35 protein-coding genes and 1 tRNA gene (1 of these 36 only partly in view) are annotated in these 42151 nt (G+C 71.5%); 22 read left to right on the forward strand and 14 right to left on the reverse strand.

The genetic code is table 11. From position 1 onward, the window contains the following. Positions 1–223, forward strand: the final stretch of a protein-coding gene (locus DOO78_RS11215; protein WP_111469842.1) for an aspartate/glutamate racemase family protein. It extends 641 nt beyond the left edge of the window; only the last 223 of its 864 coding nucleotides appear in the window; its start codon lies off the left edge, out of view; it ends in the stop codon at positions 221–223. Between the two features lie 94 nt (positions 224–317). Here DOO78_RS11215 and DOO78_RS11220 read toward each other — a convergent pair whose 3' ends face one another. Further along, on the reverse strand, positions 318–929 hold the full coding sequence (locus DOO78_RS11220; protein WP_111469843.1) for a glutathione S-transferase family protein: 612 nt from the start codon (positions 927–929) through the stop codon (positions 318–320). Positions 930–1096: 167 nt separating this feature from the next. Here DOO78_RS11220 and DOO78_RS11225 point away from each other — a divergent pair, with 167 nt between their 5' ends. The 4 genes from DOO78_RS11225 to DOO78_RS11240 all read left to right on the forward strand — a co-directional run bounded on the left by DOO78_RS11225 (position 1097) and on the right by DOO78_RS11240 (position 5620). Then, the gene (locus DOO78_RS11225; RefSeq protein ID WP_111469844.1) at positions 1097–1423 is read left to right on the forward strand and encodes an NIPSNAP family protein; all 327 of its coding nucleotides are present in this window, start codon (positions 1097–1099) and stop codon (positions 1421–1423) included. A gap of 4 nt (positions 1424–1427) precedes the next feature. Continuing rightward, positions 1428–2318: an agmatinase gene (gene speB, locus DOO78_RS11230; protein WP_111469845.1), complete on the forward strand. Its 891-nt coding sequence runs from the start codon at positions 1428–1430 to the stop codon at positions 2316–2318. Positions 2319–2747: 429 nt separating this feature from the next. Further along, positions 2748–3983 carry a type III PLP-dependent enzyme gene (locus DOO78_RS11235; protein ID WP_111469846.1) on the forward strand — a complete coding sequence of 412 codons (1236 nt, stop codon included), beginning with the start codon at positions 2748–2750 and terminating at the stop codon, positions 3981–3983. 218 nt (positions 3984–4201) lie between these two features. Next, the gene (locus DOO78_RS11240; RefSeq protein ID WP_111469847.1) at positions 4202–5620 is read left to right on the forward strand and encodes a homospermidine synthase; all 1419 of its coding nucleotides are present in this window, start codon (positions 4202–4204) and stop codon (positions 5618–5620) included. A gap of 69 nt (positions 5621–5689) precedes the next feature. On the opposite strand, the gene DOO78_RS11245 is transcribed toward DOO78_RS11240, so the two are convergent. Both DOO78_RS11245 and DOO78_RS11250 read right to left on the reverse strand, forming a co-directional pair. Beyond that, positions 5690–6823: a zinc-dependent alcohol dehydrogenase family protein gene (locus DOO78_RS11245; protein ID WP_111469848.1), complete on the reverse strand. Its 1134-nt coding sequence runs from the start codon at positions 6821–6823 to the stop codon at positions 5690–5692. Positions 6824–6854: 31 nt separating this feature from the next. Beyond that, positions 6855–7874 (reverse strand): Bug family tripartite tricarboxylate transporter substrate binding protein, encoded by a 1020-nt coding sequence (locus DOO78_RS11250; RefSeq protein WP_111469849.1) that lies wholly within the window; start codon positions 7872–7874, stop codon positions 6855–6857. Between the two features lie 185 nt (positions 7875–8059). Between DOO78_RS11250 and DOO78_RS11255 the strand changes: the two genes are divergently transcribed. Further along, positions 8060–8617: a type 1 glutamine amidotransferase domain-containing protein gene (locus tag DOO78_RS11255; RefSeq protein ID WP_111469850.1), complete on the forward strand. Its 558-nt coding sequence runs from the start codon at positions 8060–8062 to the stop codon at positions 8615–8617. 116 nt (positions 8618–8733) lie between these two features. Further along, on the forward strand, positions 8734–10302 hold the full coding sequence (locus DOO78_RS11260; protein ID WP_165838840.1) for a gamma-glutamyltransferase family protein: 1569 nt from the start codon (positions 8734–8736) through the stop codon (positions 10300–10302). A 25-nt stretch (positions 10303–10327) separates the two neighbouring features. Here DOO78_RS11260 and DOO78_RS11265 read toward each other — a convergent pair whose 3' ends face one another. Next, the gene (locus DOO78_RS11265; RefSeq protein ID WP_111469852.1) at positions 10328–10972 is read right to left on the reverse strand and encodes an MBL fold metallo-hydrolase; all 645 of its coding nucleotides are present in this window, start codon (positions 10970–10972) and stop codon (positions 10328–10330) included. A gap of 313 nt (positions 10973–11285) precedes the next feature. On the opposite strand from DOO78_RS11265, the gene urtA reads away from it, so the two are divergent. The 5 genes from urtA (at position 11286) to urtE (ending at position 16787) form a co-directional block, all read left to right on the forward strand. After that, entirely contained in the window at positions 11286–12539 is a 1254-nt protein-coding gene (gene urtA, locus DOO78_RS11270; protein ID WP_111469853.1) for an urea ABC transporter substrate-binding protein, read from the forward strand. Between the two features lie 119 nt (positions 12540–12658). Beyond that, the gene (gene urtB, locus DOO78_RS11275; protein WP_207802866.1) at positions 12659–14227 is read left to right on the forward strand and encodes an urea ABC transporter permease subunit UrtB; all 1569 of its coding nucleotides are present in this window, start codon (positions 12659–12661) and stop codon (positions 14225–14227) included. Between the two features lie 59 nt (positions 14228–14286). Continuing rightward, complete coding sequence (gene urtC, locus DOO78_RS11280) at positions 14287–15318, forward strand: urea ABC transporter permease subunit UrtC (RefSeq protein ID WP_111469896.1); 1032 nt, start codon at positions 14287–14289, stop codon at positions 15316–15318. Beyond that, positions 15315–16091 (forward strand): urea ABC transporter ATP-binding protein UrtD, encoded by a 777-nt coding sequence (gene urtD / locus DOO78_RS11285; RefSeq protein WP_111469854.1) that lies wholly within the window; start codon positions 15315–15317, stop codon positions 16089–16091. Before urtC ends, urtD begins: the two co-directional genes overlap by 4 nt. Positions 16092–16094: 3 nt before the next feature. Continuing rightward, positions 16095–16787 carry an urea ABC transporter ATP-binding subunit UrtE gene (gene urtE, locus DOO78_RS11290; protein ID WP_111469855.1) on the forward strand — a complete coding sequence of 231 codons (693 nt, stop codon included), beginning with the start codon at positions 16095–16097 and terminating at the stop codon, positions 16785–16787. Between the two features lie 12 nt (positions 16788–16799). Here urtE and DOO78_RS11295 read toward each other — a convergent pair whose 3' ends face one another. The 4 genes from DOO78_RS11295 to DOO78_RS27465 all read right to left on the reverse strand — a co-directional run bounded on the left by DOO78_RS11295 (position 16800) and on the right by DOO78_RS27465 (position 20162). Beyond that, positions 16800–17705, reverse strand: coding sequence for an MBL fold metallo-hydrolase (locus DOO78_RS11295; protein ID WP_111469856.1), 906 nt, complete (start codon positions 17703–17705; stop codon positions 16800–16802). 78 nt (positions 17706–17783) lie between these two features. Beyond that, positions 17784–18320: a GNAT family N-acetyltransferase gene (locus tag DOO78_RS11300; RefSeq protein WP_111469857.1), complete on the reverse strand. Its 537-nt coding sequence runs from the start codon at positions 18318–18320 to the stop codon at positions 17784–17786. Between the two features lie 370 nt (positions 18321–18690). Next, entirely contained in the window at positions 18691–19929 is a 1239-nt protein-coding gene (locus DOO78_RS11305; RefSeq protein WP_207802868.1) for an amidase, read from the reverse strand. Positions 19930–20012: 83 nt separating this feature from the next. Further along, positions 20013–20162, reverse strand: a complete 150-nt coding sequence (locus tag DOO78_RS27465) for a hypothetical protein (protein WP_165838841.1) — start codon at positions 20160–20162, stop codon at positions 20013–20015. Between the two features lie 167 nt (positions 20163–20329). On the opposite strand from DOO78_RS27465, the gene DOO78_RS11310 reads away from it, so the two are divergent. The 3 genes from DOO78_RS11310 to DOO78_RS11320 all read left to right on the forward strand — a co-directional run bounded on the left by DOO78_RS11310 (position 20330) and on the right by DOO78_RS11320 (position 24300). Beyond that, positions 20330–21142, forward strand: a complete 813-nt coding sequence (locus DOO78_RS11310; protein ID WP_111469858.1) for a ferredoxin--NADP reductase — start codon at positions 20330–20332, stop codon at positions 21140–21142. 296 nt (positions 21143–21438) lie between these two features. Then, complete coding sequence (locus DOO78_RS11315; protein WP_111469859.1) at positions 21439–22140, forward strand: hypothetical protein; 702 nt, start codon at positions 21439–21441, stop codon at positions 22138–22140. A 453-nt stretch (positions 22141–22593) separates the two neighbouring features. Continuing rightward, positions 22594–24300 carry an MFS transporter gene (locus DOO78_RS11320; protein WP_111469860.1) on the forward strand — a complete coding sequence of 569 codons (1707 nt, stop codon included), beginning with the start codon at positions 22594–22596 and terminating at the stop codon, positions 24298–24300. Between the two features lie 25 nt (positions 24301–24325). Here the strand turns inward: DOO78_RS11320 and DOO78_RS11325 are convergent, their stop codons facing one another. The 4 genes from DOO78_RS11325 to DOO78_RS11340 are packed head-to-tail and all read right to left on the reverse strand — an operon-like array spanning position 24326 to position 28889. After that, a complete protein-coding gene (locus DOO78_RS11325; RefSeq protein ID WP_111469861.1) occupies positions 24326–25003 on the reverse strand; it encodes a 3'-5' exonuclease in 678 nt (225 codons plus the stop codon). A gap of 8 nt (positions 25004–25011) precedes the next feature. After that, the gene (locus tag DOO78_RS11330) at positions 25012–26832 is read right to left on the reverse strand and encodes a DUF294 nucleotidyltransferase-like domain-containing protein (protein WP_111469862.1); all 1821 of its coding nucleotides are present in this window, start codon (positions 26830–26832) and stop codon (positions 25012–25014) included. 54 nt (positions 26833–26886) lie between these two features. Next, a complete protein-coding gene (locus DOO78_RS11335) occupies positions 26887–28584 on the reverse strand; it encodes a cation acetate symporter (RefSeq protein WP_111469863.1) in 1698 nt (565 codons plus the stop codon). Next, positions 28584–28889 (reverse strand): DUF485 domain-containing protein, encoded by a 306-nt coding sequence (locus DOO78_RS11340; protein ID WP_111469864.1) that lies wholly within the window; start codon positions 28887–28889, stop codon positions 28584–28586. Before DOO78_RS11340 ends, DOO78_RS11335 begins: the two co-directional genes overlap by 1 nt. Positions 28890–29234: 345 nt before the next feature. On the opposite strand from DOO78_RS11340, the gene DOO78_RS11345 reads away from it, so the two are divergent. Continuing rightward, positions 29235–31193, forward strand: coding sequence for an AMP-binding protein (locus tag DOO78_RS11345; protein WP_111469865.1), 1959 nt, complete (start codon positions 29235–29237; stop codon positions 31191–31193). A 124-nt stretch (positions 31194–31317) separates the two neighbouring features. Here the strand turns inward: DOO78_RS11345 and DOO78_RS11350 are convergent, their stop codons facing one another. Then, positions 31318–32718 carry a nucleotide sugar dehydrogenase gene (locus DOO78_RS11350; protein ID WP_111469866.1) on the reverse strand — a complete coding sequence of 467 codons (1401 nt, stop codon included), beginning with the start codon at positions 32716–32718 and terminating at the stop codon, positions 31318–31320. A 130-nt stretch (positions 32719–32848) separates the two neighbouring features. Between DOO78_RS11350 and DOO78_RS11355 the strand changes: the two genes are divergently transcribed. After that, positions 32849–33850, forward strand: coding sequence for an NAD-dependent epimerase/dehydratase family protein (locus DOO78_RS11355; RefSeq protein WP_111469867.1), 1002 nt, complete (start codon positions 32849–32851; stop codon positions 33848–33850). Between the two features lie 10 nt (positions 33851–33860). Here DOO78_RS11355 and DOO78_RS11360 read toward each other — a convergent pair whose 3' ends face one another. Further along, positions 33861–34952, reverse strand: a complete 1092-nt coding sequence (locus DOO78_RS11360) for a TRAP transporter substrate-binding protein (RefSeq protein WP_111469868.1) — start codon at positions 34950–34952, stop codon at positions 33861–33863. Between the two features lie 162 nt (positions 34953–35114). Between DOO78_RS11360 and DOO78_RS11365 the strand changes: the two genes are divergently transcribed. The 5 genes from DOO78_RS11365 to DOO78_RS11385 all read left to right on the forward strand — a co-directional run bounded on the left by DOO78_RS11365 (position 35115) and on the right by DOO78_RS11385 (position 42075). Beyond that, a tRNA-Ser gene (locus tag DOO78_RS11365) sits at positions 35115–35205 on the forward strand. Positions 35206–35523: 318 nt separating this feature from the next. Continuing rightward, the gene (hsdR, locus tag DOO78_RS11370) at positions 35524–38919 is read left to right on the forward strand and encodes a type I restriction-modification system endonuclease (RefSeq protein WP_111469869.1); all 3396 of its coding nucleotides are present in this window, start codon (positions 35524–35526) and stop codon (positions 38917–38919) included. Continuing rightward, the gene (locus DOO78_RS11375; RefSeq protein ID WP_111469870.1) at positions 38919–39470 is read left to right on the forward strand and encodes a hypothetical protein; all 552 of its coding nucleotides are present in this window, start codon (positions 38919–38921) and stop codon (positions 39468–39470) included. Before hsdR ends, DOO78_RS11375 begins: the two co-directional genes overlap by 1 nt. Then, positions 39467–40924, forward strand: a complete 1458-nt coding sequence (locus tag DOO78_RS11380; protein WP_111469871.1) for a class I SAM-dependent DNA methyltransferase — start codon at positions 39467–39469, stop codon at positions 40922–40924. Before DOO78_RS11375 ends, DOO78_RS11380 begins: the two co-directional genes overlap by 4 nt. Continuing rightward, positions 40921–42075, forward strand: coding sequence for a restriction endonuclease subunit S (locus tag DOO78_RS11385; protein ID WP_111469872.1), 1155 nt, complete (start codon positions 40921–40923; stop codon positions 42073–42075). Before DOO78_RS11380 ends, DOO78_RS11385 begins: the two co-directional genes overlap by 4 nt. Positions 42076–42151 lie beyond the last annotated feature (76 nt).

Below are 42151 nucleotides of genomic sequence, written 5' to 3' on the forward strand. Positions count from 1 at the left end.
GGATGGCGCGGAGGTGCTGCTGCTCGGCTGCTCGGCCGCCTTCTGGCTGCAGGCGCCGTTGCAGCAGCGCCTTGCCGCGCTTGGCTGGGAGGTGCCGGTGCTGGAGGGCTATCGCTGCGCCATCGAACTGGCGCGGGTCTTCGTGCGGCTCGGCCTCGATGCCAGCGGCATCACCTTCCCCGGCGACCCGCCGCGGCACCGCCGACGGCGGCGCCTCGCCTGAGCCGCCGCGCCGCGTGGCGCGAAGGCCCATGCCAACCGGAGATTTGCGCCCGGCGTTCGAGGGGCAGGACGGCGAAGCCGTCCCGCGCTCGGCATCAAGCGGCCGCCGAGGGCCGCCCCTTCATGTGGTCGTAATGCGCCGCCACGGATTTGAGCGCCGGGTTGAGGGGCTGGCCGACCTTCGCGCCGAAATCGAGGAAGCAGAACAGCAGGATGTCGGCCAGCGTCAGCCGCTCGCCGCAGATGAAGCGGCGCCCCTCGATCAGCCCGTCGAGCCAGGCGAGCTTCTCCTGCGCCAGCAGCTTCAGATCCGCGGCCGCCTGCGGGATGCAGCGGATGCGGCTCTGGAACATCGTCAGCCCGTCGCTGTAGCGGAAGCCGTTGCCCATGGGCTCGAGGATGTTGAGGTCGATCCGCCGCACCCACATGCGCGTCTCGGCGCGCTGCTCCGGCGTCGCGCCGATCAGGCTGGTGCCCGGCGCCGTCTCGTCGAGATATTCGCAGATGGCGGTGACCTCGGCCAGCACCGTGCCGTCATCCAGCTCGAGGCAGGGAAGCTGGCCGGCGGGGTTCTTCGCCAGGTAGTCGGGGCGGCGATTCTCGCCGCCGAGCAGGTCGATGGTGGTGCGCGGGATCTCGATGCCGCGCTCGGCCATGAACATCCGCACAACGCGCGGATTGGGGCCGATGGAATCATAGAGGCGCATGCTGGTTTCCTCCCCGGCGCGGCAGGCAGTGCCGGCCGGCCGGAGCCTACCGGCGCGCCGCCCGGCTGGCGAGCACCCCCCAGGACAGCGAACCGACGGCCAGGGCAGGTCTTCCCGCCGCGCCGATCCGCGGTAGCATCGCCCACCCCAAAGGGAGGACACCAGGGATGATCCACGAGCTCCGCATCTATCACTGCCTGCCCAACCGGCTGCCGGCGCTGCTCAAGCGCTTCGACACGGTGACGCTGAAGCTCTGGGAGCGCTTCGGCATCCGCCAGGCCGGCTTCTGGACCACGCTGGTCGGCCCCTCGAACCACGCCCTCTACTACCTGCTGGAATGGGAGAGCCTGGCCGAGCGGGAGGAGAAGTGGAACCGCTTCGCCGTGGACCCGGAATGGGTCGCCGCGCGCAGCGCCTCGGAAGCCGACGGTCCGATCCTGCAGCGGGTGGAGAACATGTTCCTGCAGCCCACCAGCTTCTCCTCGGTGAAGTAGGGCCATGGCCGGCACCCCGACCTTCGCCACGCCGCCGGGCTTCCTCGGCATCACGCGGCAGGACCGGGGGGCCGGCATCTGCATCGCCGGCATCCCGCTCGATATCGGCACCACCAACCGCAGCGGCACGCGCGACGGGCCGGCCGCCATCCGCCGCGCCAGCCGCATGCTGGTCGATGGCGTGCATCCGGCGCACTGGACCGATCCGCGCGATCTCGACATCGCCGATGCCGGCGACTTCGCCATCGCCCTCGGCGACATCCCGGCGAGCCTGGCGCTGATCGAGCGGCAGGCGGCGGACTGCGCGCATCTCGTCGCCCTCGGCGGCGAGCACCTGATCACCCTGCCGCTGCTGCGGGCGCTGTCCCGGCGCCTCGGTACCCCGCTCGGCCTGCTGCACATGGATGCGCATGTCGATACCTGGGAGACGAATTTCGGCCAGAGCCTCGCCCATGGCTCGGTCTTCTTCCACGCCATCCGGGAGGGGCTGGTCGATCCCCGCCGCATGATCCAGATCGGCATCCGCTCGCCGGTGGACCGCGAGACCTGGGACTGGACGCTCGCCCAGGGGGTGACGGTGGTGACGGCGCAGGAGGCGCATGAATCGTCGCCGGCGGCGCTGGCGGCCCGGGTGCGCGCGGTGCTCGGCGCGGCGCCCTGCTACCTCTCCTTCGACATCGACGCGCTCGACCCCGCCTTCGCCCCGGGCACCGGCACGCCGGAGGTGGGCGGCCTCGCCTCCTGGCAGGCGCAGGGCATCCTGCGCCGGCTGGGCGGCCTCGCCTGGGCCGGCATGGACCTGGTCGAGGTCTCGCCGGCGCATGACCAGGCGGAGATCACCGCGCTCGCCGGCGCCACCATGGCCTGGGAATACCTCTCGCTGCTGGCCGCCTGACCGGGCAATTTCCGGCGGCCGGGCCCGGGCTCCGGCGTCTCTGCCGGCAGCGCATGGCTGGCCCGAAAAAAAGGCCTGGAATTCCGCGGCGGCAGACCCTATTTCTCCGGCCGTGCCCGGTTCGCGCCGGGCGCTGACGCCATCGCACGTGCCGCGAGCCCGGCCGGGATCCTTCGACCCGCGGGCACAGCAACGACGGGACGCGTCCTTTTCGTCCATGCCGGGGCTGCGGGCCTGCCCGCCGCGCCGGGGTCGTGAGGGATTGTCTATGTCGCTCGAACGGTTCGACGCGATGCGAAAACCCCACCGCATCGCCTGAGCTCGGTGCCGGAAGCCGCGGGATCGCCCCGCCGCCCGGCCCGTCCACCCCCACCCGATGCCCTGTCGGCGCGCCCTGCCGCGCGCCGCGATGCCGTGAGGATGTTTGCCATGGACCTGCTGCGTGCGCGCGCCGCCGGCGCCCCGCCCTCGCTGCCCGCCGTCGATGCGCTCGTCGCCGTCGCCCGGCCGGAGGAGCCGATGCACTGCCTGCGCCCGGCCGCCATCACCGAGGCCGCCGCCGGCTTCGTCGCCGGCTTCCCGGGCGAGACGCTCTATGCCGTGAAGTGCAACCCGGAGCCCGCCGTGCTGCGCGCGGTCTGGGCGGGCGGCGTGCGGCATTTCGACTGCGCCTCCGCCGGCGAGGTGGCGCTGGTCCGCAGCCTGCTGCCCGAGGCGGCGATCCACTTCATGCATCCGGTGAAGGCACGCTCGGCGATCCGCGAGGCCTGGCAGCGCCAGGGCGTGCGCGACTTCGTGCTCGACACGCCGGAGGAGCTGGCGAAGATCGGGGCGGAGACGGGCGCCGGCGCGGCCGAGGGGCTCGGCCTCTTCGTGCGGCTGGCGCTGCCCAAGGGGGTGGCCCGCTACGACCTCTCCGGCAAGTTCGGCGCCGAGCCGGAGGCGGCGGCGGCCCTGCTGCGCGCGGCCCGGCCGCGGGCGGCGCGGCTCGGCCTCTGCTTCCATGTCGGCTCGCAATGCCTCGACCCACTGGCCTGGCGGCGCGCCCTGGCGCTGGCAGGGGCGGTGATCCGCGCCGCCGGCGTCGCCGTTGACGTCATCGATGTCGGCGGCGGCTTCCCGGTGGCCTATCCGGGCGTCACCCCGCCGCCGCTCGGCGCCTTCTTCGCCGAGATCGAGGCGGCGTTCGAGGCGCTGGCGCTGCCGGGCGCGGCGCTCTGGGCGGAGCCGGGCCGGGCGCTGGTCGCCGGCGGCGGCAGCGTCGTCGTGCAGGTGCAGCAGCGCCGGGACGGCGCGCTCTACGTGAATGACGGGGTCTACGGCATGCTGTCGGATGCCGGCGCGCCGGGCTTCGTCTTTCCCTGCCGGCTGATCCGCCCCGACGGGCCGGCCGCCGCGGAGCAGGAGGATTTCGTGCTCTTCGGCCCGACCTGCGACAGCGCCGACCGCATGGCCGGCCCCTTCCGCCTGCCGGCCGATATCCGGGAGGGCGACTGGATCGAGATCGGCCAGCTCGGCGCCTATGGCGCCTGCCTGCGCACCGCCTTCAACGGCTTCGACCGGGCCCGGATGGTCGAGGTGCGGGACCGGCCGATGCTGGAGGCCACGGAGATCGGCCTGGCGGAGGAGGCCCTGGTGGAGGAGACCCTGGCCGAGGCCGCCTGACCGCGGCGCCCCGTCCCGCGCCGGCGCCAATTCACCCGGCGGGGCTTGCGCGCCCCGATGCCAATTCACATGGCGGGGCTTGCGCGCCCCGCCGGGCCCTGCTCGAACCCGCTCGGCCCCGCGCCGCCTTCCCCCGTCTTCCAAGACGGTTTCATGACACCGCCGCCGGCCCCCGCCCCGCGGCGTTGTCCCGCCACGTGCCCCGGAGTGCCTGACCCATGATCCACACCTCCTTCTCCGGCCGCCTGGTGATGCTCGGCTTCGGCAGCATCGGCCAGGGCGTGCTGCCGCTGATCCTCCGCCACATCGCCATCCCGCGCGAGCGGATCACCATCGTCACCGCCGAGGAGCGCGGCCGCGCCGTCGCCGAGGAATACGGCATCCGCTTCGTCATCGAGCCGGCGACGCGCGAGAATTACCGCGACCTGCTGGCGCCGCTGCTGGGGCCGGGCGACTTCCTGCTCAACCTCTCGGTCGATGTCTCCTCCGTCGCGCTGATGCGGCTCTGCCAGGAGCTGGGCGCGCTCTATCTCGACACGGTGGTGGAGCCCTGGGCCGGCGGCTACACCGACCCCGCCCTCACCCCCTCGCAGCGCTCCAACTACGCGATGCGCGAGGAGGCGATCGGGCTGCGGGAGGCGATGCGCGGCGGCCCGACCACGATCACCGCGCATGGCGCCAATCCCGGCCTGGTCAGCCATTTCGTCAAGCAGGCGCTGCTCGACATCGCCCGCGACACCGGCGCGCCGGTCGCCACGCCGCCGCCGGCCACCGACCGCGCCGCCTGGGCGCGCATCGCCCAGTCGCTCGGCGTGAAGGTGATCCATATCGCCGAGCGCGACACCCAGGTGTCCGACCGCCCGAAGCGCGTCGGCGAGTTCGTCAACACCTGGTCGGTGGAGGGCTTCGTCGGCGAGGGCTGCCAGCCGGCCGAGCTCAGCTGGGGCACGCATGAGAAGACGCTGCCCCCGGATGGTCGCCGGCACGGCTTCGGCTGCGACGCGGCGATCTACCTGCTGCGGCCCGGCGCCTCGACGCGCGTCCGCACCTGGACGCCGCTGGAGGGGCCCTTCCACGGCTTCCTCATCACCCACAACGAGAGCATCTCGCTGGCCGACTACTACACCGTCCGCGACGAGGCCGGCCGCGTCCTGTACCGGCCGACGGCGCATTACGCCTACCATCCCTGCGACGACGCGGTGCTCTCGGTGCACGAGCTGGCCGGCAAGAACTGGCAGATGCAGCCGGAGAGCCGGCTGATGACCGACGAGATCACCAGCGGCATCGACGAGCTCGGCGTGCTGCTCTGCGGCCATGCCAAGGGCGCCTACTGGTACGGTTCGCGCCTCTCCATCGAGGAGGCACGGCGCCTGGTGCCGCACAACAACGCCACCTCGCTGCAGGTGACGGTCGCGGTGCTGGCCGGGGTGATCTGGGCGATGGAGAACCCGCGCGCCGGGCTGGTCGAATCCGACGAGCTGGACCATGCGCGGATCCTCGAGATCTGCCGCCCCTATCTCGGCAAGGTGGTCGGCGCCTATTCCGACTGGACGCCGCTGCAGGACCGCGCCCGGCTGTTCCCGGAGGCGCTGGACGAGAGCGATCCCTGGCAGTTCGGCAATATCCGCGTGGCCTGATGCCGGACGCAGGACGGCTTCACCGTCCTGCGCCTGACATGACGCGGGCGGCGCGCCGCCCGCCGCCCGCTACATGTTCGGCCGCAGCACCTGCCGCAGCACGTTGCCGTCGGCCAGGCGGTCGAAGCCGGCATTGATCTCGGAGAGCGGCAGGAAGCCGCTCTTCAGCGAGCCGACCGGCAGCTTGCCGCGCTTGTAGAGGCCGAGGAAGCGCGGGATGTCCCGCTCCGCGATGCAGGAGCCCATATAGCTGCCGCGGATGCTCTTCTCGTCCGAGACGAGCCCGGAATGCATGTAGGAGAAATTGGCGCCCTGGGCCGGCAGCCCGGCGCTGACCACGCTGCCGCCGCGGGCGGTGATGGCATAGGCCAGTTCCATCGCGCGGATGTTGCCCGCGGTCTCGATCACCGTATCGACGCCGCCATCGGTGGCCGCCCGCACCTGCTCGGCGCAATCCGGCTCGGTGGCGAGGAAGGTGTCGGTCGCGCCCCATTGCCGGGCGAGGCCGAGCTTCTCCGGATTGGCGTCCACCGCGATGATCCGCTCCGCCCCGCCGGCCACCGCGGCGAAAAGCGCGTTCATCCCGACGCCGCCGAGCCCGACCACCGCGATGGTGTCGCCCGCCTGCATCGCCGCGGTGTTCAGCACCGCGCCGGCGCCGGTCATCACCGCGCAGCCGAAGATCGCCGCATCCTCGAGCGGGATGCCGGGATCGATCTTCACCGCCGAGCGGCGCCCGACCACGGCATATTGCGCGAAGAGCGAGAGGCCGCTGCCATGGTTGATCCGCTCGCCGTTCAGCCGACGGATCCGCTTCGCGCCCGAGAGCAGCGTGCCCGCCGCCCGGGCGGCGTTGCCGGCGGTGCAGATGTTCGGCCGGCCGCGCACGCAGTTGCGGCAGACCCCGCAGGAGGCGACGAAGACGGTGATGACATGGTCGCCCGGCTTGAGGTCGGTGATGCCCTCCCCGACCTCGCGGACGATGCCGGCGCCCTCATGCCCGATCACCACCGGCAGCGGCCGCGGCCGGATGCCCTCGATGGCCGAGAGGTCGGAATGGCAAAGGCCCGCCGCCGCCACCTCGATCAGCACCTCGCCGGGGCCGGGCCCCTCCAGCTCCACCTCCTCGATGACCAGCGCGTTCGAGCTGGCGTAAGGGCGCGGCTTGCCCTGCTCGAACATGATCGCGGCCTGCATGCGCATGGCGGTCCCCTTCCCCTATGACGTCCCATACTCAATCGGCGTGGATGCCGAGCGCCTTCGCCACCGCGATGCTCTCGGCCATCTCGCGCTGGATGCGGGCGGCGAATTCCTCCGGCCCCTCATCGATCACGAAGCCACCCTGCTCGATGATGCGCCGGCGCGTCTCCGGCCGCCGCAGCACGGTGCGGGCATCGGCGGCGATGCGCTGCAGCACCGCGGGCGGCAGGCCGGCCGGCGCCACCAGGCCGAACCAGGGGCTGGTATCCGGGATGTCGAGATGGCTCTCGGCGAGGGTCGGCACGCCCGGCAGCGTCTCCACCCGCTGCGGCCCGCAGACGGCGATGGCGCGCAGCGCGCCGCCCTGCACCAGCGGCAGCGCGCCGGAGAGGGTGGAGAAGGTGATCGGCACGCGGCCGCCGACGACATCCTGCAAGGCCGGCGAGGCGCCGCGATAGGCGATATGCGTCAGCTCCACCCCGGCCTTGCGGGCGAACATGCCGCCAGCGAAGTGGCCGGAGGAGCCGTTGCCCGAGCTGGCGAAGGCCAGCCCGCCCTCCTTCCGCGCCAGCGCCACCACATCGGCCGCCGTCTTCAGCGGCGAGCTCGCCTTGACGAGCAGCACGGTCGGCGAGGCGTAGAGCAGCGCGATCGGCGCGAAGTCCCGCAGGCTGTCATAGGGCAGCTTCGGATAGATCGCCGGGTTGCTGGCCTGCACGCTGGTCGCCAGCAGCAGGGTGTAGCCGTCGGGCGCGGCATGCGAGACGAATTCGGTGGCCAGCACGGCGCTGGCGCCGGGGCGGTTCTCGATCACCACCGGCTGTCCCCAGAGCTGCTGCAACGGCTCCTGGAACAGCCGCGCGACGAAATCGGTGGGGCCGCCGGCGGTGTAGCCGACGACGAGCCGGACCGGCTGGGTCGGCCAGGCGGCCTGGGCGCGGCTGGCGCCGATGCCCCCGAGGCTTGCGTTCCCCAGGGCAGCCCCGAGCGTCGCGCCGATCAGCCGGCGGCGCCCCGGCGGACTGCTCCGCCGCGGGCGGCTGTCTCTCTGCATCGTCTCCTCCCCGGCAACGGTGCCTGGCCCCGCAACCCTGCGCGGCAACGATCCGACCGCTGGCGGGCAGCGTCAAGCACCCGCAACCCCGCGCCGGGCCCGCCGTTCTGGCAGCACCGCGCCGGCGCCGACGCGCGCCCGCGCGTGGTGCCGGTGCCGCAGTCACAGGCAGGATCCCGCATTCCATGGCAGAGCAGTTGCAAGGCAAGACGGTCGCGGTGCTGGCGACGGACGGGTTCGAGCAGGTCGAGCTCACCGAGCCGGTGAAGGCGCTGAAGCAGGCCGGCGCCGAGGTGCATGTCGTCGCGCCGCATGGCGGCAGCATCCAGGGCTGGAACCACCACGACAAGGGCGACAGCGTGCCGGTCGACCAGCCCCTCGATGCGGCCGATCCCGCCCGCTACGCGGCGCTGCTGCTGCCGGGCGGCGTGATCAACCCGGATGAGTTGCGGCTGCAGCCGAAGGCGATCGCCTTCATCCGGCATTTCGTCGAGCAGAAGAAGCCGATCGCGGCGATCTGCCATGGCCCCTGGACGCTGATCGATGCCGACGGCGTGCGCGGCCGCAAGATGACGAGCTGGCCCTCGCTGCAGACCGATCTGCGCAATGCCGGGGCGGACTGGGTGGACGAGGCGGTGGTGACCGATCGCGGCCTGGTCACCTCGCGCAAGCCCGACGACATCCCGGCCTTCACGCAGACGATGATCAAGGCGTTCCGCGAGGGGCGGCACACCGCCGCCTGACCGCGGCGGCGGCGCCCCTCCGGGCTTCCGCCGCCGCGCCCTCCGTGCTGGCATGGCCGGGTCGAGCCAGGGATCCGGTCATGCAAGCGCTGCCACGCTGTCACCGTCCGCCGATCATGGGGCGCCACGGCGCCGTCGCCACCAACCATCCGGTCGCCACTCAGGCGGGGCTCGACATCCTGCGCGCCGGCGGCACGGCGGTGGATGCGAGCATCGCCATCTCCCTCACCCTCGGCGTGGTCGAGCCGGCCATGTCCGGGCTCGGCGGCGACGGCTTCTTCCAGCTCCATCGCGTCAACGGCGCGCCGCTCTGCGTCAACGCGACCGGCGCGGCGCCGCTGGCGGCGACGCCCGAGGCCTATGCGGGCGGCATTCCCGTCGCCGGCCCGCGCAGCGCCTCGACGCCGGGGCTGCTGGCCGGGCTGGCGCTGCTGCATGCCGGGCATGCCACCCTGCCCTGGGCGCGACTGGTGGCGCCGGCGATCGAGGCGGCGCGGGACGGCTTCGCGGTGACGCATCACTACCGGCATTTCGCCGCGGATTGCCTGGCGAAGCTGCGGGCCAGCCAGGGCAGCGCCGCGCGCTTCCTCGCCGATGGCGCCACCCCGCCCCTCGGCGCCGTGCTGACCCAGCCCGAGCTGGCCGAGAGCCTCGCCGAGATCGCCCGCGACGGCGCCGAGGGCTTCTATCGCGGCCGGCTGGCGCGGCGCCTCGCCGCCGGGATCGCCGCCGCGGGCGGGGTGGTGGCGGAGGCCGATCTCGCCGCCTGCGCGGCCGAGGCGCAGCCGCCGATCGCCGTGCCCTTCCAGGGCTTCGAGGTGCGGCAGACCCCGCCGAACTCCACCGGCTTCACCTTCCTGCAGATGCTGCGCATCCTCGACCGCTTCGACCTCGCCGCGCTCGGGCGCGACAGCGCGGCGCTGATCCATCTGATGGTGGAGGCGAAGAAGCGCGCCTTCCTCGACCGCGAGCGCTGGGGCGCCGATCCGCGCGGCCTCGTCATCCCGCTCGACCGGCTGCTCGGCGCCGCGCATGCCGCGGAGACGGCGGCGCTGATCGATCCGGAGCGCGCCGCCAGCCTGCCGGTGCGCGGCGGCGAGGGCGGCGACACCACCTATTTCTGCGTCGTCGATGCCGTGGGGAATGCGGTCTCGGCCATCCAGTCGATCAACTCCGCCTTCGGCAGCGGCGTGACCGCCGGCGATACCGGCATCCTGCTGAACAACCGCATGGCCTATTGGCATCTCGAGCCCGGGCACCCGAACCGGCTGCGGCCGGGGATGCGGGTGCGGCACACGATGAACGCGCCGATGGTCTTCCGCGACGGCCGGCTCTGGGGCGTCTTCGGCACGCCGGGCGCCGACAACCAGGTGCAGGTGAACCTGCAGGTCATGCTGGCGATGGCGGTCTTCGGCCTCGATCCGCAGCAGGCGGTGGAGGCGCCGCGCTGGACCAGCAGCCAGCCCGGCCAGGCGGCGAACTACCCGCACGAGGCCGATGCGGTGCTGACGCTGGAGGCCGGACTCGCCGGGGCGGTGCCGGGCTTGGAGACGCGCGGCCATGCGGTGCGGGTGGTGCCGCCGCTGGAGGGGCCGTGCAGCGTCGAGGTCATCCGGGTGCTGGGGAACGGCGTGCGCATGGCCGGCAGCGATCCGCGCCGGGATGGCTGGGCGGCGGCCTACTGAGCGGCGCCGCGCGGCGGCGCCGCCCCTACACCCCGCGCAGGAAGGGGTTGCTGCGGCGCTCCTGGCCGAAGCTCGAGCCGGGGCCATGGCCGCAGAGGAAGGCGATGTCGTCGCCGAGCGGCAGCAGCTTCTCCCGGATCGCGGCGATCAGCGCCGCATGGTCGCCATAGGGGAAGTCGGTGCGGCCGACCGAGCCCTGGAACAGCACGTCGCCGACGATCGCGATCCGCAGCGCCGCGTTGACGAAGACGAGATGCCCCGGCGTGTGGCCCGGGCAATGCAGCACGGCGAAGTCCTCGCCGCCGATGCGCACCGTCTCGCCCTCCGCCAGCCAGCGATCCGGCGTGACGTTGCGGCAGTCGAAGCCGTATTGCGCGCCCTGCGCCTCCAGCCCCTCGAGCAGGAAGCGGTCGCGCTCGTCCGGCCCGATGATCGGCGGCCGGCCGGGCAGCGCCGCCTGCAGCGCCGTCGCGCCGCCGGCATGGTCGAGATGGCCATGGGTCAGCAGGATGCTGCCGACCTTGATCTTCAGCTCGTCCAGCGCGTGCAGGATGCGCTCCACCTCGCCGCCCGGATCGATGACGACGCCCTCGCCGCTCGCCTCGTCCCACCAGAGCGAGCAGTTCTGCTGGAAGGGCGTGACGGGGAGGATGGCGGCCTTGAGACCCATGGCGACGGTTCCGGCATGTTGAGGGGGTGGGCGGCGGGCGGGCGACGGTCGATCGGCAATGTCGTGGCCGGACGGCGCGGGCGCAACCTCGGCTGACGCGTGCCGCTGCCGCCGCGGCTTGCAGCCCGCTGCGCCCCTGGCAGGCGATTGCCGGGAATTTGGGCAAACCCGCGCCGCTCCCCGCGGTGTGAGCGGTTCGAAAACTGGCACGCATCTCGCTTTCGGAAGCGGGCCAACCGCGTCCGGACCCATGCGCCCGCGCATCCAGGCCGGTCCGGCACGCCGCAGACGTCACACAGGGAACGACAGCCCCATGCCCAACGACCGCTTCACCCTCACGCGGCGCGCCACGCTGGCGGGGCTCGGCGCCGCCATCGCCCCCCTGGCCGCCCCGGCGATCCGCCCGGCCTTCGCCCAGGGCGCGCCGATCAAGGTCGGCGTCCTGCACTCCCTCTCCGGCACCATGGCGATCAGCGAGACGGCGCTGCGCGACACGGTGCTGATGATGGTCGAGTGGATCAACGGCAAGGGCGGGCTGCTCGGCCGCAAGGTGGAGGCGGTGGTGGTCGACCCGGCCTCCAACTGGCCGCTCTTCGCCGAGAAGGCGCGCGAGCTGCTGCAGGTCCACAAGGTGGACGCCACCTTCGGCTGCTGGACCTCGGTCTCCCGCAAGTCGGTGCTGCCGGTTTTCGAGGAGCTGAACGGCATGCTCTTCTACCCCGTCCAGTACGAGGGCGAGGAGGAGAGCAAGAACATCTTCTATACCGGCGCCGCGCCAAACCAGCAGGCGATCCCGGCGGTCGAGTACCTGATGAGCGCCGATGGCGGCGATGCCAAGCGCATCGCCCTGCTCGGCACCGACTATGTCTACCCGCGCACCACCAACCGCATCCTGCGCGGCTTCCTCAACTCCAAGGGCATCGGCGATGCCGACATCATGGAGGAATACACCCCCTTCGGCCATTCCGACTGGCAGGGCATCGTCGCCCGGGTGAAGCGCTTCGCCGGCGAGGGCAAGAAGACCGCGATCGTCTCCACCATCAACGGCGACGCCAACGTCCCCTTCTACCGCGAGCTCGGCAACCAGGGCATCAAGGCCGAGGACATCCCCTGCGTCGCCTTCTCGGTGGGCGAGGAGGAGCTGGCCGGCATCGACACCAAGCCGCTGGTCGGCCACTTGGCGGCCTGGAACTACTTCATGTCGATCAAGGGCACGCCGAACGAGGAATTCCTCAAGCTCTGGCGCGCCTACATCAAGAACCCGAAGCGCGTCACCAACGACCCGATGGAGGCCACCTATACCGGCTTCCGCATGTGGACCCAGGCGGTGGAGAAGGCCAAGACCACCAAGGTGGACGAGGTCCGCGCGGCGATGATCGGCCAGAAGCTCATGGCCCCCTGCGGCTACGAGGAGGAGATGCTGCCGAACCATCACCTCTCGAAGCCGGTCTTCATCGGCGAGGTGCAGGCCGACGGCCAGTTCAACATCGTCTGGAAGACGCCGAGCGTGGTGAAGGCCGAGAACTGGTCGCCCTTTATCCCCGAGAACGCGAACCGCAAGAAGTAGGGACCGCGGCCGCGGCGGGCGCGGGCCCGCCCGGACGGCCCGGGGAGATGTCTCCCCGGGCGGACACCCCCAGGGCGAGGGTGCCGGCCCGCCGGCGCCGCCGTCCCGCGAAGGGCATCATGACCTCTTTCATCCTCCGCATGGCGTTCCTGCTGCTGCTGGCCCTGCCGGCACGCGCGCAGGAGGACTACGCCGCCACCCTGCCCGGCCTCGCCGGCGGCTTCGGCGAGATCGCCGGCGCGGTCGAGCGGCTGGGCGCCCTCGGCGACCCGCGCGCCCTGCCGGTGCTGCAGGCGCTGCAGGACGGCCGGCTCCTGAAGACGGCCGATGGCCATGTCCTGCTGCCGCAGGGCGCCGGCTTCGTCGATGCCGCGACCGGGCAGCCGGCCGAGGCCGCCGGCGCCGAGGCCGTGCGCCTCAACAACCGCGTCCGCCAGGCGCTGCGCGGCGCCCTCGGCCGGCTGCAGCTCGTCTCGCCCGATGCGGCGCAGCGCGGCGCCGCGGCGGAAGCGATCTTCCGCAGCCGCAGCGCCGAGGACGTGCCGCCCCTGCAGGCCGCCATCGCCCGCGAGCAGGATGCCGGCGTGCGGGCGAAGCTGGAGCTGGCGCTGGCCGCGGCGCAGCTCGTCGCCGCCGATCCCGCCGCCAAGCGCGACGCCATCGCCCGCCTCGGCGCCGCCGGCACGGTGGAGGCCCGCGCCCTGCTGATCGAGGCGCGCGCCGGCAATCCCGGCGAGGCCGGGGCGATCGAGGCCGCCATCGCCCGCATCGACCAGAGCCTGGCGATCCGCCGCGCCGCCGAGACGCTGTTCCAGGGCCTCTCGCTCGGCTCGGTGCTGCTGCTCGCCGCGCTCGGCCTCGCCGTGACCTTCGGCGTCATGGGCGTGATCAACATGGCGCATGGCGAGTTCGTCATGCTCGGCGCCTATGCCACCTTCGCCGTGCAGGAGCTCTGTCGCGGCATCCCCTGGCTGGCGCCCTGGTCGCTGCCCCTCTCGGTCCCCGCCGCCTTCCTGGTGACAGCGGCCTGCGGCGCGCTGCTCGAGCGCGGGCTGATCCGGCATCTCTATGGCCGGCCGCTGGAGACGCTGCTGATGACCTTCGGCGTCGGCATGATCATCCAGCAGGCGGTGCGCCTGGCCTTCGGCGCGCAGAACCGGGAGGTGATCTCGCCCGCCTGGATGCAGGGCACCATCACCCTGCCCGGCGGCGTCGCGGTGACGCAGAACCGGCTCTGGATCATCGTCTTCGGCCTGCTGGTCCTCGCCCTCGTCTTCGCCGCCATCCGGCTGACGCGCTTCGGCCTCGAGATGCGGGCGGTGGTGCAGAACCGGCGCATCGCCGCCACCATGGGCATCCGCACCGGACGGGTGGACGCCATGACCTTCGCCTTCGGGTCCGGCCTCGCCGGCATGGCCGGCGTCGCGCTCAGCCAGATCGACAACGTCTCGCCCAATCTCGGCACCGGCTACATCATCGACAGCTTCATGGTGGTGGTCTTCGGCGGCGTCGGCTCGCTGGCCGGCACGCTGGTCGGGGCGCTGACCCTCGGCGTGGTCAACAAGATGCTGGAACCCTATGCCGGCGCGGTGCTGGCCAAGGTCTTCGTCCTCGTCGCCATCATGCTGTTCATCCAGCGCCGGCCGAAGGGCCTCTTCGCGCTCAAGGGAAGGGCCGCCGAATCGTGAGCGCCACCCTCGCCACCCCCTCGCCCGGCGGCTCCGGCCGGCTGACGCTGCGCCTGCTGATGCTGGGCGCGGTGCTGCTGCTCGCCGTGCTGCCGGCGCTGAACCGCCTGCCGGCCGACAGCGCCCTGCATGTCTCGGACTTCATCGTCAGCGTCAGCGGGAAGTGGATCACCTACGCCATCCTGGCGCTGGCGATCGACCTGGCCTGGGGCTATGCCGGCATCCTCTCGCTCGGCCACGGCGCCTTCTTCGCGCTCGGCGGCTATGCGATCGGCATGCATCTGATGCGGCTGATCGGCCCGCGCGGCGTCTATGGCCACCCGACCCTGCCGGATTTCATGGTCTTCCTCGGCTACAAGGAACTGCCCTGGTACTGGCTCGGCTTCGACCACTTCCCCTTCGCCATCCTCATGGCGATGGCGGTGCCCGGCCTGCTCGCCGCGGTGGTCGGCTACCTCGCCTTCCGCAGCCGCATCACCGGCGTCTACTTCTCGATCATCACCCAGGCGATGACCTATGCGTTGATGCTCGCCTTCTTCCGCAACGACATGGGCTTCGGCGGCAACAACGGCTTCACCGACTTCAAGGAGCTGCTGGGCATGCCGCTGAACACGCCGACCGCCCGCTCGGCGCTGTTCTACGCCTCGCTCGCCCTGCTCGTGCTGAGCTACGCCATCTGCAGCCGCATCACCCAGTCGAAGCTCGGCCGGGTGCTGGTGGCGATCCGCGACGCCGAGAGCCGGGTGCGCTTCCTCGGCTACGACGTGACGCAGCACAAGCTCTTCGTCTTCGTGCTCTCGGCGGTGCTGGCCGGCCTCGCGGGCGCGCTCTACGTGCCGCAGGTGGGCATCATCAACCCCGGCGAGTTCAGCCCGGGCAACTCCATCGAGGCGGTGATCTGGGTGGCGGTGGGCGGGCGCGGCACGCTGGTCGGCGCCCTGCTCGGCGCCTTCTCGGTGAATGCGCTGAAGACCTGGCTCACCACCGTCGCGCCGGATCTCTGGCTCTTCGCGCTCGGCGGCCTCTTCGTCGCCGTCACGCTGTTCCTGCCGCGCGGATTGATCGGCCTGGTCTCGAAGGTGACGAAATGAGCGACGGCATCAGCCCGCCCCTCGGCACGCCGAAGGAGGCCGCGCCGGTCCTCTATCTCGACGGCGTCTCGGTGGTCTTCGACGGCTTCCGGGCGCTGAACAACCTCTCGCTCATCGTCGGCGCGGGCGAGCTGCGCGCCATCATCGGCCCGAATGGCGCTGGCAAGACGACGATGATGGACGTGATCACCGGCAAGACCCGGCCGACCGAGGGCGTCGTCCGCTTCCGCGACCACGACCTGACGCGGCTGGACGAGGCGACCATCGCCAATCTCGGCATCGGCCGGAAGTTCCAGAAGCCAACCATGTTCGACGCGCTCACCGTGTTCGAGAACCTGGAGCTCGCCCTGAAGGCGCCGCGCGGACCCCTCGCCTGCCTGCGCTGGGCGCTCTCGGGCGAGGCGCGGCGGCGGATCGAGGCGGTGCTGGAGGAGGTCGGGCTGACCGCCCGGGCGCAGGACCGCGCCGCCATCCTCAGCCATGGCCAGCGGCAATGGCTCGAGATCGGCATGCTGCTGATGCAGGACCCGGAGCTGCTGCTGGTGGACGAGCCGGTCGCCGGCATGACCGACCAGGAGACCGAGCACACCGCAGCGCTGCTGGTGCGCATCGCCGGCAAGCGCAGCGTCGTCGTGGTCGAGCACGACCTGGAATTCGTCCGGGCGCTGGGCAGCAAGGTGACGGTGCTCTGCGAGGGCAGCATGCTCTCGGAGGGCAGCATCGACCACGTGCAGAACGACCCGCGGGTCATCGAAGTCTATCTGGGCAGGTAAGCGATGCTCCGCGTCGAGACCATCGATCTCTCCTATGGCGCCTCGCGCTGCCTGCGCGGCGTCTCGCTCGAGGCCGATCCCGGCCGCATCACCTGCGTCCTCGGGCGCAACGGCGTCGGCAAGTCGAGCCTGATGCGCTCCATCGCCGGGCTCGAGCGCATCCAGGGCGGCCGCATCCTGTGGGAGGGCAAGGATGTCTCCGCCCTCGGCCCGGCGGACCGGGCGCGCGCCGGCATCGGCTACGTGCCGCAGGGGCGGGAGATCTTCCCCTTCCTCACCGTGCAGGAGAACCTGGAGACGGCGCTGGCCGCGGCGCCGCGCGGCAGCAAGGTGCCGGAGGAGGTCTTCACCCTCTTCCCGATCCTGAAGCAGTTCCTGCGCCGGCGGGGCGGCGACCTCTCCGGCGGGCAGCAGCAGCAGCTCGCCATCGCCCGGGCGCTGACCGCCCGGCCGCGGCTGCTCATCCTCGACGAGCCGACCGAGGGCATCCAGCCGAGCGTCATCAAGGACATCGCCCGGGTGATCCGGCTGCTGGCGCGGGAGAAGAATTTCGCCGTGGTGCTGGTCGAGCAGTATTACGAGTTCGCCCGCGAGCTCGCCGACCGCATCGCCGTCATGGTGCGCGGCGAGGTGGCGCTCGGCGGCCCGATCGACGCGATGGACGACGAGGCGGTGCGGCGCCTGCTGACGGTGTAGCAGCCCCCTGCGTCAAGGCGCGGCGGGCGTCTTGCCGGCGAGGCCGCCCGTCATCCGCACCGGGATGCGCATATAGCGCACGCCATTCGCCTCGGCCGGCGGGAAGCGGCCGGCGCGCATGTTCACCTGGATGCTCGGCAGCAGCAGCAGCGGCGCCGGCAGCGTGGCGTCGCGCTCCCGCCGCATGGCGACGAACTCCTCCTCCGTCATGCCCGCGCCGAGATGCGGGTTGCGCGCCCGCTGCTCGGCCACCGTGCTCTCCCAGGCGAAATGCGCGCGCCCCGGCGCCTTGTAGTCGTGGCAGGTGAAGATCCGCGTCCCGGGCGGCAGCGCCAGCAGCCGCTGGATCGAGCGCCACAGCGCCCGCGCGTCGCCGCCCGGGAAGTCGCAGCGGGCGGTGCCGTAATCCGGCATGAAGAGCGTGTCGCCGACGAAGGCCGCATCGCCCGCCAGATAGGCGACGCAGGCCGGGGTGTGGCCGGGCACGTGCAGCACCTGCACCGGCAGGCTGCCGAGCAGGAACCGGGCGCCATCGGCGAAGAGCAGGTCGAAATCGCCGCCCTCGGGCGTGACGTCCTCGGCGCCGAAGACCGGGCGGAAGATCTGCTGCACCGCGCGGATATGCTCGCCGATGCCGATCCGCCCCCCCGCCTCCGCCTTCACATAGGGCGAGGCGGTCAGGTGATCGGCATGCACATGCGTCTCCAGCACCCAGTCGAGGCCGAGGCCCTCGGCCCGCAGGGCATCGAGGACGCGGTCCGCGCTCGCCGTCCCGGCCTCGCCGCTGCGGTTGTCCCAGTCGAGGACCGGATCGACGATCGCAGCCCGCCGCGTCGCCGGGTCCCAGACCAGATAGGTGACGGTGTTGGTCGCCTCGTCGAAGAAGGCCCGGACCGCCGGGCTGCCCGTCTCGCCCATGCTGCACCTCCCGCAGCGGCGGATCATGGCCCGCGCCGGGGCGGCGGCGCACGGCAATTCGCGCGGCGGGGCGGCGCCTCAGCCCGGCAGGTCGCGGTCGCCGGCGCCGATGCTGCGCTGCATGAAGACCACGTCCAGCCACCGGCCGAATTTGATCCCGGCGGATTTCAGCACCCCCGCCCGGTGGAAGCCGAGCGAGAGATGCAGGCCGATGGAGCCGACATTGTCGCTGTCGCCGATCACCGCGAACATCTGGCGGAACCCCGCCGCCTCGGCCCGCTGCAGCAGCGCCGCCACCAGCGCCTTGCCGACGCCCATGCCGCGGACGTCGTTGCGCACATAGACGCTGTTCTCGGCGGCGAAGCGATAGGCCGAGCGCATGCGGAACTGGGCGTAGTAGGCGTAGCCGATCAGGCCCGGCGCCTCGCCCGGCAGCTCCTCGCCCTCGGCCACCAGCCAGGCCCAGCCATGCGCCTCGCCCTCGGCCATGCGGCCCGCCATCTCCGCCTCGGTCGGCGGCACCTCCTCGAAGGTGCCGGTGCCGTGCAGCACGTGATGCGCATAGATGGCGGTGATGGCCGGGATGTCGGCGTGCACGGCGTCGCGGATGCGCATTCGGTCGATCCTGTTCTGTCCGGCCGGGGGCGTCTTCCAGGGGACCCGTCGCCGGCCGGGGACGGTGCAGCCCGGCAGCGCCGACGGCATGGCACCCGGCCGGCCCATGCCCCTCCGGTCCCCCGCCGGCCGACTCCGGTCTGGGAAGACTCCCTCATGGCCGAATTCCCCCCGTCCTGGAAAGCACTCATGGCGATGCCGCCGCGTCAGGCCGGCGATGCGCCCGAAGGCCGGGCCTCCTCGCTCGTCCAGCCTCATCCGCGCGCGCGGAACCCGGAGTGCCGCCCGCCGCCCTCGGAGCACGCCGCGTTCGCCTGCGGTCACGGCAGCCTCATCCGTTCGGGCGTTTCCGCGGCGAACGAGCCCCCCCCTAGACCGGCAGCCCGAGCGCTCCGGCGAGGCGCTCCGCCAGCGCCAGCAGGGCCCGGTCGCGGCCCGGCGCGGCGACCAGCGAAAGGCCCACCGGCGCCCCGGCCGCCTCGGCCACCGGCAGGCTCACCTCGCAGAGCCCGGCGAAGCCGGCGATGGCGGTGACGCCCATGCTGCGCTCGCGCACCGCATTCTGCTCGGCCTGGCTGGCCTCCAGCCGGGGCGCCGGCGCCGGGCTGGTCGGGTAGGCGAGCACCGCGCCGCCGGCCAGCAGGGCGCGGAGCCGGGCGGCGACCTGGCGCCGGAAGTCCCGGCCGGCCGCGGCCCGGGCCGGATCCATGTCGCGCGCCGCGGCGAAGCGCTCGGCGACACCGGGGCCGAAGCGCGGCCGGGTGGCGGCGACCCAGCTTCCCAGGGTCGCCCAGGCCTCGGCCGCCTGCGCGTTGCGGAAATGCTCGTAGAAGGCCGGCAGCCCCTCGGGCGCCAGGCCGATCGACAGCGCCGGCCCGAGCAGGCCCTGCAGCGCCTCCATCGCCTCGCCCAGCGCCAGCGCGGTCGAGGGATCGGCGTTCACCCAGGGCTCCTCCGGCTTCAGCAGCGGGCCCGGGTGCTGGCCGGGCGCGGCATCCTCGGGCAGCAGCACCGCGCCGACCCGCGCCAGCAGGCCGGCCCGGGCGGCGAACCAGCCGGCGGTGTCGAAGCTCGGGCCGAGGCCGCAGGCGCCGGCCAGGCTCACCGCGCCCCAGGAGGGCCGGATGCCGTAGACGCCGCAATAGCTGGCGGGGATGCGGACGGAGCCGCCGGTGTCCGAGCCGAGGGCGAAATCGACCAGCCCGGCCGCGACGGCCGCCGCCGAGCCGCAGGAGGAGCCGCCCGGGAAGCGGTCCGGGGCCCGCGGATTGAGCGGCGTGCCCTGCCAGACATTCTCGCCGGTGAGGCCGTAGGCGAGCTCGACGGTCCGGGTCTTGCCGCGCAGCGAGGCGCCGGCCTGCAGCAGCATCTGCACCACCGGCGCGGTGCCCGCCGCGACCGGATGGGTCCGCTCCCAGTCCGGGTTGCCGTAGCCGGTCGGCCAGCCGGCGATGTCGTAGAGGTCCTTCACCGCGAAGCCGAGCCCGGCGAGGGGCCCTTCCGGGGCGCCGGCGCAGGTGGCGCGCGGCCCCGGCACGAAGGCCCCGACGCTGTCATCCGTCCCGTCCCGCTCCGCCATCGCCGCCTCCGCCTGCCGCGGCGACAGCATGGCCGATCGGGCCCCGGCCTCCCAGGGGCGGGCCTTCCAGGGATGGGCCTCCCAGGGGCGGGCCTAGCTGGGGCGGGCGGCGCTCAGCCCAGGAAGGCGGATTTCAGGGCGAGCGCCGCGAGGGCGGCGCTGATGGAGGCCGCCGGCAGGCCGCGTCGGGCCATGGCCGCGAAGGTGACGCCGGCGACGATCAGGGCCCAGGCCAGGACCTCGGTGAGTTCGATCTCGGGCATTGTCGGCCTCCTCGAACCAGTATTATGTATTTTTTGTAATTCTATTTTCATCTAGACGCCAGAAAATTCGCATCTGGCCCGGCGGCGGCGGATTTCACCCCCGTGCAAGGCTCATATGCGGCATCTCCTGTTGCGCTGCGGCGAGGCTTTCCGCATCTAGGCTGGCCATGGACGCCCTGCCCCTCGCCCCCGCGAAGCCCGCCATCCCGCCCGCCTTCTTCGGCGAGACGGTGACCTGGGTCCATCACTGGACGGACCGGCAATTCTCCTTCCGCTGCACGCGCGACCCGGCGCTGCGCTTCGTCGCCGGCCAGTTCGCCATGATCGGCCTGATGCTCGGCGCCAAGCCGCTGGTCCGGGCCTATTCCATGGTGAGCCCGCCCTGGGACGAGGAGCTGGAATTCCTCTCCATCAAGGTGCAGGACGGCCCCCTCACCTCCCGGCTGCAGCACATCAAGGTCGGCGACACGGTGCTGATCGGCAAGAAGCCGACCGGCACGCTGCTGACCGAGAACCTGCTGCCCGGCCGGACCCTCTGGATGGTCTCGACCGGCACCGGCCTCGCCCCCTTCATGTCCCTCATCCGCGAGCCCGAGGTCTATGAGCGCTTCGAGCGGGTGGTGCTCATGCACGGCGTGCGCGAGGTGAAGGAGCTCGCCTATCACGAGTACATCCAGAACGACCTGCCGGCGCACGAATTCCTCGGCGAGATGCTGCGCGGCAAGCTGCTCTACTACCCGAGCGTGACGCGCGAGCCCTTCCGCACCCAGGGCCGCGTCACCACCCTGCTCGAGAGCGGCCAGGTCTGCGCCGATCTCGGCCTGCCGCCCCTCTCGCCCGAGCAGGACCGGGTGATGCTCTGCGGCTCCGAGGCGATGAATGCCGATGTGAAGGCCATCCTCGAGGCGCGCGGCTTCGTCGAGGGCTCGAACAGCGAGCCGGGCACCTATGTCCTCGAGAAGGCCTTCGTGACGAAGTAGCCGGGCGCCCTGGCCGGCCGGCAGCCCCCGGGGGCCGCCGGTGTGCGATTCGCCACAGGCCGGACCGGGGCAGGGCAGCGAGTTTCCACCGCGGCTCCACTCTTCGATATGGTCGCCGCAGCGGTGGCGCTTGACGCAGCCTCTGCCGCGGGGATCCGCCGTGCGCGATCCGTCGGCAGGGCCGCGCGGCTTGGCGTGCCATCCGGCCGAAAGGCGCCCCCGCCGGGACATCCCGTCACGCGGCGTTCGTGGTGGCATGCGGCCGCCGCGACGGCCGCGGCGCGGAGGAACGGCCGATGGATGCAGCCCTGCGCGACCGCGCGGCCGCGGCGCTGGCGGAGGCCCTGCGACAGGATACCGGGTCCGGCCCCCTGCCCCCGGCCGCGATCCCGCGCAGCATGCTCGACGGCCAGCGGATCGCCGCCCGCATGCTGGACATGCTCGGCCTGGCGCCCTGCGGGCTGCGCCTCATCACCCTGTCCGGCCGCCCGGTGGCGGGGCCGGTGCTGCCGACGCGGCTGCGCGAGGAGGGCGAGGCCGTCCCGCTGACGCGGCTGCGGCTGGCCCGCGCCGCCGCGGCGGTCGCCGGTCGGCTGGCCGAGGACCTGCCGCGCCGCGGCGACGAGATGCCGAAATTCGCCAGCCTGCATCCGGCGCTCGATATCGGGAGCTGGCGGCTGCCCGAGATGCCGACGACCGGCGCCCTGGCGGCCGCCGATCTCGCCGGCCTCGGCGAGATCGTGCTCGGCAAGGGCCGCCGCCTGGCCCCGATGCGGCTGCGGGTCTCCCTCGCCATCGCCGGCACCTGGCGGCGGGGCGAGGAGGTCGATATCGAGGAGGCGATGATGGCCGCGGCGCTCGCGGCGCGCCGGGCCGGCGGCCTGCCGGAGGGCTCGCTCATCGTGGTGTCGGTCGGGGTGGCGATCGCACCGATGCCGGGGATGGAATTGCACGCCGCCTTCGGGCGGCTCGGCCGCCTCGCCGTCCGTTTCAGCTAGGGCGCTTCCCGTGAACGCCGGTTCGCGGATCATGGTCCAGCGCGTTGTTTGGTCGCGTGATTCGCGCCTCCGGTACGTCCACCTCAGGCGATCACGCTCCAGGGCGGACCGGCATCGGCCGGTGACGCGCCGGAGCGACGGCTCCGGCGCCCCGGCCGTGAAGGTGGGCGAACCGAGAGTGTCGAGGGAGCGCGCAGCGTCGTCCCGGCCAGGGGCAAAGCCTGCGGTGCCTTCATAATCCGTTCATCTTCAGTGGTTTCGTTGCCGAATCTCACCGAATCCGGGCTAGGCTGCCGGCCGACGGCCGTCTGCGTCCGGGACCATCGTTCCGTGCCGGCGCCGGGAAGCGACACGAAACGGGGCAGGCGCCGTCCGACGGCGCCCGGAAACGACAAGAGGCGCGGAATGGCCAGCCAGGCGGCAATCGTCAGATCGGATCAGGACGTCCGTCCCATGACGCGGGAGGAGCGGAAGGTCATCATCGCCTCCTCCGCCGGGACGGTCTTCGAATGGTACGACTTCTACCTCTACGGGTCGCTCGCCGCGATCGTCGGGGCCAAATTCTTCAGCCAGTACCCCGAGGGCACCCGCAACATCTTCGCCCTGCTGGCCTTCGCCGCCGGCTTCCTCGTCCGCCCCTTCGGCGCCCTGGTCTTCGGCCGGCTCGGCGACCTGGTCGGGCGGAAATACACCTTCCTCATCACCATCCTGATCATGGGCAGCTCGACCTTCCTGGTCGGCATCCTGCCCACGGCGGAGAGCATCGGCATCGCCGCGCCGGTCATCCTGATCGTGCTGCGGCTGCTGCAGGGCCTGGCCCTGGGCGGCGAGTATGGCGGCGCCGCGACCTATGTCGCCGAGCATGCCCCGCATGGCCGCCGCGGCTTCTACACCAGCTTCATCCAGGTCACCGCGACGGCGGGGCTGTTCCTCTCCCTGCTGGTGATCCTCTTCACCCAGCTCGCCCTCGGCGACGCCGCCTTCCGCGACTGGGGCTGGCGCATCCCCTTCCTGGTCTCGATCCTGCTGCTCGGCATCTCGGTCTGGATCCGGCTGCAGCTCGAGGAAAGCCCGGCCTTCAAGCGGATGAAGGAGGAGGGCACGCATTCCAAGGCGCCGATCACCGAGGCCTTCGGCCAGTGGAAGAATGCGAAGGTGGCGCTGCTCGCCCTGCTCGGCCTCGTCGCCGGCCAGGCGGTGGTCTGGTACACGGGCCAGTTCTACGCCCTGTTCTTCCTCGGCTCGGTGCTGAAGGTGGACGGCTACACCACCAACCTGCTGATCGCCTGGTCGCTGCTGCTCGGCTCCGGCGGCTTCGTGCTCTTCGGCTGGCTCTCCGACAAGATCGGCCGCAAGCCGATCATCCTCGGCGGCTGCCTGATCGCGGCGCTGACCTATTTCCCGCTGTTCAAGCTGATGAGCGCGGAGGCGAACCCGGCGCTGCACCAGGCGCACCAGACCATCGCGGTGCAGGTGCTGACCGACCGCGACACCTGCTCCTTCCAATTCAACCCGGTTGGCACGGCGCAGTTCACCGCCGCCTGCGACGTCGCCAAGGCGGCGCTCGCCCGCGCCTCGGTCAATTACTCGGTCGAGGGCACGCCCGGCCGCGCCGGCACCGCGGTGCGGATCGGCGACAAGGTCATCGCGGCGCCGCAACTGCGGGAGATGGGCCCGGCCGAGCGCGGGCCGGCGACCGCCGCCTTCAACCGCGACCTCGCCGCGGCGCTGACGGCGGCGGGCTACCCGCCGGCGGCCAACCCCACCGTCGTGCGGATGGCCTCGCCCTTCGACATCTTCCGCGAGCAGCCGGCGGTGCTGATCGGCATCCTGACCCTGCTGGTGATCTACGTGACCATGGTCTACGGGCCGATCGCGGCGGCGCTGGTGGAGCTGTTCCCGACCCGCATCCGCTACACCTCGATGTCGCTGCCCTACCATATCGGCAATGGCTGGTTCGGCGGCCTGCTGCCGGCGACGGCCTTCGCCATGATCGCCCAGACCGGCGACATCTATTTCGGCCTCTGGTACCCGATCGTCATCGCCGCCGCGACCGTCGTCATCGGCACGCTCTTCGTGCCCGAGACGAAGGACCGCGACATCTTCGCCGCCGACGCCGCGGAGCCGCCGCAGCGGCGGCCGGCGAGCGCCGACCTGTAGGGGAGCGGCCGCCGGCCCTCCCCCTTCACCCGACGATGGGCGGCAGGGCCTGGCGGCTCTGCCGCTCGCGCGGGATGCGCACGCCCCGCGCCTGCAGGTCGCGCAGCGCCAGATAGGCCATCGCCGCCATCACCGCGTCGTTCAGCGCGTCATGCGCCGGCAGCGGCGGGATGCCGAGATCGCGCAGCAGGCTGGCGAAGCGGAGATCGAAGACCGTCCCGGGCGGGGCGTCGCCGTATTTGCGGTCGTAGTAGAGCGCGCTGACCTCGATCCGCGGATTGGGCAGCTTCACCTCGATCAGGTCCATCGCCGCCCGGTCCAGCATGCGGATATCGAAATCGATGTAGTAGCCGACCAGCGGCCGGCCGCCGATGAAGCGCAGCAGCGCCGGCAGGAGCTGGCGCATCGGCCGGGCATCGACGAGGTCGCGGCGCCGGAGCTGGTGCACCTTGATCGACTCCGCGCCGGGCTGGCCCGCCTCCGGCCGGACGATCGCCTGGAAGCGCTCGCTGGTCAGGATGCGGTTGCCGCGGATGCGCACCGCCGCCACGGCGAGGATCTCGTCGCGCCGGGGATCGAGGCCGGTGGTCTCGCAGTCGAGCGCCACCGCCTCGCCCGGCGGCCCCGGCTCGAAGAGGAATTTGTAGGCATGGTCGCCGAGCGAGGCCCGGTAGAAGAGCCGCCAGAGGGCGCCGCGCCGCATGCCCGGGCTCAGCCGAAGCCCGCCAGGGCATAGCGGTTGCGCAGCAGCTCGCGGAACTCGCGGACGATGCGGAAGGCGTCGCGGAGGATGTCGCGATCGGCGGCCGAGAGCGCGCCGGGCGCCACCATCGCCTCATGCTCCAGCCGGCCGCGCTGCACCGCCTCGAGCTGGGCGCGCAGGCGATATTCCATGAAGACCCGGAGCGCCGAGAGCAGCTCCCGCCCGAAGGCCTCGGAGAGGCTGCCCGCGGCCGCCAGCGCCTCGATCCGCCCCGCCGTCGAGGGCACCATGACGCCGCGGTCGAGCGCCATCGCCCGGATCCCCTGCACCACGGGGAAGATGCCGGCCTTCTTGATGTCGATCGCATCGGGGGCGAGGCCGACCCGCTCCATCAGGCCGGAGAGCATGCCGAGCGCCGGCGTCTCGAAGGCCTCCACCAGGCTGGCGAAGCGGGCGATCAGCGCCCGGTCGTCGCGCAGCGCCGTCGCCATGGCCTGCTTCGCCTCGGCGAGCAGCCCGGCCCGGCCGGTGACGGCGACCGCATCGAAGAAGATCGCCAGGTTCATCGCCGCCTCCGGCGTCCGCTCCATGATCCAGAGGCGGAGCTGGCGGACCAGCCCCTCGACCGGCTGCGACCAGAGCGGGTTGCTGACCATGACCCCGCCCGGGCAGGGCGGGAAGCCGAACGCGGCGAGCGCCGCCGAGAAGGTCGTGCGGAAGCCGGCGAGCTCCGCCTCGGGCACCGGGCCCTCCAGCAGCAGCCCGTTATCCTGGTCGGTGCGCACCGTCTGCTCGCCGCGGCCCTCCGAGCCCATGATGACGAGGCAGCCCTGCGCCCGGATGGCCGGGGGGGCGAGCAGCTCGAAGAGCCGGACGAAGAGCCGGCGGTTGAGGTCGGAGGTGATCTCGGCGATCTGCTCCACCTTCACGCCCTGGCGGTGCAGCCGTTCCACCTGGCGCTGGATGTCCTGCGCCGGGCCGGCGAGCTCCTCGACGCCGCGGGCGCGGTCGATCCGGCCCGGGATGAGCTGGGAGTTGCCGGCGACGAGGCCGAGGATGTGGATGTCCTCGAGGAAGCCGGTGAAGGCGCCGCCCGAGCGCACCGCGATGCGGCGCTTGTCGTGCCGGGTCATCAGCAGCAGCGCATCGAAGATGAAGTCCCCGGCCTCCACCGCGATGACGTCGAAATGGCAGGCCTCGCGCACCGGCGTCTCCGGCGGCAGGCCGCGCAGCAGCACCGCCTTCGCCAGGTTCATGCCGGTGACGACGCCGGTGCGCGCGCCGTCCCGCACGAAGGCGGCGTTGATATGCGCCTCCTGCATCTGCCGCGCCGCCGCCTGGATCGAGGCGTCGCCCGGCAGCAGCAGGGCCGGCCCGCGGCTCGCCTCCCCCACCCGGGCGCGCAGCACGCTCTCCATCCCCTCGGCGCGGTGCGACCGGGCGAAGGCGTCGAGCTTGGCCGAGACCTCGGAGTAGAAGAAGGCGGCGAAGCCGGGGTTGCGGGCGATCAGGTCGAGGACCAGGGCGCGCGGGATCAGGTAGCAGAGTGTCTCCTCGGCGGCGACGAAGGCCTCGCCGGCCGCGCCATGCACCAGGGCGCGGCTGTCGAAGCTGTCCTTCGGGCCGAGCACGGCGTTCAGCGTCTCGCCGTCGCGCGCCTCGACCGCGCCCTTGATGACGACGTGCAGGTGCTCGGCCGCCTGGCCCGGCCGCAGCACCGCCTCGCCCGGCGCCAGATAGGCGATGTCGAGCGCGGCCCGCAGCTCGCCGATCTCGGGCTGGGTCAGCCGGTCGAAGGGCGGGTTGCTGGCGTCGAAGCCGTTCGGCATGGCGGCGGCCCCCGGTGGGGCCGGGACGCCGGCGCGGCGCCCCGGCCCCCGTGGTCAGTGGATATGCGCCGAGGCCGCCCCGATGCCCGTCTCCGAGCGCACATATTGCGCGTCGTAGGCGGCGATCTCCCGCCGCGCCCGCTGGCTGTTGTCCAGCCGCGAGATGACGTAGATGCCGAGGAAGGCGATCGTCATCGAGAACAGCGCCGGGTTGTCGTAGGGGAACAGCGCCCGCGGATGGCCGAGGGTCTGCACCCAGACCGCCTTGGACAGCACCACCATCGCCACCGCCGAGACCAGGCCGAGGAAGCCGCCCCACATCGCCCCGCGGGTGGTGCAGCCCTTCCACATCGTGCTCATCAGCAGCACCGGGAAGTTGCAGCTCGCCGCGACCGCGAAGGCGAGGCCGACCATGAAGGCGACGTTCTGGTTCTCGAAGACATAGCCGAGAACGATGGCGACGATGCCGATGACGACGGCGGCGGCCTTCGAGATGTTGACCTCCCGCCGCTCCGAGGCGCGGCCGCGGGAGAAGACCTCGGCATAGAGGTCGTGGCTGACCGCCGAGGCCCCGGCGAGGGTCAGCCCGGCCACCACCGCGAGGATGGTGGCGAAGGCGACGGCCGAGATGAAGCCGAGGAAGAGGCTGCCGCCGACCGCGTTCGCCAGGTGCACCGCCGCCATGTTGGTGCCGCCGAGGAGGCCGGTGATCCGGTTGAAGGTCCCGTCCGCGGCGGTCTGGTAGTAGCCCGGATCGACCATCAGGAAGGTGATGGCGCCGAAGCCGATGATGAAGGTGAGGATGTAGAAATAGGCGATCAGGCCGGTGGCGTAGAACACGCTCTTCCGCGCCGCCTTGGCGTCGGAGACGGTGAAGAAGCGCATCAGGATGTGCGGCAGCCCGGCGGTGCCGAACATCAGGGCGAGGCCGAGCGAGATGGCCGAGATCGGATCGGCCACCATCTGGCCGGGCGCCATGATGGCCTCGCCGCGCGGATGGACGCGCACGGCCTCGGCGAACATCGCCTCCGGGCTGAAGCCGAAATGCAGCATCACCATGAAGGCCATGAAGGTGGCGCCGCCGAGCAGCAGGCAGGCCTTGATGATCTGCACCCAGGTGGTCGCCTTCATGCCGCCGAAGGCGACATAGACGATCATCAGCGCGCCGACGATGACGACGGCATAGAGGTAGTCGAGGCCGAAGAGGAGCTGGATGAGCTTCCCCGCGCCGACCATCTGCGCGATCAGGTAGAAGGCGACGACGACCAGCGTGCCGGTGGCCGAGAGGATGCGGATCTGCGTCTGGTCGAGCCGGAAGCTGGCCACGTCGGCGAAGGTGAACTTGCCGAGGTTGCGCAGCCGCTCGGCGATGAGGAAGAGCACCACCGGCCAGCCGACCAGGAAGCCGATGGAGTAGATCAGCCCGTCGAAGCCGGAGGCGAAGACGAGGCCGGAGATGCCGAGGAAGGAGGCCGCCGACATGTAGTCGCCGGCGATCGCCAGCCCGTTCTGGAAGCCGGTGATGCCGCCGCCGGCGGCGTAGAAATCCGCCGCCGACTTGGAGGAGGCGGCGGCGCGGTAGGTGATGAAGAGCGTGCCGAGGACGAAGAGGAAGAACATCGCGATCGCGGCGATGTTCAGCCCCTGCTTCTGGACATTGCCCTCGACGGCGCCGGCCGCCCAGGCGATGGCATGGGTGCCGAGGAAGCCGAGGAGGCCCGCGGCGAGGGCGAGCGGAAGGCGGCGGCGCATCAGGCGATCTCCCGCTGCAGGTCGCGGGTCAGCGCGTCGAAGCGGCCATTCGCCCGCTGCACGTAGAGGCCGGTCAGCAGGAAGGCCGCGACGATGACGACGAGGCCGAGCACGATGCCGACCGAGGTGACGCCGCTGCCGATCCGGGCCGCCATCAGGTCATGCGCGAAGGCGACGAGGAAGATGAAGGCCAGGTAGATCCCCAGCATGATGCCGGCCAGGGTCCAGGCGAAGCGCGAGCGGCTCCGCACCAATTCCTGGAATTTCGGATTGTCCAGGATCCGCGCCTCGTCGGCTGTGGCCACGCCTGCTCTCCCTGACCGTTATGTTTGCATTGCAGCATAGGCGGCCAGGGGCCGGGCTCGGCATTGATCCAGGGCAAATGCCGCGCCGTCCAGCCGTGCTTGCGGGGGATCGGCCTGCGGGTGCCGGCCACCGTCCCGGCGGCGGCCGTCGCTCCTGGAGCAGATGCACGCGCGGGGCGTCAGGCCTGTCCTCCGGCCGCTTTAGCGAACCGCGATCGCCGCCGCCAGCCTTTCCTGGCCCGGCCCAGGGCCTAGCCGCGGTGCGCCCCTCCGGGGCGGCCGCAACCGCTTGCCCAGCCTGCCGGGCCTTGCCAGTTTCCCCGGCAGGAAATGCGGGAGGCGACAATGCAGAAGGCCACGGGGCAGACGGCGATAGGGCAGACGGCGACAGGGCAGACGGCGACGGGACAGGCCGGCGCGGGGGCCAGCGCCTATGACGCGACCTATGCCGCCTGGCGGCGCGACCCCGAGGGCTTCTGGGCCTCAGCGGCCGCGGCGATCGACTGGGCCGAGGCGCCACGCCGGATCTTCGACCCCGGGGCCGGCCCCTATGGCCGCTGGTTCCCGGATGCGCGGCTGAACACCTGCCACAACGCGGTGGACCGGCATGTCGCCGCCGGCCGCGGCGGCCAGGCCGCCATCCTCTGGGACAGCCCGATGACCGGCCGGGTCGAGACCCTGACCTATGCCGCGCTGCAGGGCCGCGTCGCGCGCCTCGCCGGGGCGCTGCGGGAGCGCGGCGTCGGGGCCGGCGACCGCGTGGTGCTCTACATGCCGATGGTGCCGGAAGCCGCGATCGGCATGCTCGCCTGCGCCCGCATCGGCGCCGTGCATTCGGTGGTCTTCGGCGGCTTCGCCGCGGCCGAGCTCGCCGCCCGCATCGCCGATGCCAGGCCGAAGGTGATCCTCGCCGCCTCCTGCGGCCTCGAGCCGGGGCGCGTCGTCGCCTACAAGCCGCTGCTCGACGCCGCCATCGCCCTCTCGCCGCACAAGCCCGACCGGGTGCTGGTGCTGCAGCGCGCGCAGGCGGAGGCGGCGCTGCTCGCCGGCCGCGACGAGGACTGGCTCGCCGCCGAGGCGGCCGCCGCGCCGGCGGATTGCGTGCCGGTCGCGGCGACCGACCCGCTCTACATCCTCTACACCAGCGGCACGACGGGCAAGCCGAAGGGGGTGGTGCGCGACAATGGCGGGCATGCCGTGGCGCTGCGCCACTCCATGGCCATGCTCTACGGCGTCGGGCCGGGCGAGGTGATGTTCACCGCCTCGGATGTCGGCTGGGTGGTGGGGCATTCCTACATCGTCTACGCGCCGCTGCTGACCGGCGCGACCACGGTGCTGTTCGAGGGCAAGCCGGTCGGCACGCCGGATGCCGGCACCTTCTGGCGGGTCTGCGCGCAGCACGGCGTCAAGGCGATGTTCACCGCGCCGACCGCCATGCGGGCGATCAAGCGCGACGACCCGGAGGGCCGGCTACTGGCGGCGCACGACCTCTCGCGGCTGGAGGCGCTGTTCCTCGCCGGCGAGCGCTGCGACCCGCCGACCGCCGAATGGTGCGCCGGGCTGCTCGGCAAGCCGGTGATCGACCACTGGTGGCAGACCGAGACCGGCTGGCCGATCAGCGGCAATTTCCGCGGCCTCGGCCTGTTCCCGGCGCGCTTCGGCAGCGGCGGCAAGGCGAGCCCGGGCTACGAGGTCGCCGCGCTCGACGAGGCGGGGCAGCCGCTGCCGCGCGGCCAGGGCGGGACGCTCGCCATCCGCCTGCCGCTGCCGCCGGGCTGCCTGCCGACGCTCTGGCAGGCCGATGACCGCTTCCGCGAGTCCTACCTCGCCGCCTTCCCCGGCTGGTACAACACCTCCGATGCGGGGGTGGTGGACGAGGACGGCTACATCTCCGTCATGTCGCGCACCGACGACATCATCAACGTCGCCGGCCATCGGCTCTCGACCGGCAGCATGGAGGAGGTGCTGGCGGGCCATCCCGACATCGCCGAATGCGCCGTCATCGGCATCCGCGACAGCTTGAAGGGCCAGGTGCCGCTCGGCCTCGTGGTGCTGAAATCGGGCGTGGCGCGGGCGGAGGCGGAGATCTGCCGGGAACTGGTCGCCCTGGTGCGCGAGCGGATCGGCCCGGTCGCCGCCTTCCGCGATGCCCGCGTCGTCTCCCGCCTGCCGAAGACCCGCAGCGGCAAGATCCTGCGCGCGACGCTGCGCCGCATCGCCGATGGCGAGGCCTATACGGTGCCGCCGACCATCGACGACGCCACCATCCTCGGCGAGATGGAGGAGCGGCTGCGCGCGGGGTAAGGCGGCGGCGTCCTCGAGCCGGCGGACCGGTCGCCTGGCCGGCCCGAGGCCTCGGACGGGGCCCGCGCGCCGCGCCGCCGGGCAAACCGGGGGTGTGCGGCAGGCGCTCGAGGGAGGATGAGCGTCACGCCTTGACGATCTGCGCGCCGCGCAGGCCGCGGCGGGCACAGGCGTCGCGGGTATCGACCACCAGCGGCAGGGCGGCACAGAGCCCGGCATAGTCGATGCCGGCATGGTCGGTGACGATCACCGCCGCGTCGCAGCGGGCGAGCGCCTCCGCCCAGGGGCGGGAGCGGCGGCCGGCGAGGCCGGGATGCTCCGGCAGGGCCGGCAGCACCGGCACCAGCGGGTCGTGATAGGCCACCTCGCCCCCCTGCCCCTCGATCAGCTCGATCAGGCGCAGCGCCGGGCTTTCGCGGACATCCTCGATATCCGGCTTGTAGGCGACGCCGAGCAGCAGGATGCGGCTGCCGGCGAGGCCGCGGCCCAGCCGCCCGCGCAGCGCCGCCTGCAACGCCGTCAGCACATGGAAGGGCATGTCGGCGTTGATCTCGCCGGCGAGCTCGACGACGCGCGCCGGCACCCCCGCCGCCCGCGCCTTCCAGGCGAGGTAGAGCGGATCGACCGGGATGCAGTGGCCGCCGACCCCGGGCCCCGGCCAGAAGGGCATGTAGCCGAAGGGCTTGCTGGCCGCCGCCGCCACCACCTCCCAGACATCGATCCCCAGGGCGCCGAGGACCAGCTTCATCTCGTTGGCGAAGGCGATGTTGACGGCGCGGAAGGCGTTCTCGACGAGCTTCACCGCCTCCGCGGCCTCGAGCGAGGCGACCGGCACCACCTGCTCGATCACCGCGCCGTAGAGCGCCCGGGCCAGGCGCAGCGCCGCCGGATCGGCGCCGCCGACCACGCGCGGGATCGTCGCGGTGCGGAAGCGGGAATTGCCGGGATCCTCGCGCTCCGGCGAATAGGCGAGGAAGACATCGACGCCGCAGCGCAGCCCGCCCGCCTCCAGGATGGGTTGCACCACCTCGCGGGTCGTGCCCGGCCAAGTGGTGGATTCCAGCACGACGAGCTGGCCCGGCCGCAGCGCCCGGGCTGCCGTGGCCGCCGCCAGCCGCACCGCCGCGAGGTCCGGCGCCCGGTCGGGGCCGAGCGGGGTCGGCACGCAGATCAGGATGGCATCGGCCTCGGCGAGCCGCGCCGGGTCGCCGCTGACGGCGAAGCGGCCGCTGGCCAGGGCCGGGGCCAGGCGCTCCGGCCCGACATGGCGCATGCCGGTCTCGCCGGCCGCCAGCCGCGCCAGCTTGCCGACATCCTGGTCGATGCCGAGGGTCTGGAAGCCGGCCTCGGCCAGGGCGAGCGCCATGGGCAGGCCGGCATAGCCGAGGCCGATCACGGCGATGCGGGCCGCCCGGGCGGCGAACCGCGCCTCGAGCTGCGTCAGCCGGGCCGCCTCGGCGGCACCCGGAGCGGCATCGGTGGCCGGCAGGCGCGCCGCCGCCGCATCTCGTTTCGTCAGCAGCATGGGACGTTAAAACGAAACGATCACGGCTTTGTCAATGAAGATCCGAGAGCGGGCCCCGAGGAAGCCCGGCCGAGTTCCGCCGCGGAGGGTTCTGGCCTATCTGGGGCGCGGACAGAGCGGAGCGCCGGCCATGAAATTCCTCGTCACCGGCAGCGCCGGCTTCATCGGCTTCCATGTCGCCGCCCGGCTGCTCGCGGCCGGGCATGCGGTGGCGGGGATCGATGCCATGGTCCCCTATTACGACGTGCGGCTGAAGCAGGCCCGGCATGCCGAGCTCGCCCGGCACCCGGGCTTCACCGCCCATATTTTCGACCTGACCGATGCGGCGCGGCTCGAGGAGGTGATGGCGCGGGAGGCGCCGGAGGTGGTCATCCACCTCGCCGCCCAGGCCGGCGTCCGCTACGCGCTGGAGCATCCGGCCAGCTACGTCCACGCCAATATCGGCGGCACCTTCGCCCTGCTCGAGGCCTGCCGGGCGCAGCCGGTGCGCCACCTGCTCATGGCCTCGACCAGCTCGGCCTACGGCGCCAACACCGCCATGCCCTTCCGGGAGACGGAGGCGGTGGCGACGCCCCTCAACATCTATGCCGCCACCAAGCTGGCCACCGAACAGCTCGGCCATGCCCATGCCGCGATCCGCCGGCAGCCGATCACCATGTTCCGCTTCTTCACGGTCTATGGCCCCTGGGGCCGGCCGGACATGGCCTTCTTCAAGTTCACCGACGCGATCCTGCACGGCCGTGCCATCGACATCTACAACCATGGCCGGATGGAACGCGACTTCACCTATATCGACGATCTGGTGACGTCGATCACGCAGCTCGCGGACTACGTGCCGGAGGCCGGGCGGAAGGTGGCGGACTGCGATTCCGTCAGCCCGGCCGCGCCCTTCCGGGTGGTCAATATCGGCAATGCCCGGCCGGTGCCGCTGCTCGACCTCATCGCCGAGATCGAGCGGGCCTGCGGCCGGGAGGCGATCCGCACCTATCTGCCGATGCAACCCGGCGAGGTGCTGAAGACCTGGGCCGATACCAGCCTGCTCCGCGCCCTCACCGGCCAGGTGCCCTCGACCGGGATCGAGATCGGCATCCCGGCCTTCGTCGCCTGGTATCGTCGGCACTACGGGGTGTAGGGCAGCCGCCTCAGCGCCGCGCCGCCGCCTGGGCGAGGAAATTGTCGAAGGACAGCTCCGCCACCCGGAACCAGGCCCGCATGTCGTCGCGCGACTTCGACCAGGCCTCGTGGATCTTGCGGTATTCCGGGCTCTTGCCCGCCAGCTCCTGCTCGAGCGCCAGGGCCTCGCGGTAGCAGGCCTCCATCGCCTCCCGCGGGAAGGCGCGGAGCTGGGTGCCGCTGGCGAGCAGCCGACGCAGCGAGTCCGGGTTGCGGGTGTCGTAGCGCCCGACCATCCAGGTCGTCGCCTCGGCGCAGGCGGTGCGGATCGCCGCCTGATAGGCCTTGGGCAGGGCGTTCCACTGGTCGAGATTGGCGACGAAGCTGGTATTCGCCGCGCCCTCCCACCAGGCCGGGTAGTAGTAATAGGGCGCGACCTTGTTGAGGCCGAGCTTCTCGTCGTCATAGGGGCCGAGCCATTCGACGGCGTCGATCGTGCCGCGCTCGAGCGCCGGGTAGATGTCGCCGCCCGCGAGCTGCTGCGGCACGCCGCCGACGCGCGAGAGCACCGTGCCGCCGAGGCCGGCGATGCGCATCTTGAGGCCCTTCAGATCCTCGGTGCCGCGGATCTCCTTGCGGAACCAGCCGCCCATCTGCGCGCCGGTCGCGCCCAGCGGCAGGCTGTAGGCGTTGTACTGGCGGAACAGCTCGTTCAGCAGCTCGATCCCGCCGCCCTCGACCATCCAGGCGCTCTGCTGGCGGGTGTTGAGGCCGAAGGGGACGCCCGTCGCGAAGGCGAAGGCCGGATTCTTGCCGGTGTAGAAGGAGGCCGTGGTGTGGCAGGCCTCGACCGTGCCGGCCTGCACGGCATCGAGCGCCTGAAGCGCCGGCACCACCTCGCCCGGGCCGAAGACGCGGATCTGGAAGCGGTCCTCGGTGAGCTCGGCGACCGTCTTGGCGAAGACATGCGCGGCGCCGTGGATGGCGTCGAGGCTGGTCGGGTAGCTGCTGGTCAGCCGCCAGCGCAGCGCCGGCGCCTGGGGCTGCGCCAGGGCAGGCATGGCAAGCGGGGCGGTGGCGGCGGCGAGCGTGCTGCCGCGCAGGATGTGACGGCGATGCATGGGTGCGGGTGACCTCCCGGGCTTGGTTCGGTGCCGGGAGGAACCACGGAAGCGGTCCGCGGAAAAGCCCCCGCCCCGGGCTGCCGCTGGGGTTGCCCTGGGCAGGCCGGGCCACTATGGTCCGCGCCCTCGCGGCGCCCCGGCAAGGGCGGCCGCGGCGCGGGATGGGTGGCCGAGCGGTCGAAGGCGCGCGCCTGGAAAGTGCGTATACGTCAAAAGCGTATCGTGGGTTCGAATCCCACCCCATCCGCCAGTCATTCTCCGACCTCCCGATAGCAAAGCGCCACCTTCCGTCCAAAACGCCAGTATATTGGCGGCTTCTCGCCGTGGCTCTGGACTGTAGAGAGGGCAAACGGCGCCGTTTCGGCTCTTCGGAGACGCCATATTCTCCGGACCTCTGGACTGCGGGCAAACGGTACGCCGGGAAAGGCCCAGGCATTCCAAGCACTTTGGGTCCGGCCTCGCGGGCGGTGTTGTAATCCCGTTTCCCTCGTTGCCGTACTGCGCGCGCCGAATCACGGTACGGAACGCTTGCTCGTAACGGGTCCCGCCTGTTCCATAGCGGCGTCGCATGCCGGTCACTCTCCCTCCCTCTGCCAATTTCGGCTTCCTCGCTCGTTACGATGCGGGGCTGGTGGTGGTCGCGACCCGGGCCGAGCAGTACTTCCCGGACGACCCCGTCACCTCCCTGATGAAGCTTCGACAGTTCGGCGAGATGCTTGCGCAGCAGATCGCCGCGCGGACCGGCGTGTTCACCACGATGGAGGAGAGCCAGGCCGAACTCCTGGCGCGCCTGCGCCGTGAGGGCACCGTCCCGCGGGACGTGCTCGACGTGTTCCACGACCTGCGGCGGCGCGGCAACGATGCCACGCATGGCCATCAGGGCGACCATGCCGAGGCCATGGCCGCGCTCCGACTCGCCCGACAGCTGGCCATCTTCTTCCACCGCACCTTCGGCGACCCGAAGTTCAAGCCCGGCCCCTTCCAACCGCCGCGCCCGCCGGCTGACGCCACCGCGGAGCTGCAGGCCGAGATCGAGCGCCTGCGCGCCGAGCGGGACGCGAGCCTGACGACCGCCGAGCGCGCTCGCGAGGCGGCCAAAGCGGCCGAGGCACGCGCCCAGGCTGAGGCGGCTGACCGCGCCGTGTGGGAGGCGCTGGCCGCCGAGGAGCAGTCCGCCCGTTCGGCCCTCGCCGCAGAACTTACCGCGCTGCAGCAGGCTGCCGCGACCTCCCCGCCCGCGGCACAGCAGACCATCAGCCTCCTTGCGTTCCAGGCCGCCGAGGCCCTCGATCTCGACGAGGCCAGCACCCGCGACCGCATCGATGCGCAACTCCGCGCGCGCGGCTGGGAGGCCGACAGCCGCACCCTGCGCTACGCCGCCGGCGCTCGGCCCGCCAAGGGCCGCAACTTGGCCATTGCCGAGTGGCCCACGACCAGCGGTCCTGCTGACTACGCCCTATTCTGTGGCCTGACCTGCGTCGGAGTGGTCGAGGCCAAGCGGCGCAACCGGAACGTCGCCGCCGCCTTGGGTCAGGCGGGCCGCTACGCCCAGGGCTTCCTGCCCGAGGCTGGAACCGAGCTGCCCGCTGGCGGCCCCTGGCCGGCCGACAGCCAAGGACAGGAGCCGGCCTACCGGCTACCGTTCCTCTTCTCCGCCAATGGGCGCGGCTACCTCAAGCAGATCGAGACCCAGTCCGGCATCTGGTTCCGCGACGCCCGCGCGCCGACCAACCACGGGCGCGCCCTGTCCGACTGGTACACCCCGGACGGGCTGCTTGCCCTGCTCGGGCAGGACCAGACCAAGGCGCAGGCGGAACTTGCCCAGAAGCCCTTCGACTTCGGCTTCGAACTGCGCCCCTATCAGCGCCGCGCCATCGAAGCGGTGGAGCGCAACCTCGCCGAGGACGGCCACCGCACCCTGCTGCTCGCCATGGCCACCGGCACAGGCAAGACCAAGCTGGCCATCGCCATGCTCTACCGGCTGCTCGCCACGCGGCGCTTTCGGCGGGTTTGCTTCGTGGTGGACCGTACCTCGCTGGGCGACCAGGCCGGCGGCGAGTTCCGCACCACTCGCGTCGTCGGCGCCAACACCTTCGCCGACATCTTCGGGCTTAAAGGGCTGAACGAGGTCGCGCCTGACGAGGCGACCAAGGTGCACATCTGCACTATCCAGTCCCTCGTGAAGCGCATCCTCTACGCCGAGACGCCGGAGGACGTGCCGGCGGTCGATCTCTACGACCTCATCGTCGTGGACGAATGCCACCGCGGCTACACGCTCGACCGCGAACTGGGGGACGCCGAACTCGGCTTCCGGAGCGAGGCCGACTACGTCTCGAAGTACCGCCGCGTGCTGGAGCACTTCGACGCGGTCAAGATCGGCCTCACCGCCACCCCCGCACTGCACACCACCGAGATCTTCGGCCGCCCCGTCTTCACCTACGGCCTGCGTGAAGCGGTGGTGGATGGCTACCTCATCGACCAGGAGCCGCCGATCCGCATCGAGACGGCGCTTTCCCAGGCCGGCATCCACTTCCGGCAGGGCGAGGAACTGCCGCTGCTCGACCCGCTGACCCAGGCGATCGACCTCACCACCGCCCCGGACGATCTCGACTTCGAGGTGGAGAGCTTCAATCGCCGGGTCATCACGCAGGAATTCAACCGCGTCGTCGCCGAGGAACTGGCGAAGCACATTGATCCAAGCCTGCCCGGCAAGACGCTGGTCTTCGCCGCCACCGACGCGCATGCCGACATCGTGGTGAAGGCCCTGAAGGACGCCTTCGCCGCCGCGTATGGCGAGATCGAGGACGGCGCGGTCCAGAAGATCACCGGCAGCATCGACAAGCCCGGCCGGATGATCCGGCGCTTTCGCAACGACGCGCTGCCGAAGGTCGCGGTCACGGTGGACCTGCTGACCACCGGCGTGGACGTGCCCTCCATCGTCAACCTGGTCTTCCTGCGCCGGGTGAACAGCCGGATCCTCTACGACCAGATGATCGGCCGCGCGACGCGCCGCTGCGACGCGATCGGCAAGGAGACCTTCCGAGTCTTCGATGCCGTCCGCCAATACGACGCCATCCAGGCCTTCACCGAGATGAGGCCCGTGGTGGTCGACCCGAAGCTGTCCTTCGAGCAGTTGCTAGAGGAACTCGCCGAGGCGACCGACCCGGTCTTCCGCGCCGCCGTCCGCGACCAGTTGCTCGTCCGGTTGCGTCGGCGCATCGGCAAGCTCAGCCCGCAGGCGGCCGAGGCGTGGGAGAACGCGACGGGCGAAAGCCCCGCCGACACCCTGGCACGCGCGCAGGGCGCCACGCCCGAGGACCTGGCCGAGTGGGTCAAGGCTCGCCCCACCCTCGGCCCCATCCTTGACTGGAACCCGGAAGGCGGGCGCCCTCTGCCGCTCGCCGTGTCCTACCACCCCGACAGCCACCACAGCACGACGGTTGGCTACGGCGCCGCGGGCCGGCCTGAGGACTACCTCTCGGCCTTCGCCACCTTCCTTCGCGAGAACGGCAACACGCTCGCCGCCCTGCAGACCGTGCTGACCCGCCCGCGCGAGCTCACCCGCGCCGTGCTGAAGGAACTGGCGATGGCGCTGCAGGCCGAGCATTTCACCGAGGCCACCCTGCGCGCCGCCTATCGCGACGCCACCAACCAGGACATCGCGGCTGGGCTGATCGGCTTCGTCCGGCAGGCTGCGCTTGGCGACGCGCTGGAGCCTTGGGCGGTGCGGGTGGATCGCGCCATGGCCCGGCTACGCGCCCGCCAGGCGTGGACCGCGCCGCAGCGCCAATGGCTCGATCGCCTCGCCGGCCTAGTGAAGGAGATGGGCGTCGCCGATCCGACCCTTCTCGATGAGGGCCTGTTCGCGCAGAACGGCGGCATGAAGCGACTCAACACGGTTTTCGGTGGGCAGCTCGCCTCCCTGCTCGCCGACATCAACGAAGACGTCTGGAAGGCGGCCTGATGCAGATCACCAAAGATCAGGTCGAATGGGCCGTAATCCTGCGCCTGCGGGACATGCTCCGCGCAAGCCCGCAGGCCGAACATGACGTGACGCAGGCCTTTGCGCTGTTCTCGTCCATCGTTTGCTGGATTGCACAACGGATGCGAACGAAGGGGTCGAGCCCTAACGATCTGGCCGCACGCCGCTTCTATGAACGGATGAAGACCGAGGGGTTTGGCCAGTTTGGTCACGGGGAACCCCAGAATACGCAGTCTGTGGCCGACGCCATCGTCCTTATTCGAAATGCTGTCGCTCACGCAGACGGCAGTTCTGTTGAATCTCTGTGCCGAACTCCGGCGGGGAGCCAGCCAAGGCTCGTCGGCTATGCTGTTCAATCCACCAAAGACAATAAGATCGTCGCCACCTTAGCCCTAACCCCTGACATGATGATCCGCTTTAGGATGTGGATTGCGGACGAGTTCATCGCCGATATGACGCGCGATGACACACAGCAACCTCGACCAATCTGGGCCGAGGAAGTCAATCGCGGAGTGAAGGAAGCGCGTCCTTGAGCGGTACCACCACCAACCTGGTCCAGCGCCTCTGGGGCCTGTGCAACATCCTGCGCGATGACGGCATCACCTATCAGGACTACGTCACCGAGCTGACCTACCTGCTGTTCCTGAAGATGCTCGCCGAGACTGGGCGGGAGGAGCTGGTCCCGGCCGATTGCCGCTGGTCCGGCCTGACGGCGCGCGAGGGCGATGCACTGCTGACGCATTACCGCGCGACGCTGCTGAAGCTCGGCACCTCCGGCCATCCCGGCATCCGCACGATCTTCGACAACGCCCAGACCAGCCTCCGCAAGCCGGCCAACCTGCGCGAGTTGGTCGGCGCGCTCGACCGGCTGGACTGGTACTCGGCGAAGGAGGAGGGCCTCGGCGACCTCTATGAAGGGCTGCTGGAGAAGAACGCCGCCGAGAAGAAGTCTGGCGCCGGCCAGTACTTCACCCCGCGCGCGCTGATCGACAGCATGATCCGTCTGCTGAAGCCCCGCCCCGGCGAGGTGATCCAGGACCCCGCCGCCGGCACCGGCGGCTTCCTGGTCGCGGCGGATCGCGCCATCAGGTCGGCGACCGACGACCTCTTCGCTCTGCCCAAGGCGCAGCAGGAGTTCCAGCGGCGCGAGGCGTTCCGAAGCCTTGAGCTGGTGCCCGGCACGCACCGGCTGCTGACCATGAACCTGCTGCTGCACGGCATCGAGCCGGATGGCGTGAAGGGCGGCGACGCGCTCGGGCCCGATGGCGAGGCACTGGGGAGCGCGGACCTGATCCTCTCCAACCCGCCCTTCGGCACGAAGAAGGGCGGCGGGCGGCCGGTGCGCGGCGACTTCACCATCACCGCCGACACCTCCAACAAGCAGCTCGCCTTTGTGGAGCACATCGTCCGCGCACTGAGGCCGGGGGGCCGCGCCGGCATCGTGCTGCCGGACAATGTGCTGTTCGCCGATGGCGTGGGGCGGGAGCTGCGGCGCTGGATGATGGAGGTGGCCAACCTGCACACCATCCTGCGCCTGCCGACCGGGATCTTCTACGCCCAGGGCGTGAAGACCAATGTCGTGTTCCTGCGCCGCGGCACGACGGCCCGCCGGAACACGCAGGCGGTGTGGGTGTACGACATGCGCGCCGGCCAGCCGGCCTATGGCAAGACCCGCCCGCTGCGCGCCGAGGACTTCGCCGCCTTCGAGGCCGCCTATGGCGAGGACCCGAACGGCGGCGCGGCGCGCGAGGACGAGGGCGCGGAGGGGCGGTTCCGACGCTTCACGCGGGAGGAGATCGCGGCGCGCGGCGAGAACCTCGACATTTCCTGGCTGCGCGGCGACGACACGGCGGCCGAGGACGCGCTGGAGGAGCCGGAGGACATCCTAGAGGCGATCCGCACACATCTGGCGCGGGCGATGGTGGAGGTGGAGGCGTTGGCCGGGGAGCTGAACGGCAACGGCGAGCGCGCGGAGGCGGCGGAGTGAGTGAGAATCTGCCTACCTCGTGGGCGGTTCTGCCGCTGGCGCGCGTAGCCGACCTGCAACTTGGCAAGATGCTCGACAAAGCCAAGAATATCGAAGGCCAGACACACCAATACCTGCGCAACGTGAATGTCCGGTGGGGCTGCTTTGATCTCTCGGATCTAGCAGTGATGCGCTTCACTCCCAACGAGGCCGCGAAGTTCTCGATCGCAGACGGCGACGTACTGGTGTGCGAGGGCGGTGAACCAGGCCGCGCAGCGGTTTGGCGCGGTGGGCCAACGCCTCTGAAGTTTCAGAAGGCGCTGCATCGCGTTCGACCTTCCAGCGCATTGCTTGCCGACTGGATCGCGCATTATCTGACTCACATCGCGCAGACTAGCGAAATCGCGCAACATTTCACCGGTACGACAATCAAGCATCTTCCAGCGCAGGCGTTGGGCGGCATCGAAGTGCCGATCCCACCCCCCGCCGAGCAGCGCCGGATCGTGGCGCGGATCGAGGCGCTGTTCGCCCGCACCCGCCAGGCCCGCGCCGACCTGCTGCGCATCGCGCCGCTCGCGAAACACTACCAGCAACGGGTGCTGGACAGCGCGTTTCGTGAGGGAGCGCTTGATGGATGGCCGGAGACGCCGCTTGCCGACATCGCCACCGAGACACGGAATGGAATCTCCGCGAAACCCGCTAATGAGCCGCCCGGTGTGCCAATTCTGCGCATTTCGGCCGTTCGACCAGGGCGGGTTTCGCTGGATGATGTCCGCTATCACCGACCGGACAGCGATCTTGCCGCGCATCCGTATCTGCTTCGAGATGGCGACCTTCTCTTTGTCCGCTTCAACGGCAACGCCGATCTGGTCGCCGCTTGCGGCACCGTGCGCGGGCTCTCTGCGCCGCGCGTCTACCCGGACAAGCTCATTCGCATGCGCCTTGATCCGTCGGTTGCGATTCCCGAGTTCGTGGAAGCGGCAGTCGCAACAACCGACGCGCGAAGGAACTTGGCCGGCAGTATCAAGACAGCCGCGGGTCAGCACGGAATCTCAGGCACCGACCTCCGGCGCCTTTGCATCGCGCTGCCAAGCGTCGACAAGCAGCGTGAAGTTGCAAGCGCTCTCACGGTAGCCACGGTCTCCGCTAAGAGCCCATCCGGGAAGTTCTGATTCAGGCGGAGGGGGTTGCGGCCAGCCGTCGCAGCATGATGCGGATCATGGCCAAGCGGACGAAGGCGCAAGCGAT

The sequence above is a fragment of the Roseicella frigidaeris genome (genome assembly GCF_003258945.1).
In the GTDB taxonomy this organism is placed as follows: domain Bacteria; phylum Pseudomonadota; class Alphaproteobacteria; order Acetobacterales; family Acetobacteraceae; genus Paracraurococcus; species Paracraurococcus frigidaeris.

Excerpts from the sequence above, each read along its gene's own strand:
- urtE (WP_111469855.1), top strand. The coding sequence starts at position 16,095 with ATGCTCCGCGTCGAGACCATCGATCTCTCCTATGGCGCCTCGCGCTGC.
- DOO78_RS11315 (WP_111469859.1), top strand. The coding sequence starts at position 21,439 with ATGGATGCAGCCCTGCGCGACCGCGCGGCCGCGGCGCTGGCGGAGGCC.
- urtB (WP_207802866.1), top strand. The coding sequence starts at position 12,659 with ATGACCTCTTTCATCCTCCGCATGGCGTTCCTGCTGCTGCTGGCCCTG.
- DOO78_RS11345 (WP_111469865.1), top strand. The coding sequence starts at position 29,235 with ATGCAGAAGGCCACGGGGCAGACGGCGATAGGGCAGACGGCGACAGGG.
- DOO78_RS11320 (WP_111469860.1), top strand. The coding sequence starts at position 22,594 with ATGACGCGGGAGGAGCGGAAGGTCATCATCGCCTCCTCCGCCGGGACG.
- urtC (WP_111469896.1), top strand. The coding sequence starts at position 14,287 with ATGCTGGGCGCGGTGCTGCTGCTCGCCGTGCTGCCGGCGCTGAACCGC.
- DOO78_RS11255 (WP_111469850.1), top strand. The coding sequence starts at position 8,060 with ATGGCAGAGCAGTTGCAAGGCAAGACGGTCGCGGTGCTGGCGACGGAC.
- DOO78_RS11325 (WP_111469861.1), bottom strand. The coding sequence starts at position 25,003 with ATGCGGCGCGGCGCCCTCTGGCGGCTCTTCTACCGGGCCTCGCTCGGC.
- DOO78_RS11330 (WP_111469862.1), bottom strand. The coding sequence starts at position 26,832 with ATGCCGAACGGCTTCGACGCCAGCAACCCGCCCTTCGACCGGCTGACC.
- DOO78_RS11360 (WP_111469868.1), bottom strand. The coding sequence starts at position 34,952 with ATGCATCGCCGTCACATCCTGCGCGGCAGCACGCTCGCCGCCGCCACC.
- DOO78_RS11350 (WP_111469866.1), bottom strand. The coding sequence starts at position 32,718 with ATGCTGCTGACGAAACGAGATGCGGCGGCGGCGCGCCTGCCGGCCACC.
- DOO78_RS11375 (WP_111469870.1), top strand. The coding sequence starts at position 38,919 with ATGCAGATCACCAAAGATCAGGTCGAATGGGCCGTAATCCTGCGCCTG.
- DOO78_RS11265 (WP_111469852.1), bottom strand. The coding sequence starts at position 10,972 with ATGGGTCTCAAGGCCGCCATCCTCCCCGTCACGCCCTTCCAGCAGAAC.
- DOO78_RS11240 (WP_111469847.1), top strand. The coding sequence starts at position 4,202 with ATGATCCACACCTCCTTCTCCGGCCGCCTGGTGATGCTCGGCTTCGGC.
- DOO78_RS11235 (WP_111469846.1), top strand. The coding sequence starts at position 2,748 with ATGGACCTGCTGCGTGCGCGCGCCGCCGGCGCCCCGCCCTCGCTGCCC.
- DOO78_RS27465 (WP_165838841.1), bottom strand. The coding sequence starts at position 20,162 with ATGCCCGAGATCGAACTCACCGAGGTCCTGGCCTGGGCCCTGATCGTC.
- DOO78_RS11305 (WP_207802868.1), bottom strand. The coding sequence starts at position 19,929 with ATGCTGTCGCCGCGGCAGGCGGAGGCGGCGATGGCGGAGCGGGACGGG.
- DOO78_RS11220 (WP_111469843.1), bottom strand. The coding sequence starts at position 929 with ATGCGCCTCTATGATTCCATCGGCCCCAATCCGCGCGTTGTGCGGATG.
- DOO78_RS11260 (WP_165838840.1), top strand. The coding sequence starts at position 8,734 with ATGGGGCGCCACGGCGCCGTCGCCACCAACCATCCGGTCGCCACTCAG.
- DOO78_RS11300 (WP_111469857.1), bottom strand. The coding sequence starts at position 18,320 with ATGCGCATCCGCGACGCCGTGCACGCCGACATCCCGGCCATCACCGCC.
- DOO78_RS11310 (WP_111469858.1), top strand. The coding sequence starts at position 20,330 with ATGGACGCCCTGCCCCTCGCCCCCGCGAAGCCCGCCATCCCGCCCGCC.
- speB (WP_111469845.1), top strand. The coding sequence starts at position 1,428 with ATGGCCGGCACCCCGACCTTCGCCACGCCGCCGGGCTTCCTCGGCATC.
- DOO78_RS11295 (WP_111469856.1), bottom strand. The coding sequence starts at position 17,705 with ATGGGCGAGACGGGCAGCCCGGCGGTCCGGGCCTTCTTCGACGAGGCG.
- urtD (WP_111469854.1), top strand. The coding sequence starts at position 15,315 with ATGAGCGACGGCATCAGCCCGCCCCTCGGCACGCCGAAGGAGGCCGCG.
- hsdR (WP_111469869.1), top strand. The coding sequence starts at position 35,524 with ATGCCGGTCACTCTCCCTCCCTCTGCCAATTTCGGCTTCCTCGCTCGT.
- urtA (WP_111469853.1), top strand. The coding sequence starts at position 11,286 with ATGCCCAACGACCGCTTCACCCTCACGCGGCGCGCCACGCTGGCGGGG.
- DOO78_RS11355 (WP_111469867.1), top strand. The coding sequence starts at position 32,849 with ATGAAATTCCTCGTCACCGGCAGCGCCGGCTTCATCGGCTTCCATGTC.
- DOO78_RS11335 (WP_111469863.1), bottom strand. The coding sequence starts at position 28,584 with ATGCGCCGCCGCCTTCCGCTCGCCCTCGCCGCGGGCCTCCTCGGCTTC.
- DOO78_RS11225 (WP_111469844.1), top strand. The coding sequence starts at position 1,097 with ATGATCCACGAGCTCCGCATCTATCACTGCCTGCCCAACCGGCTGCCG.
- DOO78_RS11250 (WP_111469849.1), bottom strand. The coding sequence starts at position 7,874 with ATGCAGAGAGACAGCCGCCCGCGGCGGAGCAGTCCGCCGGGGCGCCGC.
- DOO78_RS11245 (WP_111469848.1), bottom strand. The coding sequence starts at position 6,823 with ATGCGCATGCAGGCCGCGATCATGTTCGAGCAGGGCAAGCCGCGCCCT.